Below are 57671 nucleotides of genomic sequence, written 5' to 3' on the forward strand. Positions count from 1 at the left end.
GCTAATTTTTGCGCTGCGACAGTAATTGGTCTAATCAGTATTTTCTTTTCACGCCGTATGTCTATGCCAGTAATTATTTTTAACGTACCTAGTTTGGTTCCTTTAGTACCTGGTGGCCCAGCTTATATGGCGGTTCGACAAATGATGAATCAGAATTTTACCGCGGCGATGGAAAATATTGTAGTGGTCTTAGTTACGGCAGGAGCTATTGCTCTAGGATTTATGTTCACTAATTTAGTTGAAGGAATTTTAAAACGAACACGACAAAATCTACTAAAAAAAACAAGACGTTAGCGAGACATTGAGTCCAGCTAACGTCTTCTTATTTTACAATCAATACTGAACATTCTGCCATGCGAGCCATCTCATTTGCTTCAGAACGAATAAAACTTTTTTTCTTAGAGGCACCACAAACTAGTAGATCCGGTTGAAAAATGGGAATGATTTCTTCTACAATCACATGAGCTGGATCGCCTTCATCCACGTAAGCCTTTTCGACAGTAATACCTGCTTTTTCAGCCTTTTTCATATAATCTTCGGATATATTTACCACTTTTTCTTTTTTTTGCCGTAAATTCTCTGGCTGCAAATATTCATAAACATTCAATCGATTAATTTCAAATATCGTTGCCACCGCTATTTTTGAACCTAATCGGCTGGCCAGATCAACTGCATAATCAAATGCTTTTAGTGAATCTTCTGAATCATCTACTGCGACCAATATTTTCTCAAACATTTTATGCCTTCTTTCTTTAGCTTAAAGTACTATAAATCAAAAATAAATTCAAAATTGTTAATACTATCGTAATAAACCAAGCAAGATATTTTTCCCAATTTGGATTTGCAAACTCTCCCATTACTTTTTTGTCACTAGTAAAAATGGTTAGCGGAATAATTGAAACAGGTAAAGCGATACTTAAAAACACTTGTGTATATAACAGCAAATTCTCAACCGCCTCTTCATTTCCACCATACAGAATGACGCAAATGATTACTGGAATGATTGCTAAAAGTCTTGTGACAACACGCCGCATCCATAAAGGAATTTTCAAACGAATAAAACCTTCCATGACAATTTGACCAGACAATGTACCAGTAATGGTTGAATTCTGTCCTGAGGCCAATAATGCGACAGCAAATAAAGTACTTAGCAACGGACTGGCAATGCTTCCCACGACTGCTGGATTTTGTAGAGCATCATATAGATCAACAAATTTCCCTAAATCTGAATTCGTGCCATAAAATAAAGCACCACCTAAAATTAATAGTAGACAGTTAACGATAAATGCGACCGTCAATTGAATATTAGAATCCCAGGTAGTAAATCTGACTGCTTCTTTCATTTCTCTTGGATTATCTCGATCAAAATCTCGTGATTGAGAGATTGACGAATGCAAATACAAGTTGTGAGGCATTACCGTTGCACCGACAATACCGAGCGCTAATAAAAGCATCGAGCGATCCGTCGCAATTTTAGTTGTAGGAATAAAACCGCGAATCACTTCTCCCCAATGAGGATCAGCCACGGCAACTTCATAACCAAAAACACAAAAAATGACAAAAATCAAAGTTGCTACAATTGCTTCAATCTTACGAAATCCCAATTTAGTTAAAAGTAGCAATAGTAAAACATCTAAAGTAGTGATCAATACCCCAACAATCAATGGTAAACCAAATAATAATTGTAAGGCGATTGCCCCACCAATGACTTCAGCAATATCTGTTGCCATAATGGCCATCTCATTTACAACCCACAACGAAAAACCTAAAGCTTTCCCAGTTTTCGTACGGGTCATTTGCGCCAAATCTTTTCCAGTTACAATGCCTAATTTAGCCGCCATACTCTGTAAGAGCATCGCAACCAAGCTAGAAATTAAAACAATTGACAACAGACTATATTTATAAGATGCTCCACCTGCTATCGATGTAATCCAATTACCTGGATCCATATAACCCACTGCAACTAAAGCACCAGGTCCACTGTAAAGCAGCAGTTTCCGCCAAAAGCTAGCATCTTTCGGAACAACAACTGTTCCATTTATTTCTTCTAAACTGACGCCGTCAGACTCATGTATCAGATTTTTCTTTTTAGTCAAAGGTATTTCCCCTTATTGTTTTTCTTTAAGCATAGCTTAAGTTAAAAAAACTGTAAAATATTTAAAAAAAGTTCATGATTTGCGTAATTTAGGTCTTAAGTCCTATACAAATTACACAATAATCCTTTATACTGCAAATGTAGCACAAAGGAGATGAAGAAATGAGCATTGCACAATCTAGAAAATTATTAAATATTATCTCATTGATGGGAATTGCCGTGACCATTAGTTTGGCAATTTACTTTTATCAATTAGGTGTCTTTAAAGATATGAATGCTTTACAACAATTAGTTGGTCAATCAGCAATTGTTGGTCCTCTCGTGTTTGTCTTGATTCAAATTATTCAAGTCGTCATCCCGATTATTCCAGGGGGTATAAGTTTAGCTGCTGGAGTCATTATCTTCGGTCCCTATTGGGGATTTGTTTATAATTATGTCGGTATTTGTATAGGCTCATTAATCCTTTTTGCCTTAGGTCGGCATTATGGAAAACCTTTGATCGAACATTTAGTCAGTGAAAAGATATTTGATAAATATAGTCACATGTTGGATAATGAATCTCGTTTTGAAAAGATATTTGCCATCGCGATTTTTTTACCAGTTGCACCAGATGATGCTTTATGTTTGATGGCTAGTTTAACAAATATGTCTTTCAAAAAATATACAGCGATTATTCTATTAGCTAAACCTGCTTCAATTTTCTTGTATAGTTTAGCTCTATTACAAGGCGGTCAATTACTGTCACAATTACTAACCCACTAATCAATAGTGGGTTTTATTTTTAGGTAAAGGTTGTTGGTTAAATGTTTTCTACTAAATTAAATAATTTTAAAATATTTCTATTATTCGCTAGTTTTCTACCTTTCGTCAATCTAGTGCTTTTTTTTATTTTAAAAAATACTAAGCTACCTTTATTAGGTAGTTTGCTTTTATTTGTTTTACTTATGAGTATCTATGGACTAATACTCTTAATGATAGAGACAAAAAAGCCGACCTGCAACTTGAATTTTTTCAAAGGCTGGCTGGCTTCTTCCGGACTAATATTTATTTGGTCTCCTTTATTATTTGCCCAGTTTTATCAACTTTTATTGGCGCGATTCTCTTTGCCTGCAAATATACTGTCTACTGTATTTGCTAAAAGATGGCAAATCATTCCGATTGTCATTATTATCTACTTAATTATCTTATATCTTACTACTCGATTTATTTTTTTTCCGTCAAATTTAACTCATGGTGATACTATAATCAGAGGTTTGATCAATAGTTGGAAATTTTCTCAAAAGCCTTGGCCGAAGGAAATTCTTTTTGGTGGATTAATGCTATTGCTGACAGCTATCATTTGGTTAGTGCGGATAAAACTTGGAGAACAATTGTTAACACTTTTCAGTCACCAGTACTCACTAATATTTGCTTTACTAATTTATGCATTAATCGGCAACGTTCTTTTTGCTCTCTTGATTGTTAAATTATTAAATCAGCAAAAACTAATTGTAAATGACGTTTTTGATTGTCATTGGTTATTGTTGAGTGTGCTAGGCTTAATCGCTATCACTATTTTAAATTATCATAGCGATTTAACTGCTTTTCAGCCTAACAATCAGCCTTATAGTATTTCTCATCGCGGTATAAGTCAAAAGAATGCCATTCAAAATACAATTACCGGATTAACTGATACAAATCTCCAGTGGCAACCTGATCTCGTCGAAATTGATCTTCAAGAAACTTCAGATCACCAATTAGTAGTCGTCCATGACCCAAATTTAAAAAAATTAACAGGAAGAGATCTCAACGTAGATCAACTAACTTGGCCAGAAATTCAACAATTAACATTAAAAGAAAACAATTATACTGATAAAATTAGTCTATTTTCTGATTATTTAGTTCAGGCCAATCAATTAGAACAAAAACTGCTGATTGAATTAAAACCTTCAACAAAAACACAAGAAACAATTGTTTCAGCGCTACTTCCATTTAAAGAGCAATTGTCTAATCATTTTTTACAAAGTATGAGCCTTAAAGTTTCTGAAGAAACAAAAAAATACTTTTTTGATAATCAAGTTGGCTATATTTTACCTTTTGATTTTCTCGGCGTACCAAAAAACAATTTGGATTTTATCAATATCGAACAGCGAACGGCTAATCCTTATATAATTCAAGCTTTAAAAAATCAAAACAAAGATATTTTAATTTGGACATTGCATACAAAAAAAGAAGCTTCTCAATTAAAAAGTTTAGCCATTAACGGCTTACTGACTGACGATCTATCCAAACTAAAAAGCCAAGCCACCCTTCAAAATTTCGCTGCGTTTTTCTTGCGTCTCTATTAAAAAAAGTACTTTTCCAAGGGAAAAGTACTTTTTTTAATATGCTAATGATTTATCTGAAATAGATTTTTTTATGTCTTGATATTTAACAACCATGCGATTCTGTAACTCTTGCACCATTAATTCATCGCATGGATCACATTCAGTTACGTTAATGACTGCTATATTCGTGTATAACTGTTCAACAACACCAATCACTTCCCGCTGAGAACCAACTGGTAAACATTTATACTGAGCACCGATTTTTATTTCTTCCATCTGAATCCCCTCCGTTCATTTCGTTTTTTATAATAACATATTATAAATAAATTGAAAACGCTTTTCACAAATAAATTTACTAATTAAAAAGGATATTTTGCCAAAAATTAGACTACTTTAAAAACAAATGGTTTAATAATAAATGTTATCTTTAATCAAGCATGCTTTTTATTACCTAAATTTAATTTAAGCATCAAAAAGCCTACCAATCGAAAAAATGATTGGCAGGCTCTCAGTATTATTCTATAGACGTTCGTTTAATTCTTTAGCTAAATCTTCAAAGCCAGGTTTGCCTAGTAAAGCAAACATATTTCTTTTATAGTCTTCCACACCGGGTTGATTAAATGGATTGACACCGTTTAAGTAGCCAGAAACACCAACTGCAATTTCAAAGAAATACATGGTGTATCCTAAAGTATACGCGTCCATTGTTGGAATGTGTAATACAAAGTTTGGAACGCCACCATCGGTATGAGCAAGTAAAGTTCCTTCAAAAGCTTTTGTATTTACAAAATCGACATCTTTTCCTTCTAAGTAACCTAAACCATCAAGGTCAGATTCTTGAGCTGGAATTTCGATAACTTTTCTAGGTTGATCAACTTTAACAATCGTTTCAAATATATTGCGACGACCATCTTGAATGTATTGACCAAATGAATGTAAATCTGTTGAGAAGTTCGCACTTGATGGATAAATGCCCTTCAAATCTTTTCCTTCAGATTCACCGTAAAGTTGTTTCCACCATTCATTTAAATACTGCATTCCTGGTTCATAGTTAACTAAAATTTCAGTTACTTTTCCTTTACGGTATAAGATATTTCTCAATGCAGCATATTGATAAGCTTCATTTTCGTCCAGGTTATCACTTGAATAAGCTGTTCGTGCATCTGCCGCACCTTGCATCAAGGCGTCAATATCCGCACCACTGGCAGCGATTGGTAATAAACCAACTGCAGTCAATACAGAAAAACGTCCACCAACATCATCAGGAATTACAAAAGTTTCCCAACCAGCTGCATCGGCTTCAATTTTCACTGCACCACGCGCTTTGTCAGTTGTTGCATAGATTCGTTTATTTGCTTCTGCTTCGCCATATTTTTTAATTAATAATTCTTTAAATACGCGGAAAGCAATCGCTGGTTCAGTAGTTGTACCAGATTTCGAGATTACGTTAACTGAAAAATCTCGGTCCCCAATTACTTCGATTAAATCAGCAATGTATGTTGAGCTAATTGAATTTCCAGCAAAGAATACTTGTGGTGCTTTACGGTCTTCTTTTGTTTGTGCATTGAAAAATGATTGATGTAAAAATTCAATCGCTGCACGAGCACCTAAATAAGAACCACCAATTCCGATAACCACTAAAACTTCAGAATCAGATTGGATTTTTTCAGCGGCTTTTTTAATACGAGCAAACTCATCTTTATCATAATTTACTGGTAAATCAATCCAGCCTAAAAAGTCATTGCCAGCTCCAGTACCTTCGTGTAGTTCTTTGTGAGCTAATGCCACTTGACTCTTGATAAATTCAACTTCATGGTCGTTAATAAAAGGTGTTACTTTCGAATGATCGAAATGAATGTGTGCCATTTTGTTTCCTCCTTGATGATTACTATTATACAGCTATTACTTTACGTTTATTTTCATAATTTTTCAAGCCAGAACTTTTTTATACCAAACCTTGTGCATACATCGCTTCAGCAACTTTAGCAAAACCAGCTATATTAGCACCTGCAGCATAATCTCCAGCAGTTGCGTAACGTTTAGCTGTTTCAGAAATTGTTTCATAAATATCTTTCATAATTAAATTAAGATTTTCGTCTACCGCATGACGAGTCCAAGAAAGTCGTTGTGAATTTTGACTCATTTCCAAAGCTGAAACAGCTACACCACCGGCATTTGCTGCTTTGGCTGGCAAGTAACAAATATTTCCAGCCTGATAAACTTCAAGAGCTTGATTAGTTGAAGGCATATTTGCACCTTCAGCAACAATTCTTATACCATCTTTTACTAAAATTTCCGCTTGAACCGCATTAATTTCATTTTGTGTTGCACATGGTAATGCAATATCCGCTTGAACAGAGAAATCCCAGACACTACCTGTTTGATAACTAGCATTTGGTCTTTGCTCGATATATTCGGTTAATCTGCCTCGCCGAACTTCTTTTATTTCTTTTAAAAGTTTTAAATCAATGCCTTCTGAGTCATAAATAAAACCACTAGAATCTGAAGCAGTTAGCACTTTTCCACCTAATTCTTGAATTTTTTCAATAGTGTAAATCGCGACATTTCCACTACCTGATAATTTAACTGTCTTATCTTTTAAAGAATCTCCTTTATCTTTCAATAGGTGATGAACCAAGTAGACTAAACCATAGCCCGTTGCTTCTGTTCGGATCAAACTTCCGTTAAAACCGACTGGTTTACCGGTTAAAATACCCATATCTGATTGTCGCAAACGTTTATACTGACCATATAAAAAACCAATTTCTCTAGCACCCACACCAATATCACCAGCAGGTACATCTAAATCAGGACCAATATGCTTTTGCAATTCAGTCATGAAACTTTGACAAAAACGCATAATTTCACTATCTGATCGACCTTTAGGATCAAAGTCGGAACCGCCTTTACCACCACCAATTGGTTGGTTAGTTAAACTATTTTTAAAAATTTGTTCAAAACCTAAAAATTTTAAAATACTCAGGTTTACACTAGGGTGAAATCTTAACCCGCCTTTATATGGACCGATGGCTGAATTAAATTGTACTCGATAGCCACGATTCACATGCCAATCACCATTATCTGCTTGCCAAGGGACTCTAAATTGAATTACACGCTCAGGTTCTAAAATAAGTGACAAAATATTTTTCTCAATAAATGTAGGATTGTCTTCTAAAAAAGGTATAATAGTAGGCAGAAACTCTTCAACTGCCTGAATGAACTCAATTTCATGAGAATCTTTGGCTTTTAAATCATTTATTAACTTATCAATGTATTCTTGGGTATTCACGTGCATCATCCTTTCAAAATAATAATAAGTTTAGCTTAATATAGTGGGCTTGTATAGCAATTTTTTAAAGATTAAAAAAATTCACAATACGGAGGAAAAATATGAAGAAAAAATTTGATGTGATTGTCATCGGTGCTGGGACAAGTGGTATGATGGCCGCCATCGCTGCAGCAGAAAATGGCGCTCAAGTCGCTTTGTTTGAAAAAAATAAAAAACCAGGTCGAAAACTACTCATGACTGGCGGCGGTCGTTGTAATGTTACCAACAATCGTCCTGTCGATGACTTAATTACCCACATTCCTGGAAATGGGAAGTTTTTATATAGTACTTTTAGCCAATGGGACAATCAAGACATTATGACTTTTTTTATTGAACATGGTGTTGCTTTAAAAGAAGAAGACCACGGCCGAATGTTTCCAGTCAGTAACTCAGCTAAAACCATTGTTCAAACGCTGCTAGCCGAATTAGAAAATCTAAATGTGACCATCTTCTTTAACACAGCTATCGAAAAGATTATTTCTGACGGGGAAAAAATTCAAGGTGTTAGAACTGAAAAGGGTGATTTTGGCGGAAAATGTGTTGTTGTCACCACAGGCGGCATGACTTATCCAAACACAGGAGCTACCGGTGATGGATATAAAATGGCAAAAACTCTGGGTCACCACGTCACTCCACTTTATCCGACTGAGTCTGCTATCTTTTTAAATGATTCTTTTATTACTGATAAAACATTGCAAGGACTATCTTTAAGAGACGTTCGTTTAACCGTTCTAAATCAATATAATAAAGAAGTTACCGCCCATAAAATGGATTTATTATTTACTCATTTTGGTGTTTCCGGTCCGGCTGCCCTACGCTGTTCAGGATTTGTAAATCAATTATTACGAGAACAATCTACAGTAACTTTGTCATTAGATTGTTTACCAGAACTATCTGAGGAAGCAGTGAAAGAAAAAATAGCTGAATTGGGTGAAACCTCTAATAAACAGCTAAATAATGCTCTAAGTATTTTACTTCCTGAGCGTTTACTAAATTTTTTCCTTCAAAAAGCAATGCTAACTAACAAAACTTATCGCGAAGTAAACGAACATGAATTGATTGAGCTCATCAACTTAATCAAAAACTTTCAAATGACCGCCACAAAAACATTAGGTCTAGAAAAATCTTTCGTAACTGGCGGTGGTATCGAACTAAAAGAGATTTCACCTAAAACTCTTGAAAGCAAAAAAATCACCGGCTTGTTTTTTGCCGGTGAAGTGCTCGATGTTAATGGTTATACAGGTGGTTTTAACATTACTGCTGCTTTTTGCACGGGACATGTTGCTGGTACCCATGCCGCTTATCAGAGTTTTGCTTAATTTTGAATTAAATCTACTGTTTGCCCCTTTGTTATTTCCAGAATAGCATTTGGGGCAATTTCTATCTGTAAGCCACGTTTGCCTGCCGAGACAGCTATTGTGTCATAACTTGCAGCTTCTAGTGCAATAAAAGTCGGAAATAGTTTTTTCATCCCGATTGGTGAACAGCCTCCTCGAATGTAACCAGTCAAACTTTCTAAATCTTTTACATGTAGCATTTCAACTTTTTTATTACCTGAAGCTTTGGCTAACTTTTTTAAGTCTAGCTCGTGATCACTAGGTATCACTGCAACGATTGGTCCGCTGGCATTTCCAACCGCCACTAGTGTTTTAAAAATACGCTCCGCCTCTATCCCAACTTGTTCAGGTACATGGCGGGCACTTAAATCATTCTCAGACCACTCATATTGATGTTCTATATAAGAAATTTTTTTCTGTTCAATCAAACGAATCGCATTTGTTTTTACTTGTTTTTTCTTAGCGATTTTTTCCACCTCTAACTAAATTCATCTAAAAATAGTTTTAACTTTTCAACTTCTAATTGACCTGGTGCAGAAGCTAGGCCAGGTAAATGTCCATAAGTCATGCAAGAGCCATCTAAATAGCCAGCTACTCGCGATAGTTTTCCAAGATTTCCTTGTGATACACTCACAATCGGTAAGTTTACAAAGGTTTGTGCCTTTAACGTCGTTCTCATTAATCGAATCACATCGGATTGATTTTGCGGAACGACTACAAGTTTGGCAATGTCTGCCCCCCAATGTTCCATCATATTTAAACGGAATAATAAAACCGCATCTTCCGGTGTTTCAGAATAATTATGATCACTTAGAATTACTTTTACATCTAATGCTTGCATCCAGCGAATAAAGGTTGTTCCCAACGTATCTACGTGGGTTAACTCAATGTCCGCTACATCAATGGAACGAGAAGTTACTGCAAATTCATTAATTCTGCGATACTCACTTAATGGCAGATCTGCCTGTCCACCCTCTTCAACAGTTCGCAAATTAAAAATCAACGGAATGTTGCGCAGCTCTTCCCTTAAAGCCAATAATGTCAACAATAATTCTTCATCATCTTGCAGATTTTTATAATAATCTGCCCGCCACTCAACTATGTCTCCATTGACTTTTGCTTGACTAGCCTGTGACATAATTTCATCAAATGTTTCACCAATAATTGGTACACAAATTTTTGGTTTTCCTGCATCCAATCGCATATCTCTTATTTGAACAGCCATCATCTTACTCATTCCCCACGATCATTTTTTATTTTTTAATTTCGTAAAATAGTACTTTTAAATAATTGCTTTCTTCAAACGCCGCTACTGGAAAATCTTGAGGCAAACGAAACGTTTCTTTTAGTTGGTAGGTTACACCCTGTTCGTCCAAACTCTTTTCAATACTTTGTCGAAATTTCTTTAATGTTAAATTTGACGCATTAGTGGAAGCAATAATTTGCCCTTTTGGATTTAATATTTTTAAGCTTTCAGCAATCAAGCGACCATAATCTTTTGCCACTGAAAATGTCTTCTTTTTATTTCTAGCAAAACTTGGTGGGTCTAAGATGATTAAATCATAACTAAAACCTTTTCTTTTAGCATACTTAAAATATTCAAAAGTATCCATCACTACTATCTTTTGCTTTTCTAAAGAAATTTGGTTCACTTCAAACTGTTCTCTGGTTTTGTCTAAACTGCGTTTAGCTAAATCAACACTTGTTGTTCCTGCGCCGCCAACAGCTGCTGCAACAGAAAAAGCACCGGTGTAGCTAAACATATTTAAGACTTTTTTTTCTTTTGCAAGTCCAGAAGCCAAACGTTTGCGAACTTCTTTTTGATCAAGAAAAATTCCTGTCATATATCCCTCATCTAAGTAAGTAGCATAATTAATGCCATTTTCTTTAACTAGCCAAGGTTCTGCAGGTTTCTCTCCGATGTACCAATTACTTTCCGGTAAATCCGATTGAAAACGAATTTTTTCGACAATACCAAGATTATCTGATAGGACTTCCGAAATTGTTAGCAATAATTCTTCTTTCAAGGCATAAATCGTTTCGTTATACCACGATATCACTAAATAACCGGCATAATAATCGATAGTGATACCACCAAAGCCATCACCTTCACCATTAAATAAACGAAAGGCTGTGGTTTCATTGTTTTGAAAAAATTTCTTTCGCTTAGTAACTGCTGTCTGAAATAACTCATGTAAGAACGTTTTATTAATTTTCAAAGCTTCGTAACTAATTAACCAGCCGATTCCTTTGTTTTGTTTTCCTAAATAGCCTGTACCTAAAATCTCTCCTCTTTCGTCTAAAAAAGTCAGATATTCTTTAGGTATATCGCTTATTTTTGTTTGCAAATCTTCAGGTTGAATCAGTGGATTTTTCTTTCTAATTTTTTGACTCGCCTTTTTTGTTAATTGTATTTTCAAATTTGTTTCCCTCGTTTCTTTTCAAGTATAACAAAATATTTAAGTGAATACGCTTATAAAGTTTTTTTTAAGTCGGCTTTAGATCAACTTAAATTAGATTGACGACATTATAAAATCCATGTAAACTCTAGGGAAGTGCTTTAAATGAAAAATTTAAACAAACCTTTTATTAGGAAGGAAGTTAACTTTGAGAAAATTTAAAATTTCATCAATCTTAAATAAGCGATTAGGTTTCTTTGGCCTACTAACCCTATTACTATGGGCCAAAAGTATATTTGCTTATCTATTTGAATTCAATTTGGGGATTGAAAGTTTAATGCAATATTTCATCCTCTTTATCAATCCATTTGCAACAACAATGTTCCTATTGTCGATTGCATTATATATTAGACGGCCTAAAGCAGCCTATCGAACGATGATCGTTATCTATGCTTTAGCAACTCTGCTTTTGTTTTCAAATGTTGTCTACTATCGCGAATTTACTGATTTTATCACTATTAACACAATGCTTGGTGCTGGTAAAGTAGCTAGCGGACTTGGCGAAAGCGCCATAAGACTTTTCCGTCCTTATGATTTCATCTTCATGATTGATATTTTAATCCTTCCAATTCTTTTATGGAAGAAAATAATTAAAGAAGAAGAAAGACCAGTGAGAGCTCGAATGGCATTAGCCGTAACTGCCTTATCAGTTATGATCTTTTCTGGAAACTTATTTTTAGCTGAAGCTGACCGAACTGGTCTACTAACTAGAACCTTCTCACGGGATTATTTAGTTAAGTATTTAGGAATTAATGCTTTTACAGTTTATGATGGCGTTCAAACATACCGTACTAATCAGGTAAAAGCAGAAGCCAGTGCCAACGATTTAACAGACGTTGAAGCTTACGTAAACGAACATTATGCAGCACCAAATGCTGACTATTATGGACTTGCTGATGGACGGAATGTCATTACTATCCATTTAGAAAGCTTCCAACAATTCTTAATTGATTATAAATTAAAAGATGAAAATGGTGTGGAGCACGAAGTAACGCCGTTTATCAACAGTATCTACCATGAAAATAGTACTTTCAGTTTTGATAATTTCTTCCACCAAGTAAAGGCTGGGAAAACATCTGATGCCGAAACTTTGATGGAAACTTCATTATTTGGTTTAAATCAAGGATCATTATTTACTCAACTTGGTAGTGAAAATACTTTCCAAGCTGCGCCAAGCATTTTAAATCAAACAAAAGGTTACACTTCAGCGGCTTTCCACGGAAACTCAGGGAACTTCTGGAATCGAACAGAAACTTATAAAAATTTAGGCTATGATTACTTCTTTGACTCATCTTATTATGATGTCAACGATGATAACTCATTCCAGTATGGTTTACATGATAAACCTTTCTTTAATCAATCTGTTCAATATTTAGAACATTTACAACAACCATTCTATTCTAAGTTTATTGCTGTTACAAACCACTATCCATATAGCCAGTTAACTGGTGATGAAGCTGGTTTCCCAATGGCGAACACAAGTGATGAAACAATTAATGGCTACTTTGCAACAGCGAATTATTTAGATAAAGCAGTTGAAGAGTTCTTCACTTACTTAAAAGAAACTGGTTTATACGATAACTCAATTATTGTAATGTACGGTGATCACTATGGTATTTCTGAATCCCGTAATCCTGATTTAGCTGAGTTAGTCGGAAAAACTTCTGACACTTGGACAAATTATGACAACGCACAAATGCAAAGAGTCCCATACATGATTCATGTTCCAGGCCAAACAAATGGTGGAATTAATCATACTTATGGTGGTGAAGTTGATGCTTTACCAACCTTACTTCACTTATTGGGCGTTGACACAAGCAAATATATTCAAATGGGTCAAGATTTATTATCTCCTGAAAATGATCAACTAGTTGCTTTCCGTAACGGTGATTATATGACACCAGAATATACAAGTTATAGTGGCAGTGTTTATTCCAATTCAAATGGCCAAATGATTTTAGAGCCAGATGATGAGCTGCAACAACAGTTAGATACATGGGAACTTGCTGTCGACAAACAACTATCTACCTCCGATGATATTAATAATGGTGACCTTTTACGATTCTACACAGAAAGCGGATTGGAACCAATTGATTCATCCCAATATAATTATAAAGATAGCGTCAGCAAAATGGAGCAAATCGAATCAGACTTAGGTGCTGAATCGACTAGCATCTTCTCAAAAAATGGCGGTAAGACGACACAAAGTTTATACAGCACGAAAACTTTCCAACAATATCAACAAGAAAATGGCTCCAGCGAAACATCTGATAACGCTGAAGAATAGATCTGCAAACTACTCAATTTCGATTGGGTAGTTTTTTTTACGCCTTTTTTTCTTATCAGCTTCATACTTCTTTCAAACTATTCTTTTATACTATTTTGTGAGGTGAAAAGTATGAGCTATCTTAACAATGTTGTATCTACGATAAAAAACCGTAAAGCAGAGGCCTCAATTCTTTTTCTAACTACCTTAACCTTACTGTTTTTACTAACCAGCGTCTTAATTATGAAATTAATCTTGAATCAAATTGATCAAGCTAGCAATGTTCAATTATTTACAGCTAATGAATTATCAGAAATTCAAACCTTTTATTCCTTTTGGTTTTTTGTTTTCATTTTGTTAGGAAGCTTATTATTAGTGGTGATTTTCAGTATAAAATTATTAAAATCCCATCAAAAAAAGATGGATATGAGACTTTCAATATATACGACCGGGATTGAATTAATTTTCTGCATTCTTGCTGCTGCCCTGGCATTAACAACTTTATTCGCTTTATTTGAACCATTTTATGAAAAAATTCTACAAAATATTTATCAATATGGTTTGACTCAGTTTCATGATTTGCCAACATACGTACTTAGTAATGGAACAAGCGGCATTGCTTACTCAATAGATAACTCTCTTTCTTATAGTCTTTCTTCAGTTACTTTGTTAAACCTTTTTTTTAAATCCCTCGGTAAGACAGTTGGAATATTATTGCTTTTTCTTTTGTTGCTCATTTCCGTTTATTCTTTTATCAATTACCAAAGAAAAAAGATAAAAGTTCGCTAATCACGAACATTTATCTTTTTTTTTGTTCTATTATTCAAATATTCCTTGAACTACCTCTAGTCCTTGCATATACTTTTAAAGTATTCGTTACTTAAACGATGCAATTATACAAAAGGAGCGTTTCATATAAATGGAAAAACTGTTTAAACTCAAGGAAAATGGTACAACTGTTTCCACTGAATTAATGGCGGGCGTTACTACATTCTTTGCGATGAGCTATATTTTATTTGTTAATCCAAGCATACTATCTTCAGCTGGTATGCCGTTTCAAGCAGTCTTTTTAGCAACAATTATTGCTTCAGTCATCGGAACTTTAGTCATGGGGTTATTTGCAAATGTTCCTTACGCGCAAGCACCAGGTATGGGCTTGAATGCTTTCTTCACTTACACAGTTGTCGCTGGTCTTGGTTATAGTTGGCAAGAAGCTTTGGCGATGGTTTTTATTTGTGGACTTATTAATATTTTAATTACTGTAACAAAAATTCGTAAAATGATTATTCGCGCTATTCCTGAAAGTATGCAACAAGCTATTGGCGGAGGAATTGGTATTTTTGTTGCCTACGTTGGTTTAAAAAATGCTGGGTTATTAGCCTTTTCTGCTACCGGAGCAGATGTAACAAGCAGCATCGTTACGGATAACCAAATTCAAAGTGTAGCAATGGGATCAGGTGTTGTTCCAGCTTTAGCTAACTTCAACAATGCACCCGTATTATTAGCGGTTTTAGGATTATTTATCACCATCATCTTAGTAATCAAAAAAGTTCGTGGCGCTATTTTAATTGGAATTATATTAACTACTTTATTAGGTATTCCTATGGGCGTTGTTCAATTTAGCAGCATCGATTGGCAAGCAAATTCCTTAAGTAGCTCAATTGGCGCATTAGGAACTACTTTTGGTGCAGCTTTTGGTGCAGAAGGACTTGGCTCACTATTTTCCGACAGTAGTAAATTGCCACAAGTTCTAATGACTATTTTGGCTTTCAGTTTATCTGATACTTTTGATACAATCGGAACCTTTATTGGTACTGGGCGTCGCACAGGTATCTTTTCTAAAGAAGATGAAATGGCCATTGAAAATGCAAATACCTTAGGCTTTAAAACAAAAATGGATAAAGCATTATTCGCTGATGCAATTGCAACTTCAATCGGAGCAATCTTTGGGACATCTAATACAACAACTTATGTGGAATCAGCTGCCGGAATTGGTGCTGGTGGTCGAACAGGTTTAACTTCAGTTTTTGTAGCCATTCTATTTGCGCTAAGTAGTTTACTATCTCCAGTTATTGCTGTTGTACCCGCACAAGCTACCTCGTCCGCTTTAATTATTGTTGGTGTGATGATGTTGGCTTCATTTGCTGATATTAACTGGCTAGATTTAGAAGAAGCCATTCCAGCTTTCTTCGCAAGTATTTTTATGGGCTTATGTTATAGTATCTCTTACGGAATCGCAGCAGGCTTCATAACTTATACATTAATCAAAGTTATCAATTCTAAGACTAAAGAAATTTCACCTGTTTTATGGGTGGTAGATGCATTGTTCATCGCAAACTTTGCAATTTTAGCTTTATTATAAGAAAAAAGGTTCGTAAGAAAATTATCTTACGAGCCTTTTTTAGTCATTATTTATTTCTTCATCTGGAAAACTTATAGTAAAGGTTGTCCCTTCGTTTAACGTACTTTCTACATCAACTGTCCCATTATGTAGACGAACTAGCTCTTGAACAATCGACAAACCCAAGCCAGATTCCCCATACTTAGTATTTTTCCTCGATGGATCAACTTTGTAATAACGATCCCAAATATTTTTTACTTGTTCTTCATTCATGCCAATTCCTGTATCAGCGATTTTTACAATCGTTTGCTTGTCTTTTTTGAACACGCTGACCCTGATTTCACCATCTTCAGTAAACTGAATCGCATTTTGCATAATGTTCACCATAACTTGAACAAAACGATCATAATCAGCGTAGATTGTAACAGGTTCTTGTGTTTCTAAAATCAATTGATCTCCTGCGGCCGCTGCTTTTTGTTCCAATTGTGTAACTAAGGTGCTTAACGTTTCTGTTGCATCGAATTTTTTAATTATAATGCTGATTTGATTGGTTCGGATTTTTTCATAATCCAAGTTTTCGTTAACCAAACGAATCAATCGAGCTGTCTCATTTTGCATTAGACTAATAGCTTTTGCCTTTTGATCTTCAGGGATAGCGTCATATTGCAATCCTTCCAACAGACCATTGATTGTGGTCAAAGGCGTTCGCATTTCATGAGAAGCATCCGCCATAAACTGTCGCCGTCGTTCCTCTTGCCTTTCAATTTCTTCATTTGATTCTTTTAAAGATTCCGTCATTGAATTAAAATCACTCGCCAAATCGTCAAACTCATCTTTCCCATGATCTGGAATTTGGATATCAAAGTTCCCTTTAGCAATTTCATCAGTAGCCGATCGAATACTCTTAATTCTTTTTAACTGTCGTGTAGCAAAGAAATAACTCACTATAATTGCTAAAATCGAAGCAATAATGAAACCTTTGAACAAATTACTGCGAATTGCGTTGATACTATTTTCAACATTAGTCGCTGGTTGACTGATTACTAATACTCCATAAAAACCACTTCCCTTTTTATTAAAGGAAACCATCGCATATGAAGTTGTCTGTGATTCGCCATACTCATTGTTTTCAGTGGTCATTTTTTGGCTTTCACCATTTTTTAACGCCTGCCATTGCTTACTTGAAATCAATTTGTCAGAAATTGTACTGGAACTTAATGGATACTTAATCTTACCGTTGGTATCGTAAAAAACTAAAGAAACACCTTCTTGATCTAATGTTTGCTCCGTTAAGCTTAAAGCAGCTAAAAATTGTTCATCGTCGGTCAAACTGGAAAATTGAGACTCTTCACTTAGTTTTCGGCTCATCTGGTCAACTGCCTCCGCGTAACGAGCCAACTGATTATAATTATCTTGTTCCAAAGTTTGACGAGTAAACTGCGTGAAAGAAAAGCCTAATGTAATGACCATCAATAAGATAACTCCCGCAAAAGCCAATAACTGTTGGTAAAGATACTTCATTAGGCTACTCCAGAATCATCAAATTTGTAGCCCACTCCCCAAACAGTTTGAATTACTTGCGGGCCTACCTTTTCAATCTTTTGGCGCAATTTTTTAATATGGGCATCCACCGTCCGTTCATCACCAAAATATTGATAATCCCAAACCAATTCTAATAGTTGCTCACGAGTGAAAACTTGCCGTGGTTTTTTTGCCATCGTATACAATAAATCAAATTCTTTTGGCGTCAGACCTTCCACCGGTTTATCTTCTAGATAAGCTTCCCGCGTTTTTAAATTCATTTTGAAGTGATCTGTCTGAATATCAAAAGAATTGTCAGATTGTTTTGCATCATCTTCTCCTTCAGAGCCTAATTCACTACGGCGGTGTAGAGCCTTAATCCGTGCAATCAAAGTTAACGGTGAAAATGGTTTCGTCACATAATCATCAGCACCCATTTCTAAACCGATTACTTGGTCACTCTCGGAATCTCTCGCAGTCAACATAATAATTGGCACACTGCTAGAGACTTTACGAATCTCACGACCGATTTCCATTCCATCCATTGTTGGTAAATTTAGATCCAAAGTAATCATGTCCCATTTTTCAGGATCAGCTAGAAAAGTATCCAGACCTTCCTTACCATCATATTTGAAAGTTGCTTCCCAGCCTTCATTTAAGAAAAACATTTGCATCATTTCTGAAACTGATTCATTATCTTCAATCATTAATATATTCATTTTTAATTCCTCACTTATCAAATTTTTACTTTTATAACCTTAGTATACTCTAAAAGCCGTTTATCAGCTATAAACTACTGAATTGTTTCGATAAGTATTTGGATTTTCTTCATGATTTGGTAGAATATAAGAAGAAAATGAGAAGGAGTGTCCAATATGTATCAAGCCATTGCTTTTTTTGATTTAGACGGTACTTTATTAAATGATCAATCAGAAGTTACACCTGAAATTAGCCAAACAATGCTTCGCTTAAAAGAAAATAATATCTTACCAATTATTTCTACAGGTCGTTGTGAATTTGAAATACAGGTGATTAAAAAGGCCGCCCATATCGATGCTAGTATTACAATGAATGGTATGTATGGAATTTATGAAAATGATACGATATTTTCCAATAAAATTGACATCGCAACTTGTCAAAAAATGTTAGATTTCACACGCAAACTCAAACATGAAGTGGCCTTTTACTCTCATGAAACAATGTTTATTTCTGGCGTCAATCAATTGGTCAAAGACTCCTACCAATATTTTAACAATGTGGTTCCCCCCATTAAAACAGATGCTTTCTTAGAATATGAAACCAACATGCTTTTAGTATTGACTGATGAATTAGATGAACTTTATCACGAAGCTTTTGCCGACGAGTTAACTTTTTTCAGAAATGGACCCAAATGTATTGATGTTGTAAATAAGGGTATTTCAAAAGGAACCGCGATTGATGAAGTGAAAAACTTCCTACAACAAGATATCCCAACTTTTACCTTCGGCGACGGCTTAAATGATTTGCCTATGTTTGAATCTTCCGATTATCAAATTGCCATGGGAAATGCGCTACCTGAAGTCAAATCAGCCGCTAGTTTTATTTCCACTGAGAATACCGAGCACGGGATTATCAATGGTCTTAAACATTACGACTTGATTTAGTATTTAGATTGTACTTTTTTTATTGTAGTGATATAATAATCGTTGCACTAAATTTGTCTTATCGGGGACGTTAAGGATTCGACAGGCATTGTTTGAGCTTGAGTTGCGCTTCGTAGGTTACGGCTACGTTAAAACGTTACAGTTAAATATAACTGCAAAAGATAACAACAATTCTTACGCTTTAGCTGCCTAAAAACAGTTAGCGTAGATCCTCCCGGTATCGCCCATGTGCTCGGGTAAGGGTCCTATTCTAAGTGGGATACGTTTTAACTTTCCGTCTGTAAGTTGAAAAAGAGATCATCAGACTAGCAAAGTTTGCGGCCTGTTATACGGCAGAAGACTAAGCGAATTTTAAATGGTATAACTATGAGCGTAGAGGCTTAAGTGGCAAAATGTTTGGACGCGGGTTCAATTCCCGCCGTCTCCATCTGTAGTTTTTCTAAGAGTTAAAACCTTGATTTAATAGGTTTTAGCTCTTTTTATTCCTAAATTTTACTGATTTGATATAAAAGGAAACCAGTACGCCAAATATCTTTGGAATATGAAGTTAAAAACTTCTACTATATTGAAATATGTACAAGGTGCCACCGATACAAGTCCTGTCAGAACTACTCCAGATGAAGCTAAAATCTTAAGAAGGTATTTAAAAGAAGAAGGCGAGGAACTCTTACCCTTGAAAAACCTAATCGGCATACTGGTAAAGAAATAGAAATCTCCGTCAAGAAAGTAAAGCAAACCATTACAATGCACCAAAGATGTTCCACCTGCTTAACATATCTAGAGCTGTATATTATTGAAAAAACAATTTAACAGCCTATCGCAAAAGTATCTCTTCTACTGGCTCTGAACAATTTTTTTTATTGGACATTTTCTATTTATACCTTCTCAGTAAAGATATGTTCAAAAAAGTCTACACATATCAATTCTAACAAGTCCATCCTTGTTTTAAAGCAAGAATAAAAGTACCTCTTCCAGTGTTTGCACGATCAAATATTTTTTATATGGTTATTTCCTCATAATTTTTTTTCAATGTAAATAATATCTCCTAATGTTTTCATTTCCGTAGCATGACTTTGCTTGCTATATCCAGTATCTTCCATATTAATAAAATAGAGCATCAATGAAACAGCTTCATCTTTCGATAACTCTATTTCTTCTCTTTAAGAATTTCCAATTCAACTCTTGCAAACCAATTTCATAATGTTTAGGATAAAATGCTTTTACATCCCAAATTATTGGAGAATAACCATCACTCTACAGATACTAAAAAGCCCAAAAATCGCTCCTAAAATAGCTTCGATTTTTGGACTTAGTATGATTGACGCAACTTTAATCGAAATAAATCATTAAAGAAGTGAATACCAACATAATCATTATAGCTAGTAACGTTGCAATTAAATCCATTAAGTCAGGAGATAATACATCGTAAGTGGATAATCTTTTTTTCAATCAATGAAGTTCTGATACCTTTTATTGAATGAAATTGATGTAGCTGCTTAATTAATGAAGAGACATACACTTCAAATTTCAGTGTTGACCAACCATTTAAAGTTCAGTATGAACAAGACTTAGATATTAAAAATCATGGTTATGGGCATCTAATCTAAGATTTGTCTTGAACTAGATTTTCTTCCATTGACACTGTAAAATGCTACCAGAAAAATCGCCTGTTTCTTTATGTGGATGTAATGAAATTTTTTACATTCTCATTTCACCTAAACGTTATTTAATGATATTTACATGGTGCTTGATATGTTCTTCAATAAAGGTTGCTATCATGAAGTAGCTATGGTCATACTCTTTTTCAATCTGGTAGGTTACACAAGTATGCGATTTTTTTGCCCCTGCTAAAAAAGCTGCCTCATTCAATTGGATTTCATAAAAGTTATCTTTTGATCCTTGAGTAATCAGGATTGGAGAATTTTTAAATCCCGTTTTCTCAACTAATTTAGCTGCATCCCAGTTCTCCCAATTGCTTTGATCTGATCCCAAATAATTTTCAAAGGCTTTTTGTCCCCACGGTACATTCATGGGATTAGAAATTGGTGCAAAAGCTGAGATGGCTTGAAAGCGCTCAGGATTTTTAAGTCCAATCACTAAAGCGCCGTGTCCTCCCATGGAATGACCCATAATACTTTCTTGTCCTGAAAAATTCGGAACAAGATTATAGACAATCTCTGGTAATTCTTTAGTTAAGTAGTCATACATCTGATAGTGCCGTTTCCATGGCTCCTTTGTCGCATTAAGATAAAAACTAGCCCCTTGCCCTAAATCCCAATCAGGGCTGTCTTCTTCGATTTTCCTCGGAGAAGTATCAGGCATCACAAAAGCCACCCCATTTTCTGAGGCATACTTTTGAAATCCACTTTTTTGGCTAAAATTATCATCTGTACAAGTTAATCCCGCTAAAAACCAGATTAACGGCACAGCTTTCTGTTCTTCAGCTTTTTTTGGGATAAATAAGCTAAAAGTCATTTTACACTGCAAAATAGTAGATTCATGACTGTATTTTATTTGTTGTCCTCCAAAAGACTGATGTTGCTCTAATATTTTTAGACCTATTTGCTTATTCTCCATAGGTCAACATTGTCCGAATAGATTCTCCACGATGAAGTAAGTCTAATGATTGATTGATTTGAGAAAAGTTTAAATGATGGGTAATAAATGAATCTAGGTCAATCTCACCTTGCATAAAGTCTTCTACCATGCCAGGTAATTGCGTCCGTCCCTTGACCCCTCCAAAGGCTGAACCTTTCCAAACACGTCCCGTTACCAATTGGAATGGACGAGTATGAATTTCTTTACCTGCTCCAGCAACACCAATAATAATACTTTCTCCCCAACCTTTATGGCAAGCTTCTAAAGCAGAACGCATGACTTCAACATTACCGATACATTCAAAACTATAGTCTACGCCACCGTTAGTCATCTCAACAAGAACTTCTTGAATCGGACGATTGTAATCAGCTGGATTAACAAAATCAGTTGCGCCCATTTTTTTCGCTAATTCCCACTTATCAGGATTCATGTCAATTGCAATGATTCTTTTAGCATTGGCTTTCTTTAAGCCTTGGATGACTGCTAAACCAATTGCTCCAAGTCCAAAAACTGCTGTGACTGCATCTTCTTCAACAGCTGCAGTATTTTTTACGGCCCCTAAACCAGTTGTCACGCCACAGCCAAGTAAACCCACTTTATCTAAAGGAGCTGCTTCATCAATTTTTACTAAATTGATTTCGTTGACTACTGTGTATTCGCTGAAAGTACTAGTTCCCATGTAATGATAAATTGGTTCTCCGTTGTAAGAAAATCTTGTGGTTCCATCAGGCATTAACCCTTTGCCTTGGGTTTCACGAACGGCTGAACATAGATTGGTTTTCCCAGATAAGCAAAATTCACATTCACCACATTCTGGTGTATATAAAGGAATAACGTGATCGCCAACTTTTACTGAGGTTACTTCGTCGCCAACTTTTACAACTACTCCCGCGCCTTCATGTCCTAAGACAACTGGAAAAACGCCTTCAGGATCATCACCTGACAAGGTAAAAGCATCTGTGTGACAAACAGACGTATACAAAATTTTAACCATGACTTCTTTTGCTTTTGGATCTGCTACATCAATTTCGACGATTTCAAGCGGTTGCCCTGGGCCAAATGCTACTGCTGCTCTACTTTTCATTTATACTACCAACTTTCTTTTTTTAAAATTTATTACTTATAGTTCGTAACAGTTAACAAGGTTGTATCTATTACTTAGATTACTATATCATCTCAAAAAGTCATTACAATACTGCTTTTTTTATCAGTATCTAATTTTTTAACTTTTCTCGCCTATATCAACGTTTTAGTTCATTATTATTTTTTTTAATCTCAATTTAAGTACAAATTATTGTTTCATACTGATAAATTATTCAGTATTAATAAATTCAAATAATTAGATTTGCATGTGTAAATAAGCGGTAAATTATGCCATGAAAGACTTCTTGTTTTAATAAATCGAAGAAATTTCCCATCATCGATTTATCTAAACAGTTTTTTTTCGTGACATGCTTTGAAAAATATTGTGTTCTTTTAGTTTGTAACCCTAAGCTTTCATTTGATAGGTTCAATCTTGATCTGTGTGAAAAATGCGTGATAAAGACAGTCATTAGTTTTCTGGATTCTTTTCCCTAATCCTTCCATGACATCTTTGGCATTTTTTTTAGAAATACGCTAAGAAATAATTTCGTTATTATACATATCCATAAATGGTTCTAAATAGCAATTTTTTTAAGTATATTTCCTTTATTATCTGTTTCAAAATACTTAAATTCAGTCGTATCTATCGTAATTTTTTGATGATAAACACTAGTATAAAAATGACGATGCAGGCGATTTTTTCCGATTGGACCAATAGTTCCACGATAAGAAAGGTAAAAATAAGTGATTTTATAAAAATATATTATGATTCCTCTTACATTCGATTGCCCATATAGCATAGATTAGGACAAAAAAACTGTAAAAATTAATCAATTATTAGCTATATTTTCTACTGAGATTAAGTATTAAGAACTATTCTCCAAAAAAAGACTCTCCAACTTTTTTACCGTTGAAGAGTCTTTTTTACTTATTAGAACTGATAAATTTTATTTCCTTCACCATAGACACTTTCCCAGTCTAATTTAAATTGCTCAACACTGGAATCAGTCAATGGATGAGTCGCACTAGCTTTAAAAACATCATAACCAACAGCTACACCATATGCACCATTCACTGCAGCTTTTTCCACTTGTAAGGCATTTTTAAATGATGCCCCCAAAACTTTAGTAGTCAAATTATTTTGGCGAAAAGCTTTGACTGTGTTTAATACTACTTGATCACCATCCGCTGAAATGTTACTTACACGATTCACATAGATTGCTACGTAAGAAGCACCTGCATTAGCTGCTAATAGCGCTTGATTAACATCAATAATCGCTGTTGCAGTAGTTTTAATGCCCAATTCCTTCAAAGCCATCATTGCTTGATAACCTGCTGTTGTCGCAGGAATTTTTACATATAGATTGCCTTTGATATTTTTTCTTAAAGCCTGTGCTTCTTTCACCATATCTTCGGCTTTAGTTGCGACTACTTGGATATGAAATTCTTTTTCTTCACCAATTAGTTTAGTGATTTGGGTTGTTAGCTCAAAAAATGGGACCTTTTTATTTTTTAAATCATTTTTGACAATCGTAGGGTTCATGGTCACACCTGCGATTGGATAGGTACTAGCTGCTTCTTTGACAACCTCAACATCTGCTGCATCAATATAATAAATCATCTTTTTTCCTCCTATTTTAAGCAATTCCTAGTACTGATAAAATAATTCCAAAAGCAACGATACCAACCAAAACTAAGTTAAAGCTAACTTTTTTATTCATTAAGTAGAAGCATAGTAAAGTAACCCCTAATGGCACCATACCCACTAAAATTTGATCTAAAATATCTTGTAGTTTAAACATCGTGTCACTACCGGCACTCCATTGTAACTTGGCAGTGAAGGTAACAATATTACTAGTCATCCCACCTACCATGATTAATCCTAAAGTGCTAGCAGCCTTGGTCATAATATGAATGACCCCACTAGAATAAATCTTTTCGATATACTTTGAACCTAATGTGTAACCTAAAAAAGTCCCATAGTAACGTGTGATAATTGACGGGATATTGTAAATTAATAAAAAGACCAGAGGTGCTAAAATATTGCCTTCATTTCCTAAACCAACAGCTACACCAGCAGCGATAATTCGTAAAACACCCCAGAAAATCGAGTCTCCTATTCCTGCCATTGGTCCCATTAAGCTTGATTTCACAGCATTAATAGAACTTTCGTCAAAGTCTGGTTTTTCACTGTTTTCTTTTTCCATAGATGCTGCTAAGCCCATGATGAATGAAGAAAAGTTTCCCGTTGTGTTGAACCAGACAATGTTACGATACAAAGCTTCCTTTTTATCTTCAGCTTTTTTATAGAAGCGATTAATTGCAGGCATTAAAGCGTAAGCAAAACCGGCGCCACCGTTTTTTGCATAACTATATTGGGCGTATAAAGGAAACGAGCGCCAAAAGATCGAATGGATCATTTTTTTATCTTCTTTAGTTAATTCATTTTTTGATGTCATGCGAAAAAGTCCTCCTCATCGTCACCAGCAACCGGTGCAGCTGTTTTTAAATTTTTTAATTCCAACATTTCTTTATCTCTCATGGCACCACTCACGGCAATGACTGTTCCAATAATTGCTAAAGCCACCAATGGTAGTTTTAAATAAGCCACCAAAGTGAATCCTAAGAAATAAAAGATGGCAATTTTCTTCTCCCATAACATCTTTAATAAAATTGCAAACCCAGCAGCCGGTAACAAGCCACCACAGACAGCTAATCCATTCATAATTACATCTGGAATAGCGTCTACAAAAGTTTTGACTGGACCAGAACCTACTAAAACTGCCACAAATACAATGATTGAAAAAGATAAGAATTTCAAAGCCCATAAACTAAAGTGTAGGGCGATAATACTTTTTTCTTTACCCGCTTTTGCTAAGCGATCAAAAGGTTCAGCTGAAGCACTTAGTATAATTGAAATTAACGTTTCCATTGCTCCAGCTAAAATCCCAATAGGTAATGCCAGAGTAAGAGCAACTTCTGGGCCATCGTTTAACATAATTGCAAAAGCTGTCCCAAAAACAGTTCCCACCGCTGGATTAACTGCTGCGGTACCACCAACATTAATCGCTCCCATAAAGACAGCTTCCAGTGAGGCACCGATTACGATTCCAGCATGTAAATCTCCTAATACTAAACCAACTAACGGTCCCACGACAATCGGTCGATCAATCATACTTTGTCCAGTCAACCAATTCCCGCCATAAGTTACAAACATTACCACAGCCAATAAAAATGCATTTAAGACCATCATTTTCTCCTCCAGTAATCTATAGTTTATTATGAGATTTCAATAAATCTGCGGCTTTTTTAATCGGTTCATCAGGCAAGGTTTGTAAAATAATTTCATTGTCTGATGCGATTAAAGCTTTTAAATTTTCAAGTTCACTATCGCTAACTAAAACCGTTTTAGTTAAATTTAGTTTTCCAGCAATGTCTTCTCCATCAAAGCGTCCAGCATTCGCGATATTGACTGTTAAGTTTGCTTCATTTAGTTCTTTGACTAAAGCCAAAGCATCTTTGATGGAGTTAACTAAAACAAAGATTCGCATTTTTTCAGCTTTAGGATTGTTCAATAACTGTACGGCGTCACTTAAGGATTTAATCGTTAATTTAACATTATAAGGTGCCGCCATTTTTAAGGTCATTTGTTGGGTTTCGTTGTTTGCTGCTGCATCATTTGCTACTACGATGCCGTCCGCTTGTAATTTTTTGGTCCATAATAATGCGACTTGTCCATGAATTAAACGGTCATCTACTCTTACTGTTACAATCATTTTTAACTTCCTCTCTTAGAAAAATTCTTCTTCTGCTTGATATTCTGGTTCTACAACTTTTAATTCTTCCCGACAAGCTTCTACTAACTGTTTCGCTTTGTCTGGTGTTACTACATCCGGGCTTAATAAAATTTCTAAAATAATTGGTAAATTAAAACCCGTAATTAAAATGGCTTGCCTTTTCTCTGTGTATTTAAAAAGTTGCTGATTCACACTACCGCCATATAAATCTGTGAAGACAATAACTTCATCAGTTGCCTGAAGGGTTTGAAAAAACGCTTCGTACTGTAAAGTAACGTCACTTTCATCGACGTAAGCATTAATCACTGTAACTTCTTCTCGTTCACCCACCAAAAGTTTCAAGCTACTATTGATACCATCAGCGAAATAACCATGTGTTGCAATTAATATTTTTCTCATCTTAAAAGCTCCTTTCATCTTATATTTAGCAAGCGGCGTGCCAATTTTTTTCAACTGAAATAATCCTTGCAGTTATAGGTTTTTCAGATACTTTTTTCAATCTGTCGAATTTTTTTGACACAAATACCACATCTGTCAAAAAAGTTAAGATTGGATTAGTTTATATAAAAGTTGCACTTCGTCTCGAGGCAAGTAAATATTATACTTGCGTTTAATATCGCTAAAAATTGAAGCAGTTAGTTTGTTGAATTGTTCCTCTTCCTCAGAAAATGCAATGCCTTCTTCTTGAATATCACTACTTCCAATTAATCGCTCTATCATAATTGCTATGTGCATCATCAAATTTAATCGCTTAAACATCTCAAAGTTGGCATCATAGTAATTTTCATAAAAAGAAATGATTTGCTCCACATCTTGAATCACGATCTGAGGATTTAGAATCGTTAAACTGTTAGAAATACTTTCAATTGAGAAAAAGCGAACCAAAGTATCTTTTAATTCAATAAATTGTTCTGGTAATACAGCATTTCTCAGTCCTTTTTTCAATATTTCTGTGCCTTTTGGTTCCAAAATATCGGAAATTTTTAGAGTTGGAATTTCACTTTGCAATCGGACTTCTGAAGTAGTGATTACTAACCGCGTATTTTCTAAAAAATGATCTTGTGGCTCTGCCTTAGTTAAACGTTCGTTATCAATGGTAATTACCGAGAGTTTATTAGGATCTACGAAAGTCTTAATGACCTCTGCTAATTTTTCGGCAATCCCTAAGCCCGAAATACAAGAAACGACGATATTTTCTCCTTTTGATAAGCCTTCATAATATTGCACTTCACTGTGATAGCCTTGACTAGCTGCTGAAACAATATCGGAAAAATTTCCCCCAGCTGACAACCGCGTGCCAATATCTAAGCCCATCATGGTATTCACATTATTAATAATTAATAACTCACCTTCTAAATAAGTCTTAATTTCACTGAACAATTTTCTCAATGACCCCATATCAACCAGTAAAATAAAGCCATTAGTTGTATCCACTTCATTAACAAATTGTCGAACACTTCTAACAATTTCAGGTACTGAAGATTCAATCGGCATATCTATAGCTTCAAAGACAAAATCCCCAGTTAAATAATTAACTACAGCTGCCATACTACTGGCAGTACTGGAACCATGAGTAACGATTAGTGCCGGTACCTGAACCTTAGTTTGCCAGTAATTTTTTAAGACAAAACTATAGAAAACTTCCAGACAACTTTCATTTGCAGGTTTAAAACTAGCTAAACTCTGAATTATTTTTTTGGCTAAGTAGTTTTCTTTTTTTAAATATTGATGCACTGTTTCTTGAGCATTTTTTATGACTGCTTCATCTAAAGGTTTCATTTCTTGGAAGTATTGATAAATACTTAAAAAAATGAGTTGTTCTTCTTTAGAAAACTTCACGCCCGTTTGTTTTTCTAACTTGTCTAGTTGACCAAAGAAGTTACGATTGTTCCTCATTGATATATCGGTTTCCTGTATGGTCTCGTTTAACTCTTGCCCCATCTGCTTTACAATTTTGTTGATTTTAGTAGATAGCAAATTAAAAATATGTTGATTAAAGCCATTCGTATTAAAAAATTGAATATCTTCCCAAAACGACTCAATTAATTCTCGTGAATAAGGCAAAATGATCTTTTCAGTTTGTTTTGGATTACCACTATGTGAAATTAATAAATCATCAAAGATATATTTCTCTTGCGTTGAGGTATCGGTAATTGTTGGAAAATATTCCCTTTTGATGACTAATTGATTCTCATTTTTGTTTTCATGCCAAGCGTTAGCACAACTAATCTTAATTAGGTTTTTTAATCGCCCGATATTTCCTTTGTACTTAGAAAAGGCTAAAAAATCTAATACATCACTGGTGATTAAAATATCTTTTTTTAATGAAACAACTTCATTTTGATAAAAGCGTTGAATCAAATTTAGGCGTTCTTCAAAAGGTCGTCGATTAAAGTCCGGCAAACTAATACTCACTGGAATACGTCGACGAAAAGTATCTAATAATACTTCATCATTGTTTTCCGTCGTAGCAAAAATAAATCGCAGATCTGCTCTTTTTAACTCTCCTTTGTCTCCGAGTGGTCGATAGATTCCTTGATCCATTAATAAGAACAGTTTTTCTTGATTTTCATAACTTAAACGATGAACTTCATCTAAAAATAAAATCCCGCCATCTGCATCATTAATTAAACCTGCACGATCTTGGTCGGCTCCCGTGAAGCTGCCCTTTTTATATCCAAACAAAGTTGCCGATAACAACTCAGGATTATTGGCATAGTCGGCACAGTTTAATACTACAAACGGTGCTTGAGTCATTAATAATTCTTTTTTCAAGCAATAATCATGAATCAATCCAGCGAGATAGCTTTTCCCCACCCCACTTTTTCCATTAATAATAATAGGTAAGCCTTTTGGTGGATATTCTACCGCTGCCTGACATTGCTGAATTTCATTAACTAAGCTACTATTTGAACCAATAAATGCTTCAAATGGATTATCATTGTTTATTTCATCTCTGATTTCACTGACCCATTTCACCGGCTTACCTGAAATTTTAGTTACTTTTCCAGCTTCTAATAAGTTATTTAAATAATGACTAGCAGAATTTCTTTTAATACCTAATGAATCTGCTAAAGCTTGTGTTGTAATCGTGGTTTTTTGAGTATCTTCTAACGATTTTAAACGGGCTAAAACTTTTTCTTCTGCGGTTTCGCGCATGACTGTTTCCCCCAATATATAAAAATTTTCTCTTAAAGAAAATACGTGACATCTTTTTATGTCACGTATTCTTTAAATTATTTAGTTTTTCTTTCAGCAGCACTCAATGACTTGCCATCGGAAATTTCTAAATCGGCAAGTACCTCATTGATATTCGCTAAATCGTCTTCACTTAAATTCCAGTTAAAAGTACTTGTATTTTCTTTAGCCTCTTCAGTATTCCGAACACCGGTAATGGCTGTTGAAACAAAGGGTTGCGTAGTGCTCCAGTTTAAAGCAATTTGCGCTAACGGTTTTTGATATTTTTCAGCTAACTCATCTAAGTAATCCACTAGTTTCATAATTTTTGAAAATTTTGGTTCATGATAGTAATCATAGAAAGTCAGGCGTACGTCGTCTGGTGACCAATCAGGTTTCTGACGAATTGCCCCTGTTAAAATACCCGAACCTAAGGACCCATATGTCATTGTGCCAATTCCTTGTTCTTCACACCATATCAAGAGTGATTTGTCATCTTCTTTTACCATGCTAAATGGCAATTGAACAAAATCTATACTACCAAATTCTTGTGCTGCTTCAATTCCGGCTTGATCAAAATTAGACACACCACTGAAACGAATTTTACCGGCTGCTTTCAAATCATTTAAAGCTCGCATGGTTTCCGCAATTGGCGTATTCGGATCTGGCCAGTGAATGATATAAATATCAATCATATCTGTGCCCAAGCGTTCCAAAGATTGTTGGCACTCTGCCAAAACATTTTCATAAGTATTATTATTAATTACACTACCATCTGGTGCATAACTAACCCCAAATTTTGTCGCAACTAAAACATTTTCACGATAACCATCTTTTAAGGCTTGTCCTACTACAACTTCTGAATGGCCGTCTGCATAAATTGGCGCCGTATCAATCAAATTAACACCTTGATCGATCATTTCACGAATCGCTGCTACTGAAGCTTGATCATTTACTTCGCCCCACATTTGTCCACCGATTGCCCAAGTACCGACAGCTAATTCTGAAATCTCTACATCTAGTTTTTTAATATTTTTATATCTCATTTTTTCACCCACTTGATTTTTATGATGCGATTGTTTTATTTCCAATTTCATTTTCAACTAATTTATTTTTCTTAAGTAAAAATAATAAAGAAACTGAAATGACCGTTCCAACTAAGACTGCTACTGCAAACATCAGTACATTACTGATTCCTCCCAAAATAGCAACAATCGGGCCGCCATGAGAGACCACATTTTCAACCCCGCCTAACATGGCAATCACTGAACCAGTGATCGAACCAATCACAACACTAGGAATCACATGGAGTGGATCGCTGGTAACAAAAGGAATTGCCCCTTCAGTAATCCCAAATAATCCCATGATAAAAGTAGCTTTGCCGGCGTTTTGTTCTTTACTATCAAACTTTTTAGCAAAAAGTATCGACGCTAAACCAGTACTAAGAGGTGGAATCGAAATCGCAACAGCGGTCACACCCATAATTTCATAGTTGCCTTCTGCAATTAAACCTGAGGCAAATAAAAATGCCGTCTTATTAAAGGGTCCGCCAACATCAACTGAAATCATCAATCCGATAATGGCTGCCAGCAGTAACTTACTATTTCCTTGTAGAGACTGTAACCAATTGGTTAAACTTTCAAAAAATGATGAGACAGGCACGCCCACGATGTAAATAAAAACTAATCCCACTATCAACGTCGCAATTAATGGAATAAAAATTACTGGCATAACCGGCGCAATAATTTCAGGAATTTTTATCCGCGATAGTAAACGAACCAATAAGCCTGCCAATAACCCTGCAATGATGCCGCCAATAAAACCGGTATTGTTTTCAGAACCATAAAAACTACCATTAACTGCAATAAATCCACCGACAAATCCAGGAGCTAACGCCGCATTTCCACCAATAAAATGACCGATATAAGAAGCTAAAATCGGAACCATGAAACTCATCGAGGCACTACCAATTTTAAATATTTCATTCCAAATTGAACCTTCTTCAAAAACGAAACCATTTGCCGTAGCGGTTCCACCTAAGGAAAGAGAAACTGCAATCAATAGACCACCTGTAACGATGAAAGGAATCATATAAGAAACGCCGTTCATGATGGCATCATAAAATAATCGACCATTTAGTTTTTGCTGAGATTCTTCCTGGTTAGCTAAGGTTTCTTCCGTTAAAAATTTAGCGATAACTTTGTCGGGTTGTGTTAAAATTTCAGTTGCCGTCACATGTAAAATCGCTTTTCCCAAAAGTTCGCTTTTCTTTTGTTTTTGCTGGCCAACGACTAAAATTGTGTCCACCTGTTGCAGTTTTTCGTTAGCAATAAAATCACTTAGCGAAACGGACGGATCCTCAAAAAATTCAACTAACATCGACATTCTCTTAACTTCAGTCATTAAGGCTTCTTCAATTGCTTCTTGATTATTTACATTATTTTCAAAAATTACAGCTAATTTCACCAAATAAACTCACTTCCTTTTTTAGGATTCAGTTTTATTTCAAGAATTTTTTATAATCGCCTACTAATAAATATTTCACTGGTTCATTTTCCTCAATTTCTGGGAACCGACCAACTGTTTTTAAGAAACGGTTATCAGTTGCATCGTCATTCGTTTTTGAAACTTCTCCCACTAAGACTTGGCCTTGACCATCTTCACCCCAGAATGAATGATACTGATACGGTTTTAAGGTGATACTTTCTCCAGGAGTTAAACGAACCGTAGTGCCAGCTGGAACTTGGTAGGTTCTCCCATCGCTATAAACGGTCACTGGTGTATCCGCCAATGCTTCATCTGCGGTTGCATTATAGAGTTGAATCATTAAATTTCCGCCTCCACGGTTGATAATGTCTTCCATCTTATTCCAGTGGAAATGGTGAGGAGTTACTTGATTTTCTTTAACAATCATAATTTTTTCAGCATAATCTTTGTCATAGCGTTCGTCTTCTAAATTTCCGTTTCGAACAGTAAATAAAAACAATCCTTCTTTTTCATAATCACCACTACCAACGTCAGTAATATCCCATCCCATTTGGTTGTCTTTAATTTCATCGTATTCTGGACCTTTCTGTTGCCAATCTTCCATTGTCCAAAAGGCAAAAGGTGGTAATTTGTAATTTTGCTCATCAAAAAACTGGATACCCTCTTCGATAATTTGATTGATTTCTGATCTTTTCATCCTAAATTCCTCCTATAAAAGTTTAATTTTCCAAGTACTTTGATAGCTACTGTTGGTCGGTAATGAAATTAGATTTTCTTGTTCGGCAATGTTTTCGATAATATTTTTTCTTGATGGCAAAGAAGACCAAGGCTCAACACATAAATAAGGCGCTTTCAATTTCGGCATATGCCACAGACCTAGATAATCAAAGTCGCCAAATTCAATTTCCAAGCCCACAGAATCTTTATCGGTTTTTAACTGCACTTTATTGCCCGCATTTTTTAAAATAATTGCATCTTGGTCAAAAAGTTGATGGTGTAGTACTAATTTATGTTGGTGGTCTAAATCTTGAAAAAGTTCGTCACCTTCCTCGACAAAACCATCAACGCTCATAGCCACTTTTTCTGGTATTGTCGACTGTTCAAATTGCACATAATAATCTTCAAAAGTTAAACCTGGTTGCAAAGGCACATTGAAAGCTGGATGGCCACCAATCCCAAAATACATTGTTTCTTGGGATAAGTTGTTGACTTCATAAGTCGTTTCCAGACTTTCTCCCGCTAATCTGCGGTAAATCTTCAGTTCAAAATCAAAAGGAAACTGTTTTTTTGTTTCTTGGGTACTTTTCAATGATAAAATCAAACATTCATCCGTCTGAGTCACCACCTCTAACTCGCTCGTCCATAAAAATCCATGAATAGGTAAATGATAATCTTTGTTTTGATAAACAAAGGTTTCGTTAGTTAACCGTGCAATATAAGGAAAGATATTCACATCATTTTCTTCCCAAAAGTTGGGATCTCTTTGCCAGATACACTCGATGCCTGCCTGATTTTTTAAAGAACGCAAAAGCCCACCCTTTGTAGCAATTTCAGCAGTTAAATATTGATTTTTTATTGTGTAATTGATTGCTCTCACCCCTTTTGATAAATTGGCCGAATTCCAGCGGATGCGCCTTTTGCTTGTAAAGACAGTGCTGCTATTTGATTACCAAAAGACATTGCCTCTGCTAAAGTTTGATCGTTATGAGCACTGTATAAAACACCGGCACAAAAGGCATCACCAGCTCCGATTTTGTCAGCAATTTTTTCTGGTGGTAATATATCTACTTCAACACTGACAAACTGATTGTCTTCATTTAGGCCAAAGACTTTTTCTGGTGAATGAATAACTACCCAGTCTTTGACGCCCATTTCTTTAATTGTCTGAAGGACTGCTTGACACTTTTCTTCAATTAATTTGCCATTCTCATCTTTTAATTGAATACCAGTAGCTTGCTCTGCTTCCAATTCATTGATGATGCAGTAGTTGGTATATTTCATAGCCGCTTTAAATAGGACAGGATAATTCTCAGGAAAACTGCTCACAACATCTACCGAAGTTTTAATCCCATTTTCTTGCGCTTGGCTCAAAACTTTTGCTAGTTCTGTACCATAAGTTTCATTCAATTGATCTAAACCAGACAACATCGCTAAATAACCAATATGAAAAATTTTGCTATCAATTTTTTCAAAATTAAATGAATTCGCTTTTAGTTCGCGATTGGCACCTTCGTAAGTAAAAAACGTTCTCTCTTTATGGCCTTGATTACTCATCACAAAGGTATAACCGGTGACATCTTCCACACCAACTTCGGCTTGATTAATGTTTGCGTATTTTGCAAAAGTTTCTTGCACGAATTGACCGTTAACATCATTGCCAATCTTTCCAATCGCTTGTAGTGGAAGTCCTGGATCTAGTCTAGCCAAATCCACAATCACATTACACAAAGCTCCGCCCGTCGATTTTCCTTGTAATGAATTAATCGTTGCCAACTCTCCTTCGTTAGGATAATTGTCAATTTCAAAAATTTCATCTACAATAATATTTCCAGCAACAGTGATTCCGTTCTTCATATGCGCTCCTCCAAATTATTTTTGGTTTAAGCTTTGCCTGCTGAACCAAAAACTTTGATTTTTTCCATAATATTTTCTTTTACAAAGTTTTGAACCTGGACATCGATGTCAGTCAAATAGGCTTCTTCGTTTTCTTGTAAGAAAGTCCGTAATTTATTGGTAACATCGTAGGCCATCGTTGAATAATAATTAATTTTGTTAATCCCATTGGTGATTGATTGCCGATATTCTTCATCTGATAAACCTGAGCCGCCGTGCATCACTAAAGGAATACCCACTTGTTCTTTAATCTCTTTAATTCGATCAAAGCTAAGATTTGGTTTCCCTCGGTAAAGACCATGGACAGTTCCAAAAGCAATCGCTAAAGCATCTACTTGAGTTTCCTCAACGAAAATCTTTGCTTCGTCTGGATTCGTAAAGCTGTCAGTCATCTCGTTATAATCTAAACGACCGCTGCCATCTTCAGCATTCATCACACCAAGTTCGCCTTCAACAGTTAACCCTAAACAATGGGCGATTTTGACAACTTCCTGAACCTTGGCGATGTTTTCTTTTAAAGGTAAGGTTGAAGTATCTACCATAACAGAAGAGAAACCTAATTTCACAGCTTTCATTATTGTTTCAAAATTAACACCGTGATCTAAATGAACCACCACTGGTATGCTGGATTGTTTAGCCAAATGCAAATACATATTTGCCACAGTTTCAATGCTAATAAATTTATCATGCACTTCAGCAAATTGTAAAATCACTGGTGAATTTAATTCTTCAGCTGCCGCTACAATACCTCTTGCTGTATTTAAATCTGTCGCATTAAAAGCACCCACTGCATATTTTTCTTCATTGGCTTTCGTTAAAACATCCTTCAAATTTGCTAATACCATAACTAACTCCTCCAATAACATTGATTTGATAAACCAACTTTACCAAGCTTAGAAAACGGTATCAATAGTTGTCAAATAACATGAAAAATTGTCAAAAAAATTGACAGAAAACTTATGTTATACTGTTGAAAATAAAGAGGAGCCTGATTATGAATACTGATCGTCAAGAATTAATCTTAGCTGTTTTAAGAAAAAAGAAAAAAATGACTATTCTCGCCTTGGCTCGCGCTGTCAATTATAGTGAAAGTACTGTTCGCCGTGACATTCGTTACATGGAAAAAATAAATCTGGTGAAACAAGAAAAGGGCTCCGTCAGTTTTATCAAAGATAAACTAAAGGAATCCCCTTTTGAATTTAAAGTGCGCACGAATAAAGACCGTAAGCGTCAAATTGGCAAAATTGCGGTAGATTTTATTGAAGATTACAACACGATTTTTCTAGATGCCAGTTCAACTGCTCTTTATTTAGCAAAGCATCTGGGTACTTTTGAAAATCTAAGAATCTTTACCACCAACTTAGAAACTGCTAGCTTATTAGAAAAAAGAACCAAAAATGATGTCTATATGTTAGGTGGTTACGTAAAAAATGGCGTAACAAATGGGTTAGAAACTTTTAAACAACTCAGTGGAATAAATTTTGATGTGGCTTTTATTTCCAGCGGGGCAATTTCTGCTGATCAAGGTTTATCTGAAAATGAAGAAACTGAAGCTTTGTTAAAGCAAAGAATTCGCGAAAATACTAACGAATTAATAGGAATTATCGACTCCAGTAAGTTTAATAAGTTTTACACTTTTAATAGTTTACAGTTGAGTAATTTGGATTATCTAATTAGCGATGAAAAACCAGATACACATTTTACCGAAGTATTAGAAAAAATTCAATTAGACTTGTTCTACTAAAAAAACAAACTATCATTATTGACAGTTTGGTTTTTTGTTTGTTTTGATAGTTTTACAATAAATATGCTTCAACTCCTTTACACCAAAGGCCTTGATTATTTTTTTAAATTTCAGCAAGATGCTTCTTCAGTTACTTTTGTGCCAAACTGATTGAACGATTCATCATCAAATTTGAATCTATTCTAGCTCATCTCCATTTGCATTTTTTTGCATAATAAATATTGATGCTTTATTCAGGATTGAGAATCCGACCATCCTCACTTATTCAATAATAAAACTAAGGAAGCTTTAAGTTCCGTTCTGACGGAGACTTAAAGCTTCCTTTTAAATAGATATACTATTTTTACTATCTTCAAAACAACACTCTTCTTGAGAAATGATTTGAGAAAATTTTTCAATTTTGTAAGAAACCATCAAGTGGAATCGTAAATTCGGGTCTTCTAAATCAATAGCTAATAATTCTTTAATTCGATCCATTCGGTACAATAAAGTGTTTCGATGAATAAATAATTTTTCTGCTGTCATTTTCAAACTTCCTGCTTGATCTAAATAAGTCTTTAACGTAAGGCTAAACGTTGTTTGATGGAAATAATCGTATTCTCGTAACTTTTGCACGGCTGGATGGCAAAAGTCCCTTAAATTATCCTCGGAACTCAAAGTCACTCGTCTCAATAAGTCATAAAAACTATACTTTTCATAAGTTGCAATTTGTTCGTCCTCAAATATTTTAGCTAAAGTAATTGCTCTCTTTGCCTGTTCAACATGTCGTCTAAATTCAGAAATTTGAGTGAAATTTGTACTGATTCCAATTCTGAGTTGATATTTATTTATTAGTCGATTCAATTCATCAAGTTTTTCACTATCAAAGTATTCTATAGTATCGTTCAATTCAATCATGGCAATAATTCGATTTTCATGATAAGTAAAATAACTTTTAGGTAGGATTTTATTTAGAAGTTGCGGTATTTTTAGAAAAAAAACCTGTTGATCGATTGGTTTTTCCGCTGCGATCATCGCTACACAACGTTCATTATTATCAAGAAAATTTATTTGCTTCAGAGTATTGGTAAGATCTTGAACTTTTGCACCGATAATTAACTCATATAGAATTTTACTGTGGATTGATTTTTTCATAGAGATAATTAATGGATCTTGTACTAAAATTTTACTAGCTGCGCGACTAATAATTGGCATCCAATCAAGATGAAAACTTGATATTTGACTTTCCTCTTCAATCATTACAATATACCCAAGCCAATCATTGGTTTCTGAAGAAACAATTTTACTACACAACTTTCTTAAAGGTGAGGCCCAACAAGTTAAAGTAACCGGCTCTCCACTATCTGGCGCCAACAGAAAATCAGGTGATTCAGCATCTAAAATATATTGGTAAGACAAGTAGCCCTTATTTATAATATCTGACCAAACAACATCACTTATTGGATAAACCGTCGAATGAGCTAGTACTCGATGATTGATATCCATAAATATTACTGAATTATTGAATATTGTCGCTGTCGTGTTAGCGATTTCATTTAAATCTTTCATATTATTAATTACTGGCAACCAATTGTCAGTCTCAATTTTTTTTGTTTCAGCCTGCATGATACGTTTTGCATGATTAAAAAATACTTGTAGGCTTTTTGCCTCAACTATTGCTAAACCATTGGCTTTAACTGCTGAGAAATGTTGATAAATATCTTGTTCTCCTAAAATACAATAAGGTGGCAGTACCTCTGTTTTCTTTTGAGGACTATTCATGAAATACAAAGTTTCTTGATCATAGATTGTATCCTCATTCACAAATGATAAGTGTTTCAAAGTTTGACTGTGACTATCTTGAATTTTCCTAATGCTACCAAATTGTTGCAATGTTGCAATTATTTCTGTGAAATTCATTATTATCACCTCAATTTTAGTTTAGTACTTTTTGCACAAACAAGTCAAACTATTTCGGATAATCTATACCTTCAATATAGTAAGCGCTATCACATACAATAAACATGTAAAAAAAAATTGTACTGGAGGTCGTGAATTTATGAAGTATCCAAAAATTTTTACACCAGGATTTATTGGAAAGTTATCTTTAAAAAATCGTATTGTAATGCCCGCTATGGGTACAGCATATGCAACTGCTGCCGGAGAAGCTTCCGACGATATGATTGCCTATTACGAAGAACGAGCTAAAAATGGTTGTGGATTAATCATTACTGAAATTACACGAGTGAATAATGAGCATGGACGAGGACTTTTTAATCAACTACAAGCAATTGATGCGCAATGTGTCCCCCAATTAGAGCGGTTGGCAGATGCCGTTCATAAATATGATTCAAAAATTTTCCTCCAACTCCACCACCCTGGACGAGAATCAAACAGCATGCTTCAAGGAGGAAATCAACCAGTTGCGCCAAGTGCTATTCCTTGCGGCAAAACACAAGAAATGCCTCGGGAATTAACCACGCAAGAATGCGATGATTTAGTGACAGCTTTTGTAACCGGTGCAGTCTTAGCAAAAACTGCTGGTATCGATGGTGTTGAAATTCATGCTGCCCATGGATACTTATTGAACGGTTTCTTAAGTCCTCACACTAATAAACGTACTGATAAATACGGTGGCAGCTTTCAAAATCGTGTGCGCATTTTAGGGGATATTTTGACATATACTAAATTTATGTGTGGCCCTGACTTTCCAGTGAGTGTCAGAATTAGTGGAGATGACTATGTTGAGGGGGGAAATCGCATAGAAGACACTGTCAAAATTGCACTACTACTAGAAAGCTATGGTGCAGATGTGATCAATGTCAGCAGTGGCACCTATGAATCAAGCCCCACAATTATTGAACCAAATGATTACGCACAAGGTTGGAAAAAAGATTTAGCTAAAACTATTAAGGAACATGTTCATGTGCCTGTAATTGCCGTTAATAATATTAAAGAACCAAGTTTTGCTGAAAGTCTTTTGGAGGAAGATGTTTGTGATTTCATCGGTGTCGGACGAGCGCAACTAGCTGATTCTGAATGGGCTAGTAAAGCTAAAAAAGGTGATGAAATCGGTATTCGTAAATGTATCGGTTGTCTTTACTGCTTTGCTGAACTAGAAACTGGTAGAAAAACAAAATGTGCGGTTAACCCTAGATGTGGAGCTGAAAAAACTTTTGCACAATTGAATGAAGATGGTAATAAACAAGATGTCGTGGTAATTGGTGGTGGTCCAGCTGGCATGCAAGCAGCAATTACTTTAGCTAAGCGACAGTTCGCTGTCACTCTATTTGAAAAAGAAAACCAATTGGGTGGTGCTCTAAATATCGCTGACAAACCACCTTATAAAGAAAAACTGACCTGGCTAGTTGAGACCATGTCTGAAGAATTAAGTCGGCTCGATGTAAAGGTTAAATTAGGCACTGAAGCAACAATTGAAGCAATTGAACCCGTTGGTATTTTTGTTGCAAGTGGAGCAAAACCAATCCTACCTCCTCTTCCGGGAATTGATAGTGATCATGTAATCAGTGCAGAAAATTACTTAACTTCCCAGCCAGAATTAGGTAAAAAGGTTACTGTGATTGGTTCTGGAATGACTGGTTTAGAAACGGCCGAAGTCTTGGCAAATAAAGGACATGATGTGACAATGGTTGAAATGTTACCATCAATTGGCTCATCTGTTCATTATATGATTTTGGAAGGAATTATGAATCGCTTAAATCAACACAACGTGCAATTTTTGACTAATACTCGTTTAGAAGCTATTGATCAAAATAAAACAATTGTTTTCAATTTGCTTGCTGGAAAATCTGCAGTGATAGAAGCAGACAATGTCGTGCTTGCATTGGGCGTTACACCAAATATTGAGATTGCTGAAACTTTCAAAGCAATCTGTAACAATGTAAGAATTATTGGTGACAATGCACAAGCAGGTCGTATTGCTGAAGCAATCCACGACGGTTTCAATAAAGCAGTCGTGTTTAATTAAGGAGGACAAACCATGAAAGATTTTAAAGGAAGAACTGCTATCATCACGGGAGCTGGAAATGGATTTGGTGCTGAATTTGCAAAAGAAGCCGCTAAGCGTGAAATGAAGTTAGTTTTAGTTGATATTGAACCTGGATCGGCAGAAAAAACCTTAACATCTTGTAAAAAAATGGGTGCTGAAGGTATCACGTTGACTTATGATGTTTCTTTAGAGGAAAACGTTCAAGAGATGGTGAAAATAGCTATTGACACTTTTGGAACCCTTGATTTACTGATTAACAATGCTGGCATTTGTATGAGTGGACGAATTTGGGAGCTTCCCACTCAAGATTGGCGATGGACAGTCGATATCAATTTAATGTCGCAAATTTATGGCATGCATGAAGTTATTCCAATTATGTTGAAACAAGGAACCCCGTGCCATATTGTAAATGTCGCTTCAGTTGCTGAAACAATTGCTTATCCCAATACCGGACCATATAATGCCACCAAGCATGCTGCTGTTCTAACTAGCGAAACAGCTCAAATTGATTTACAATTAGCACAAGCTAATATAGGTATTTCTGTGTATTGCCCTGGGTTTGTCCAAACAACATTACATCATTCGCAAGAACGGCGACCCGAAAGATTCAAAATTAATGATGACCCTTACTATTCAAGTGAATCATATAAAGTTGCAATAGAATCAATTAATCAATTTATTGAAACTGGTACACCAATTGATTCAGTAGGTATGCTTATTTTCCAAGCAATCGAAGAAGAGCAATTCTACATTCTAACCCATCCAATTTACAATGCACTCATTGGTGGAAGAATTCAGGATATGTTATCTGGTAAAAATCCTGATATTACAAGATTTGGTTAAAAATGTAATCGTATAATTTAAAGCTATCACCCGAAGAGGTCAAGTAGTATTTTGATTTTTTCGGGTGATTCCTGTATATAAAGTAAAGTCTTTTGATGACCTAAATTACTAGTGGCATCTTTTCATTCCAAAATATCTTTACCAAAGCACAAATGATCTATTTCCCCACACATTTTAAAAATCTTAGGAAATGTCCCCCATTCTTCGAAACCATATTTTTAAATAATTCCGGACTATCTTTATAAATATAGACAAGCAAAAACAAGGTAATGAATTTCTAAATAATTGATTATTCATATTTTATTCTTCCAAATCAATCTACAAAGTATCTGCCGTATATTTTTGAGAAGCATTTTTATGAAAGTTATAAATTTATTTGCAATACACAAAACAACCCTATTTAAATCCATAATGAATGAATTTAGATAGGGATAAACTATTTTCTAATTATCTTAAGATCAACCGACTAAGTCTCTTCGCCATTACTGCTAATAACATCTTTATACCAGTAAAAGCTATCTTTCTTTATCCGTTTTCCGGATCCATTTCCCTCATCATCAAGATCAACATAGATGTAGCCATAGCGTTTACTCATTTCAGCTTGTGAATAACTAATGATGTCTATTGGTCCCCATGAAGCGTAGCCAATAATGTCTACACCATCCTTGATTGCTTCTTTCATTGCCTTTACATGAGCGCTAAGATAGTCAATTCTATATTCATCATGAATTTTACCATTGACAACTTCATCGATTGAACCCATCCCATTTTCTGCTACAAACAATGGTTTATGATATCTCTCCCAAAGAAAATCAAAACTGAATTGAAAGCCTAATGGGTCGATTGCCCAGCCCCAAATATTTGCATCTAATTTTGGATTTGGTTTAATTTTATCTGGGTTTTCAGCGCTAACAATTTTTGTATCGTAATAACTAAATGCAATGTAATCAACCGTGTTATTCTTAATTAGTTTAAGATCTTCTTCGGTAGCGTTAATTTCAATGCTTTGTTCATCAAAATACCTAATCATATATCCAGGATATTCACCATTTACCAAAACATCAGAAAAGAATAAAGCATTTTTTCCCCAGAGTTTATAGGCTGCCATAACATCATCCGGACTATCTGTTTCAGGGTACAGCGGACTTAATCCAAGCATCATGCCAATTTGCATCTCTGGATTGATCTGGCGCGCCACTTCAACAACCTTAGCATTAGCTACAAATTGATTATGAACACCTTGGAAAACGGCATCTTCTTGTTTGTCTCCATGCTCCTTTAAAATACCAAGTCCCGGGAATTCTCCCCATCCATAAACATCGTTAACTTGATTAAAAACAATCCAATATTTCACTTTATCTTTATATCGCTCCATCAAAATTTTTGAGAATTTAACAAAGAAGTCAATGAGTTTTGAATTACTCCAACCACCGTATTTTAGTATTAAATTGATAGGCATTTCATAGTGAGAAAGCGACATCACTGGTTCAATTCCTAATTCCAACATTTTATCTATTAAACGATCGTAAAACTCTAAGCCTTTTTCATTAGGCATTTCCTCATCCCCTTGAGGAAAAATGCGGACCCAACTAAAAGATGTTCGAAAACAAGTGAATCCCATCTCAGCCATTAATTCCAAATCATCAGAGTAAGTGTGGTAAAAATCGATACCTCTTCTTCGAGGATAATTTCCTGTCTTATCAGAAAGCGCACGCTCAATTTCTTCACGAGTGACATTCTCACCAAAAGAGCCTTTTCGGCTATACTCTTTTGGTAATTCCATAATATCAGCTTGAGAAGGACCTTTTCCATCTACATCCCAAGCACCTTCTAATTGATTTGCAGCAACGGCGCCTCCCCAAAGAAAGTTTTCAGGGAATTTTTTTACTGGTGTAATTAATTCTAATAAATCTGTCATAACTTAAGCCTCCTCAGCAGCTTCTTCAAGAATTGCTTGTTTATCATATACTTTAAAAAATGGTAAATAAACAAACCATGAGATAACAAATAATGCGACTGTATAAATTAATCCATTAATCGAATTAGTTGAAATATACGCAAATATTGGTGCTGGTAAATACCAAAGATCAAAAACGTGTTCTGGAATTGGTACAAGCCCAATCCTCATGACTATCCAAGCTGAGATAGGACCTAATAAACCCATAATCCACATTGGAATCATCAAAGTTGGATTAAATGCTATGGGTGCACCAAATACAACTGGTTCGTTAATATTAAAAATCGAAGGAATTATCGCCGCCCGACCAACTATTTTCATTCGAGATGATTTAGCCATAAACGTCATCATTATACAAAGTGCCAATGTAGCACCACCACCACCGATAACAAACATACCCACTACTTCTTCAGTAAAAATATTTGTTGCTGGTAAACCATTAGCGGCGTTTCGGGCATTCTCTGCGATAGCTGGTAAAGCAATTGCAATTTCCACCGGATAGATAATCCACGAGGAAATCCCAAATGAGTATAGAAATGAATAACCAAGAAAAACAATTAAGACGAAGCCACCAAAACTTCCACCAATATTTACTAACGGCTGTAAAGCTGTCATTATTGCAGCACTCATATTGAAATGCATTTGGAAAGTAAAGATCCAGCCTACCAATAAAATTAAGGTAATTGGAAGTATTGTATTAAACCATGCGGCAACAAAATCTGGCAAAGCAGAGTCTTCTCCGATAAGTTGATATTTTGATGCAATTGTCATAACTAAGCCGACAAATAGTCCTGCTACCAACGCCACCAACATACCACCAGTACCTAATTCTGCAGTAGTTAGAGTAATTATCCCTTTTCCGTCATCAATTGTTGGATAAACGAGCATTAAGAAAAAAGCAATACCTGCTAAACCTGCGGGCTTTGCAGCTGATTTATAACCCTTATTATTCATAATCGCTTCTGGAAGCAAATATGACATAAAAAGAGAAAACAACCCAAAACTAAACGTACTCAGCAATGAAAAATCTGGAAAAGCTGGCCAAATGTCCCTCACAAGAGACAATACTGTAACAAATGATCCGATGAAAATCATAGGCATACCAGTCAAAATTGATTCTTGGATAGATGCAATCCAAGGATTTTTTACAATTTTATTTACTTTTGGTGCAAATTTGTCCGTCATCCAGTTTGTCAAATTATCCATAATTTAGTCCTCCTTATTCTTAAAAATTTTCACCATTTTTTCAGTCATCAAAACTTCGCTTGTAATAGTCATCAAAGTATCTTGCGCATGAATTAAAAGGACAGAAAAAGGAACTTCCTTATTATTAGCTTCTAACTGAATCATATCTGTCTGAAACTTATGAGCTTCATTTAATTCTTTCTTTGCACTATTAATTTTTTCTTCAATTGCTATATAATTTTTGTCATTTTCCGCTAACATGTCCAAAACAGACATATTTAAGTCACGGGCATTTCCAGCATGCAAAATAACATTCATAGAGATAATATTGAGCTCATCTCTACTAATACCTAATTCCATTATTATGCCTCCTTACTTATTCGTAATAGTTGTCCTCGCTCATTAATTGAATTAATAAGTTCAAAAATTCATTCAAATCCATCTGTTTACTCAATTTTGTAACATTTTCCTCTGCCGAGATTATCTCTACAAAGCGCTGAAAAACTTTATTAAAAATCTGTCTATCTTCTTTATTGATTGAAATGCCAACAATAAGCTTTACTTTATTATCTCCCCACTGAATTTCTTCCTTTGGAATCATAATAGCTACATCAGTTTTTTTTGCTTCCATTCTTAAAGTATGAGGAATCGCGATTCCACTAGGAAAGCTTGTAAAAGAAGCCTGTTCCCGTTCAGTCAGCTGCTCAAAATATTTTTTATCCACTGAGCCACTTTTGAATAAATGATCAGAAATATCTTTTAATGCCTCTTTATATGTTTTGCCACTGTAATTAGTTAAAAAATTGCTCTTTTTTAAAGTTTTATTCAGCAAAACAGTTATTTCTTCGCTATAGTAGTCACTTTTTATTTCACGAATCGCTTCCCATAGTTCATTCTTTTCTACCGGTAAAATGCTATCATGAACGGTTACTTGTTTGGTGGTACTGTTCTTTAGCTGCCAAAGATCAGTCATTGGGAAGTTCGTAATAATTAAATCAAAAGAATCCGTCACTTGATCAAAAATATCTACATCTAGGACATCAGTAACCAATAAATCATTTGAAAATTCACGCTTAATTTGATTTGCAATTTGTGTGCCTTCATCTAAATATCCTGGCGTAACAATCGCTGTTTTCAATCGTAAGTTTGATGATGCTGGTTCACTTTCTAAAAAAGCACCTATATGTAAGGCTAGAAAAGCGATCTCATCATCGTTAACTTCAATATTTAAATTTTTTTCAAGAAGTGAAGCTAAATATACTGCGATATCAAATAAAATTGGATATTTGACCTTAATCTTCTCAAAGCTTAAATTTCTGGAGAAAATATTTTTTTTCGCACGTTGATAAAGGCTGTTGATATGAATCAAGAGCCGATTTTTAAAATCTTCATTTTCAAAACTTATACCATAAACATTTTCAAGTTCTTTTAACATGATGCTAATTTTATTGATATGTTTCTCACTTTTCCCTTTAGAAACATCAAATTTCCGATGATAAATTTGCTCGAAAAGCTCATCAAACTCGTCTAAATCTTCTTTAATAAAATACAACGAATAGTTATCTTGAATTTCTTTGATAATTTCTTCAACAACGTCATTTGAAAAATTTTGAGGAGCTAAAAGTTCTGTGGTTGCTCTATCTAAGGCAATTGAAAGATGGAAAACGAGATTTTTTAAGAAAAAGGTATTACTTGTCTCAGCGCCAAGGTATTTCAAACATATTTTGTATAAATCATCTAACTTAATATTCGGTCCAAGTATTTCTTGAATTTCATGAGAAAGGCTAAAATTTTCAACTGATGACTGATTTAGAATATTTAGGAGTAAGTGTCGAATTGCATATTGATTGCCGTCAATATATATTTTAAAATCTCGACTTTTTATTGTGACATTCCATTGTTTAATGTCTTTATTGATAGAATTGATGGTTGACTTCAATGTTGACTCAGATATATATAAACTATCCGCCAAATCATATAAATCTAAACCACGATGAACATTTTTAATTAATCGTCGCAGAATATAGATTTTACGTTGGCTTTCGATATTATTACTATCAATATCTTTATAATTTTTCTCCAGATTAATTTGGTACCCGTTTGAATCTGAAATAATTAGGTTTGGCTCATTCTCATTTATTCTTTTAATATAATTTCTAATTGTTCTAGTGGATACGTCCAAGTATTCTGCTAATTTTCTAGAAGTAATACGAACGCCTGTATTACGTTTCAGATATCTAAGTAGTGCTAATTCTTTATCCAATGACATCACCCAATGTTTATTCTTCTTTTAATTGCTTTACCTCTTCTATTAAACCTTTTCCATCTAGTGCACCATAAACTTTTTGCGGGATAATCGCACTTTTGACTCCTGCAGCTTCCGCTTCCTCTTTAACTTCATTCAACATGTACTTTAAATGGGGCGCAACCAATAAAATATCAATTTCATTTAAGTAATCAGTAATTTCTGACTCGCTTTTGGCTTTGATTTCAAAATCTAATCCCTCTTTCTTTGCTGCTTTTCTTGCATTTGCTGCCATAAAACCAGATGAAGCACCTGTTCCACATATTAATAGTACTTTCGTTGTCATTTTGAATTCCTCCTCTTCTTTTATAATTTCATTGTACAGTCAAATTTTTTTACTTTCATTTTGATATTTTTCCTAAGGGTAGGAAATTTTTCTGATGTTCAATAATTTAAAGTATTTGCGAAATCATATGTTTCTAAAATAAACATTGCATCAAAGCTCGCCTGATTACTTTTAAAAACAAAAAAAACTAGATTAATCATCATGATCAATCTAGTTTTTTTATCAATTATTTATTTTTTTATATCTTTAAAAGCCGCTGTTTGTTCTCGTATACCTTTTTCTGCTGCAAAACGTTCAATGCTCGAAGCACCGAAGAATCCATCAATTCCCTCTGTTTTTTCAATTACATACTTGGCATCTTCCGGTTCAGCAATCGGTCCTCCATGACAAATAACCATAATTTCAGGATTAACTTCTCTTCCTGCCTGGATAATTGCTTCGATTTTTTCAACACAATCATCTAAAGTTAGTGCTGTTTTTGCTCCAATAGTTCCTTTAGTAGTTAATCCCATGTGGGCAACTAAGATGTCAGCTCCCGCGTCCGCCATTTTTCTAGCTTGTTCTGGATCAAATACATATGGCGTAGTTAGCATATCCAATTCGTGAGCTTTTTTGATCATTTCAACTTCTAAGTCATATCCCATTCCAGTTTCTTCAAGGTTCTGTCTAAAAACACCATCAATCAATCCGACTGTTGGAAAATTTTGTACCCCATTAAATCCTTGTTCTTTCAATTGTTTTAAGTAAACGTCCATTACGCGAAACGGATCAGTTCCACAAACTCCAGCTAAAACAGGTGTTTCTTTAACCACGGGTAAAACTTCTTGTCCCATTTCTACAACAATTTGATTTGCATCTCCATAAGAAAGAAGTCCTGCTAGTGATCCTCTTCCAGCCATTCGATAGCGTCCCGAATTATAAATAATTAGCATATCTGCCCCGCCAGCTTCACTACTTTTAGCGGTGATTCCTGTTCCTGCACCGACACCAACCAAAATGTCACCAGTTTTAACTTTTTCTTTAAAAGAGCTAATAATGTCTTTTCTTGTTTGAGTATTCATAATTTAAATTCCTTTCTTATCAATCAGATTAATCAACTGCTGTGCTGAAAATTCCGCAAAAGCTTGATCGTTTATAGCATAGTCTAATTCAATCAATTCTACTTTTTCATTATTTAAATGTTTTTTTATTGCATCAATCAACGCAAGGTCTGCTTCTGGATAATAAAAAGGAGCGTCTACAACATCAATACCTGAAAAACCATTTTTAGGGATGGTTAAGACAGTTTCTATTTGAACTAAATTTAATTTTTCTGCAATTATTTGTCCTAGTTTTTTATTTTCCTCCACTGTTGTTCTCATCAAAGTAACCGTAGGATTATGCTTATAAAACAATCTTTCTTTAAATTTCTCTGGCACAGTATCAAATGGACCAAAGTTAACCATGTCCATTGCACCAAGTGAAACTACTTGAGGAACTTTGGCTGAGGCTGCTGCTTCAAGTCTTTTTTCTCCAGCATTTAGAATCCCGCCAACAAGTTGGTCTGCCCACTCTGTAGTCGTAAGATCGAGAACTCCTTTAAAATAGCCATCTGAAATTAACGATTCCATTGTTCGACCACCAACGCCTGTAGCATGAAAAACTAAAACTTCGTATCCATTTTTTTCAAGATACTCTCTCGCATAATTTACCGCCGGAGTAGTGACGCCAAACATTGTTGTTGCAATTAAAGGACGTTTATCCTCTTCTGTTTCAAATCGGTAGTTTAACAATCCTGCCATTGCGGAAACCGCGTTTCCAAAAATCCTTTTAGAAATTTTATTTAAACCTGAAACATCAACGATCGATGGCATCATGATAATATCACTTGTACCAACATAAACACTAGTATCTCCTGAAGCAACTGTTGAAACAATTAATTTTGGTAATCCAATTGGTAATTGACGCATACCGGGAGCTACTAAAGAAGTGCCACCCGTTCCACCAAAAGAAAGAACACCCTCAAATAAATTTTCTTCATACAGCTTTGGCAATAAAATCTCCAAACCCTTAGCTAAAATTTCCGTTGCATATGCCCTATCATTTCGTTGACGAATCTGAGCAATATCTTCACCAACTTGTTCAGCGATCTCAGAGACATCAATGTCTGGTACAAATGAGGATTCGAAAACACCTGTGTGAATAGTAAAGACATTTAAGTCAAGTTTTTCTAAAAGTTGTTTAATGTATTGATACTCTGTTCCTTTCGAATCGAATGTACCGACTAAAGCTACCGTTTTCAATTATTTATACCCCCTTTTTAATTTCCTGCTTACAAGGTAAGTATATGATTTCAAGTATCGGTTGAAAACGTTTTATTATTATGAAAAATAGTTTATATATTAGATTTTTTGTATTCTTTTGGTGGTTTCTTCATATACTTTTTGAATATTTTGTTGAATTGGGCGTAATCTGGATAGCCAACTAAATCTGCTATTTCCACCAATTTTAAATCAGTAGAATTCATTAATTCAATTGATTTATTCAGTCGAAACTTAATTAGATATTCTGTAAAACTGATCCCCGTTTTCTTCTTAAATAAGTCACTCAGATAGCTGAGTGATAAGTTAGTAAATTCAGCCAGTTCACTGATATAAATTGGCGTAGAATAATTCTCACTGATATACTTTTTTATAAAATCTACATAATCATAGTATTTCTCTATGCCTTCTAAAATTTGAATCGTTAAATTGTCATGCTGAGTATGTGTCGCATCTTTAAAAGATTTGATTTGTGAAGATAAAATTTGTTCAGAATTAATTCTTTCAAATGTTGATCCACCAATATATCCTTTTATTTCTGGAAATTGATTATAAATATACCGAGCCTCTATTAAATCATTAATAGGTCCTCCGTATACCATAATAATGCTCGCTGAATTCCTACTCTTTAGTAACGCTGTTATTTCTTGAATTGTCGATAACATATTTTCAAAAGAGCGCATCTTTTTAGCACCCAAACTTCCACCTTCAGTAAGTCCTAAATGAATACAAATGATATCAGGTTTTGCTTGATCCATCAGCCTCACTTCCTCAGTGTTTGTGATAAACCCCATGGTAAACAATCCATTCTTCTTTGCTTCAGCAATAAATTCTACTTCTTGAGAAAAGGAAATACCCTGTTCATCCAAAGCTTCTTTAAATTGCCCATCAATCAAACTAATTGTCGGATAATTGACTATACCGGTAAAATTACTTTCGCCAATATACTTAATTAACTCTTTTGAATCCATCAATGGATCTGTCGCATTTACACCAAACAGAACAGGAAAATCTGCAAGTATTGGTAGCAACTCTCTTGTCGAGAAATTCTTTACCAGTTCATTACTATTAGCAAATGGAAGATAGCCACCTAATGAACTTCGACCCATTTGCCTAAATTTTCCTGAGTTTAGGGCAAGAATCATATCCGCCCCACCCTCTTTTGCATTAATTGCACTCATTCCTGTTGCTGTGGATATACCTAAAAGATATTTACCATCATAAATTTGACGCTTCAACTTTTGTAAAAATACCTCTTTTTTCATTTCTACCTCTCAGTTTAGTAAATCATTTTTAATTTATAGTAAATTTTAGCTTTCTCTAAAGAAAAAATCCATTTTATTTTAGTTACTACTTTTTACAGATATGTTATACATATTAAAAAAACAGTGAAATAACGATCAAATCTAAATCGTTTATTCCACTGTTTATTAAGTTGATCATAACTGCTGTTAAAACGGATAATTATGTTTATCGGTGATAACTTATAACTAAGCCTCACATTTATGAAGTACCAAATTTACTGGTTCGATTGATAACGAACTAATGAAGTTCTGAAAAAATTATCAGAAATATAGTACTTATTTTGTGCTAAAACTTTCCCATTCATAGAATAGAGATTTTCAGTCATTAGAACTAACTTATCTTCCTCAGAAAATTCACGTCTAAAACTATCAGGTTCTCTTGAAGAAATACTAATTGTTAATTTTGAGTTAGCGACTTCACGATATATATCTTCTTCTAAAAATTGGACAATTTGCTCTTCATCTTCCAAATCTAAATTAAATTTTTTAATTGTTTCAGGCAACAAAATCGAGAAAATGTTTGCGACATTCAACTGATTGATTTTATACCAAATATTTAAAGTGAAGTAAGAAATATCCTTGACGCCAAATAGCTTATCTGTAAAAACACTGCTGGGGTTTTTAAAATAGTAAGCATCTTTATGAGTGATTTCTTCAATTGGGATTGTCAAACTATCTAAAATTGGACATCTTAACACGCGAATTCCTTGATCATTTTTTTGTGTTTCTGTCATAGTAACAAAATGACCTTGACCATGAATACTGCTGATAACACCGTCTTCTTTTAAAAGAGATAAAGCAGTTCTCAAAGTCACTCGACTAACATTAAAATCGTTTGTCAGCTTTTCTTCTGAAGGTAATTTTGAACCAGGTGCAAATTGTGACCGTTTGATCATCAATAAAATTTGATTGTAAACTTGGACATATTTTGGTGTACGATGCATCTTCATCCTCATTCCTCGTAAAATAAATATAATAACATTGTATCATAATCTTTATTTGAAAATTCTTAGCGGATAAATAAATTCAATAAAGTCTCCAAATTGTTCACGATTAGGTATAAGGTATTTTCTGCAAGGAATAAAATTGAGACTAGTCAAAAGTTTTTGAACAGGAATATTCGAATGGTTCGTACTTATTTTAAGTTGATCAACCTCGGAATTTACCTTTTCTTGTCTAATAATATCGGTCAGAATAAATCGCGCAATGCCACTTCGTTGATGCTGAGAATGAACGACTAACGGTTGAATAAAGATAGTACGCTCATGTTTTGAAACAGTCACACTAGCCTCGTAATGATCTCCATAAAGTCTCAATTCCTTTTTAATGATGTCTTGCCAAATAATTTCCTTACTGGGATAGGAATCATTCCATTGAGTAATTCCAGCAGATTTCATCTGTTCTTTTCCGTTATTGATTAATTTTAGAATATTTGAATAGTCACTAGAGACAGCAATTCGTTTAAGATAATTCATACCAACTATTGAAATAGTATTAGCGATAAGACTAGTGAAAGGACAACCCCAAATATCATTGGCACAGATGTTCTACGAACGATTTGCATAGGAGATAGTTTCGTTGTACCAGCAACAATTAGGACAACAGCTGCAACTGGTGACACAGCTCTTAGTAAATTCCCAGAAAGTTGCATAGGGATTGATAAAGCAATCGGATCTATGCCTGCAGCTTTAGAAAGCGGAATCATCAAAGGAATCATGGCAAAAAGTAATGCTGTCCCACTTCCACTTAATAATACAATAACTGCTGTGAAAACAACCATAATAACTGGAAGAAGAATACCTGCACCATTAATATTTTCCATCGTTTTTTGAACTAATTCGATAATCCCTATAGAAGTAAGTCCTTGAACAAATACCTGCGCAGAAACTAATAAGGCGACAATACTCATTACACTTCCCATACCGTCAAAAAAGTAACTTGTTTCTTTTAATACAGAACTAATCGAATGATGAGTCGCAAATTCAACTAAAACGGCAATGATAAAACTGATCAAACTAACAACTTGAACACTGATATTTAAAGTAGTTCCAAGGAATATATTCAAAACAAAGACAATCAACAATAAAATAATAGGAAGAAGAGGTAATGTACCATAAACAAATGCTTGTAATCCTGAATAAGAAGTTTCGGTATCCACTTTTGCTTCACTTCCATCATTTTCAGCTATTTCCTCTTCATAACTCAATGTTTCATGCTGCTTAGTATCCTCATGCTTCTGCCAAAAATAATGAACAATAGCGATCGCTAGTAAAGTAGGAATTGAAACGAGTGCATGGCTTTTAAAAACATAGTCTGTAACGTTTACATTTAGCAAAGAGGCAATTGCCACATTGTCGGAACCTAAAGGTGTTGGAACAATAGTAGCCGAAGTTCCAATAATCGCCGCGGCGCTGAGGCGAGACATACCTGCTGTACGCAAAACTGGATAAAGTGTTGCTAATAATATAATAGCTAAATTAGAAGCACTTGGAATAACTAGAGACAACAAATTACCAATTAAAAAAACTATTGGAATCAAAATATAGATTGATTTAATTTTTGCGATTGGTTTGGTCAATGCTTGTACAGTTACTTTGTTAGCACCAATATGATTCATATAGGCACTGTATCCACCTAAAATTAATATAACAAAACCAGGTCCAACCAATGTATTTGTAAATTGATCAACAATTACTTGGAACGGATCGAGTAATAATGCACCTGTAGGATCACTTACTTCAAGTTTTCTGCCCATTAAAAGTGCAATATACATAAGAACAACACCTAAAAATAATAGGGTCATCTTAATATCATTTTTCTTCAATAACATATAAACAAGAATTCCAACTGCTAATATACCAACAATACAAGTTAATAAAACATTCATACTATTTCAACCACTCTTTCTTTATATAGTTTTAGCAATAGCCTCGATAAACCACTCTTCAAATTGTTTTGGATCTACACTGACAGCTACTTCGGCATTTGCAGGAAGATCAAGATAACCCTTAAGGTCAATCAATGAAGCTCCGGCAGTTAACAAACCAGTTGTTTCTATTTCCACTCTTGTTGAAACAATATCAAACATCGTTGGATTTAAAACCAATCCGATTGCTAAAGCATCGTACATGCTCAATCCTGTGGCAAAACTACCGCCTCGATATTTTGAAAATAATTGATAGAACATATCACCTATTGCACCAAGTTTTTTTATCTTTTCAGATACTTCAGGCATCACCTTGGCTTGACGACCAACTTCCATAGGTGCTACTTGAATTGGGATACCGCTATCAAAAACTATTTTGGCAGCTTCGGGATCAGCTGCAAAATTAAATTCAGATAAAACACCGTAATTTCCTCGACCTAAACTTCCACCCATAACAACAATTTTTTCAATTTTCTTAAAATCTTGTGGATATAAATGAATATATAATGCAATATCTGTCAATGGGCCAATCCCAATAATTGTCGTTTTATCATCTGACTGATTAACGACTTCATGCATAGCTGCTGCCGCAGTTATAGTTTCATCTACTAAAATATTTGAAGCAGGAAAAGAATAACCATCCATTCCAGACTTTCCGTGAACATTGCTAGCATTAATTGATTTTCTTAATAACGGTTTGTGACTACCTAATACAATGCGGGGGGATTTTTTGTAAAGCGTAAGTAATTTTTCAGTATTTAATTTTGTGTTCTCTAAACTTACATTTCCAAAAATAGGACAAATTAACTTTACTTCTAATTGTTCACTAAAAAGTGCCAATGCGATTGCAACAGCATCATCAATTCCTGGGTCTGTACTGATAATTGCGGATTTTTTATTCATAATAATCACTCTTTCTCTATTGTATTGAAACGTTTCCAAAATGATAATACAACATTGTATTATTTAAGTCAACGTTATATTAAAAAATACAACTTTATATTTAGCGACATCATGAAAAAATGGTCATATACTTTAGACAAAGAATTCTAGTCTAGTTCTTAGAAGACTAGAAATAATGTTAAACAATCAATTATGAAAATTCTTACCACCCTTACGAACTTCTAATTATCACCTGAAGACATCTTATATCAACTATGGCCTTCTAAATTGTTTTCTTATGTATGAATTTATCTGATTGCCAACCTCTAACAAATATTAAAATGAGTAAAAATTTTCGTAGCGTACCCTTTTCAAAATCAGTCATTCTTTTAGCAAAAAGAAAAATGTTTTAATATCTTCAAAATTTCTAAGTAACCATTTTAATCCCAAAAGAAATCTTACATATTTCTTCTTAACTCTCGCTTTTTATTACTGATCTCAAAGAACGCATCAAGATTATAAGAAAGGGCAATGCAAACGAAGTTTGAATTTACCTGTAATGAATTAGAAATAGTTAGTCACGCAACTTCAAAATCATTCAAATAAAAAAATTCCACACTCGATTTTTTGAGTGTGGAACCTTCTTCGTCTACAAGCTGAAGCAAAAATAAAAATTTTGTCTACCGCATTTTATTTAACTTTGCCCATAATAGGCTGTATCTCCGTGTTTGCGAAAATAATGTTTATTCAATAAATATTGTGGAATTGCAGAGATTTTATGATTGATTTGTTCAGTCTCTCTAGCCATCACACAAATTTCATCAAGAATCAAGCTATTTTCCACTGCTTTTTTGGGGGTATCTCCCCAAGTAAAAGGCCCATGACCATAAACGAGTACTCCTGGAACCTCTGTGGGTTGAATATTTCGTTCACGAAAAGTTTCTACGATCACTTTCCCTGTGTTTTCTTCATATTGATTGATTACCTCTTCATTGGTCAGCTGTCGTGTACAAGGTACTGACCCAAAAAATGCATCAGCATGGGTCGTTCCATAGGAAGGCAGATCGCGACCAGCTTGTGCCCACATCACCGCGTTGGTGGAATGTGTATGAACAATTGCTTGAACATCTGGCATTTGTTCATACAATACAACATGTGTAGCTAAGTCTGATGAGGGTCTTAATTTTTCTCCTTCAACAACGTTTCCCTTTAAATCTGTGACCACCATTTTTTCAGGTGTCATATCTTTATAATTTACACCACTTGGTTTAATGACAATGACGCCAGCTTCACGGTTAATCTCACTAACATTTCCCCAAGTTAACTTCACTAATCCTAATTGCGGCAACTGCATATTGGCTTGATAAACTCGCTGTTTCATTTCTTCAATGACTTCTTTAAACATCGTAACCCGCCTCCAATAACTTCGGATACAAATACGTTTTTGCTGACTGAATTTCTTGTTGATAGTTTGAACTATTTTCACTCCACATTTCAATCAAGAATGGACCAGGAAAATCCAACCTGTTTAATGTCTTTAGGAGACCTAAAAAATCAACACACCCTTCACCGAAAGGAACATCTCTAAATTGACCCGGAAAATCTTTAGTAACTGAATAGGTATCTTTTAAATGGACTGATGTTATATAGTCAATACCTGACTCTAATTCATAAGCAGGATTATTCTCCGGCCAAGCAGATAAATTTCCCAAATCCGGATAAACTTGAAGATATGGCGAATGAATTTGTTTTTTTATTTCAATAAACTTAGTAATTGAATTTAAAAATGGATCGTCCATAATCTCGATTGACAAAATAACACCATACTGTGCAGCTTTGCGAACACTTTCTTTTAAACCAGTAATAAATGCTTCTCTGGAACTCATTGACTTGTCCTCATAGTAAACATCGTAGCCTGCAATTTGGATCACTTTAATGCTCAATTGATCAGCCAGTTTAATCGCCTGATCTATTATTTCGATGGCTTTTTTACGCACTTCAACTTGACTAGAACCAAAAGGAAACCTACGATGACCACTTAAACAAATTGAATGAATTCTTACGCCAGAACTAAACATCGCTTCTCTCAGTTCTTTTATTTCTTTTGTTGACCAGTCTAATCTAGCCAATCGCTCATCTGTTTCATCAATTGACATTTCAATAAAATCAAATCCTAATTCCTTAACTAACGAAAATCTTTCTGACCATGAAATATCCTTTGGCAAAGCTTTTTCATATATCCCAATTTGAGTCAACTTACTCACCCCAAATTCGTATAATCTCAGCTTTAAAGGCTTCAGCAGCTTTGACTGGATCAGGTGCCGCTGAAATCCCACGACCTGTAATAAAATTATAGACTGCCAAACCTTCAAATAATTTCAATGTTTCAACCGTCAACCCACCAGTAACTGATACATTGAATCCCATATCAATTAATTTTTTTACTTTTGTTAAATCTTTTTCACCCCAAGTTTCACCTGATAATAAAGCATCACGACTTTGATGATAGATTGCCTGCGTGATTCCTAAATCTAACCATTGCTGTGCTTGTTCAAATGTCCAATCCCCATATAGTTCCACTTGAAGTTCTTTAATTTCTTCCTTTGCAGCTGCCATTGTTGGTAAAGTAGCGCAACAAATAACAGTCATAAAATCTGCTCCTGCAACAGCGACGTTCTTAGCGACTGTTCCTCCTGCATCGGCGCATTTAGTATCAGCAATAATTATTTTTTCAGGAAATAGGCTACGGATACAACTAATGGCACGATGGCCCTCTTGTAAACATAATATTGTTCCTACCTCAATGATATCGACAACATCACCAACTTTGACGATATCAGCCAAAGCAGTTTCTAAATCATTATGATCCAGAGCAATTTGCAATTTTGGTCTCACTATAT

Annotated in this window: 51 protein-coding genes, 1 other RNA gene and 1 pseudogene (1 of these 53 cut by a window edge); 12 read left to right on the plus strand and 41 right to left on the minus strand. The window is 34.8% G+C overall.

Annotation, left to right across the window (positions count from 1 at the left end; all coding sequences use genetic code 11):
* Positions 1–294, plus strand: partial view of a threonine/serine exporter family protein gene (locus ID741_RS12720; protein ID WP_218327661.1) — the 3' portion only. It extends 165 nt beyond the left edge of the window; the window shows 294 of its 459 coding nt (coding positions 166–459); the start codon falls outside the window, past its left edge; its stop codon occupies positions 292–294.
* 28 nt (positions 295–322) lie between these two features.
* Here the strand turns inward: ID741_RS12720 and ID741_RS12725 are convergent, their stop codons facing one another.
* Positions 323–736: a universal stress protein gene (locus ID741_RS12725; RefSeq protein WP_218327660.1), complete on the minus strand. Its 414-nt coding sequence runs from the start codon at positions 734–736 to the stop codon at positions 323–325.
* A gap of 16 nt (positions 737–752) precedes the next feature.
* The gene (locus tag ID741_RS12730; RefSeq protein WP_218327659.1) at positions 753–2096 is read right to left on the minus strand and encodes an Nramp family divalent metal transporter; all 1344 of its coding nucleotides are present in this window, start codon (positions 2094–2096) and stop codon (positions 753–755) included.
* 161 nt (positions 2097–2257) lie between these two features.
* On the opposite strand from ID741_RS12730, the gene ID741_RS12735 reads away from it, so the two are divergent.
* Positions 2258–2857, plus strand: coding sequence for a TVP38/TMEM64 family protein (locus tag ID741_RS12735; RefSeq protein WP_218327658.1), 600 nt, complete (start codon positions 2258–2260; stop codon positions 2855–2857).
* A 239-nt stretch (positions 2858–3096) separates the two neighbouring features.
* A complete protein-coding gene (locus tag ID741_RS12740; RefSeq protein ID WP_438720210.1) occupies positions 3097–4422 on the plus strand; it encodes a glycerophosphodiester phosphodiesterase family protein in 1326 nt (441 codons plus the stop codon).
* A 33-nt stretch (positions 4423–4455) separates the two neighbouring features.
* Here the strand turns inward: ID741_RS12740 and ID741_RS12745 are convergent, their stop codons facing one another.
* The 3 genes from ID741_RS12745 to gdhA form a co-directional block, all read right to left on the minus strand.
* A complete protein-coding gene (locus ID741_RS12745; RefSeq protein WP_218327656.1) occupies positions 4456–4677 on the minus strand; it encodes a hypothetical protein in 222 nt (73 codons plus the stop codon).
* A 243-nt stretch (positions 4678–4920) separates the two neighbouring features.
* Positions 4921–6267 carry a glucose-6-phosphate isomerase gene (locus tag ID741_RS12750; RefSeq protein ID WP_218327655.1) on the minus strand — a complete coding sequence of 449 codons (1347 nt, stop codon included), beginning with the start codon at positions 6265–6267 and terminating at the stop codon, positions 4921–4923.
* A 79-nt stretch (positions 6268–6346) separates the two neighbouring features.
* Positions 6347–7690, minus strand: a complete 1344-nt coding sequence (gene gdhA / locus ID741_RS12755; RefSeq protein WP_438720211.1) for an NADP-specific glutamate dehydrogenase — start codon at positions 7688–7690, stop codon at positions 6347–6349.
* Positions 7691–7791: 101 nt separating this feature from the next.
* Here gdhA and ID741_RS12760 point away from each other — a divergent pair, with 101 nt between their 5' ends.
* Positions 7792–9048 (plus strand): NAD(P)/FAD-dependent oxidoreductase, encoded by a 1257-nt coding sequence (locus ID741_RS12760; RefSeq protein WP_218327653.1) that lies wholly within the window; start codon positions 7792–7794, stop codon positions 9046–9048.
* Here ID741_RS12760 and ybaK read toward each other — a convergent pair.
* The 3 genes from ybaK to ID741_RS12775 are packed head-to-tail and all read right to left on the minus strand — an operon-like array spanning position 9045 to position 11486.
* Positions 9045–9533: a Cys-tRNA(Pro) deacylase gene (gene ybaK, locus ID741_RS12765; RefSeq protein ID WP_438720471.1), complete on the minus strand. Its 489-nt coding sequence runs from the start codon at positions 9531–9533 to the stop codon at positions 9045–9047. The genes ID741_RS12760 and ybaK overlap by 4 nt on opposite strands.
* An 11-nt stretch (positions 9534–9544) precedes the next feature.
* Positions 9545–10291, minus strand: a complete 747-nt coding sequence (gene aroD, locus ID741_RS12770; protein WP_246601601.1) for a type I 3-dehydroquinate dehydratase — start codon at positions 10289–10291, stop codon at positions 9545–9547.
* 28 nt (positions 10292–10319) lie between these two features.
* The gene (locus ID741_RS12775; protein ID WP_438720212.1) at positions 10320–11486 is read right to left on the minus strand and encodes a class I SAM-dependent rRNA methyltransferase; all 1167 of its coding nucleotides are present in this window, start codon (positions 11484–11486) and stop codon (positions 10320–10322) included.
* Positions 11487–11673: 187 nt separating this feature from the next.
* Here ID741_RS12775 and ID741_RS12780 point away from each other — a divergent pair, with 187 nt between their 5' ends.
* From ID741_RS12780 to ID741_RS12790, 3 genes are all read left to right on the plus strand, one after another.
* Positions 11674–13812 (plus strand): LTA synthase family protein, encoded by a 2139-nt coding sequence (locus tag ID741_RS12780; RefSeq protein WP_438720213.1) that lies wholly within the window; start codon positions 11674–11676, stop codon positions 13810–13812.
* A gap of 234 nt (positions 13813–14046) precedes the next feature.
* A complete protein-coding gene (locus ID741_RS12785) occupies positions 14047–14580 on the plus strand; it encodes a hypothetical protein (protein WP_438720214.1) in 534 nt (177 codons plus the stop codon).
* Positions 14581–14710: 130 nt separating this feature from the next.
* A complete protein-coding gene (locus ID741_RS12790) occupies positions 14711–16153 on the plus strand; it encodes an NCS2 family permease (protein ID WP_438720215.1) in 1443 nt (480 codons plus the stop codon).
* Between the two features lie 39 nt (positions 16154–16192).
* Here ID741_RS12790 and ID741_RS12795 read toward each other — a convergent pair whose 3' ends face one another.
* Both ID741_RS12795 and ID741_RS12800 read right to left on the minus strand, forming a co-directional pair.
* A complete protein-coding gene (locus ID741_RS12795) occupies positions 16193–17653 on the minus strand; it encodes an ATP-binding protein (protein ID WP_438720216.1) in 1461 nt (486 codons plus the stop codon).
* A complete protein-coding gene (locus tag ID741_RS12800; protein ID WP_438720217.1) occupies positions 17653–18372 on the minus strand; it encodes a winged helix-turn-helix domain-containing protein in 720 nt (239 codons plus the stop codon). The genes ID741_RS12795 and ID741_RS12800 overlap by 1 nt, the downstream gene beginning before the upstream one ends.
* 156 nt (positions 18373–18528) lie before the next feature.
* Here ID741_RS12800 and ID741_RS12805 point away from each other — a divergent pair, with 156 nt between their 5' ends.
* Positions 18529–19296: a Cof-type HAD-IIB family hydrolase gene (locus ID741_RS12805; RefSeq protein ID WP_438720218.1), complete on the plus strand. Its 768-nt coding sequence runs from the start codon at positions 18529–18531 to the stop codon at positions 19294–19296.
* Between the two features lie 63 nt (positions 19297–19359).
* Positions 19360–19726, plus strand: a transfer-messenger RNA (tmRNA) gene (gene ssrA / locus ID741_RS12810).
* Positions 19727–21018: 1292 nt separating this feature from the next.
* Here ssrA and fghA read toward each other — a convergent pair.
* The 15 genes and pseudogenes from fghA to ID741_RS12885 form a co-directional block, all read right to left on the minus strand.
* Complete coding sequence (gene fghA / locus ID741_RS12815; RefSeq protein ID WP_438720472.1) at positions 21019–21858, minus strand: S-formylglutathione hydrolase; 840 nt, start codon at positions 21856–21858, stop codon at positions 21019–21021.
* Between the two features lie 4 nt (positions 21859–21862).
* Entirely contained in the window at positions 21863–22978 is a 1116-nt protein-coding gene (locus tag ID741_RS12820; RefSeq protein WP_438720219.1) for an S-(hydroxymethyl)glutathione dehydrogenase/class III alcohol dehydrogenase, read from the minus strand.
* A 271-nt stretch (positions 22979–23249) separates the two neighbouring features.
* A pseudogene (locus ID741_RS12825) lies at positions 23250–23714 on the minus strand (DDE-type integrase/transposase/recombinase); the annotation flags it as partial.
* Between the two features lie 194 nt (positions 23715–23908).
* Positions 23909–24598, minus strand: coding sequence for a transaldolase family protein (locus ID741_RS12830; RefSeq protein WP_438720220.1), 690 nt, complete (start codon positions 24596–24598; stop codon positions 23909–23911).
* 16 nt (positions 24599–24614) lie between these two features.
* A complete protein-coding gene (locus ID741_RS12835) occupies positions 24615–25436 on the minus strand; it encodes a PTS system mannose/fructose/sorbose family transporter subunit IID (protein ID WP_438720221.1) in 822 nt (273 codons plus the stop codon).
* Positions 25433–26227 (minus strand): PTS mannose/fructose/sorbose/N-acetylgalactosamine transporter subunit IIC, encoded by a 795-nt coding sequence (locus tag ID741_RS12840; protein ID WP_438720222.1) that lies wholly within the window; start codon positions 26225–26227, stop codon positions 25433–25435. The genes ID741_RS12835 and ID741_RS12840 overlap by 4 nt, the downstream gene beginning before the upstream one ends.
* 19 nt (positions 26228–26246) lie before the next feature.
* On the minus strand, positions 26247–26753 hold the full coding sequence (locus ID741_RS12845; RefSeq protein ID WP_438720223.1) for a PTS sugar transporter subunit IIB: 507 nt from the start codon (positions 26751–26753) through the stop codon (positions 26247–26249).
* Between the two features lie 15 nt (positions 26754–26768).
* A complete protein-coding gene (locus ID741_RS12850) occupies positions 26769–27173 on the minus strand; it encodes a PTS sugar transporter subunit IIA (RefSeq protein ID WP_438720224.1) in 405 nt (134 codons plus the stop codon).
* Positions 27174–27317: 144 nt separating this feature from the next.
* Positions 27318–29933, minus strand: coding sequence for a sigma 54-interacting transcriptional regulator (locus tag ID741_RS12855; protein WP_438720225.1), 2616 nt, complete (start codon positions 29931–29933; stop codon positions 27318–27320).
* A 77-nt stretch (positions 29934–30010) separates the two neighbouring features.
* A complete protein-coding gene (locus ID741_RS12860) occupies positions 30011–30997 on the minus strand; it encodes an aldo/keto reductase (RefSeq protein ID WP_438720226.1) in 987 nt (328 codons plus the stop codon).
* 19 nt (positions 30998–31016) lie between these two features.
* The gene (locus tag ID741_RS12865) at positions 31017–32417 is read right to left on the minus strand and encodes a PTS fructose transporter subunit IIC (protein WP_438720227.1); all 1401 of its coding nucleotides are present in this window, start codon (positions 32415–32417) and stop codon (positions 31017–31019) included.
* A gap of 34 nt (positions 32418–32451) precedes the next feature.
* A complete protein-coding gene (locus ID741_RS12870) occupies positions 32452–33135 on the minus strand; it encodes a D-lyxose/D-mannose family sugar isomerase (RefSeq protein ID WP_218324796.1) in 684 nt (227 codons plus the stop codon).
* A gap of 12 nt (positions 33136–33147) precedes the next feature.
* Positions 33148–34035 (minus strand): aldose 1-epimerase family protein, encoded by an 888-nt coding sequence (locus tag ID741_RS12875; protein ID WP_438720228.1) that lies wholly within the window; start codon positions 34033–34035, stop codon positions 33148–33150.
* On the minus strand, positions 34032–35012 hold the full coding sequence (locus ID741_RS12880) for a carbohydrate kinase family protein (protein WP_438720229.1): 981 nt from the start codon (positions 35010–35012) through the stop codon (positions 34032–34034). Before ID741_RS12880 ends, ID741_RS12875 begins: the two co-directional genes overlap by 4 nt.
* Before the next feature lie 26 nt (positions 35013–35038).
* Positions 35039–35896: a class II fructose-bisphosphate aldolase gene (locus ID741_RS12885; RefSeq protein WP_438720230.1), complete on the minus strand. Its 858-nt coding sequence runs from the start codon at positions 35894–35896 to the stop codon at positions 35039–35041.
* A 149-nt stretch (positions 35897–36045) separates the two neighbouring features.
* Here ID741_RS12885 and ID741_RS12890 point away from each other — a divergent pair, with 149 nt between their 5' ends.
* Positions 36046–36795, plus strand: a complete 750-nt coding sequence (locus ID741_RS12890; RefSeq protein WP_438720231.1) for a DeoR/GlpR family DNA-binding transcription regulator — start codon at positions 36046–36048, stop codon at positions 36793–36795.
* 324 nt (positions 36796–37119) lie between these two features.
* Here the strand turns inward: ID741_RS12890 and ID741_RS12895 are convergent, their stop codons facing one another.
* A complete protein-coding gene (locus ID741_RS12895) occupies positions 37120–38694 on the minus strand; it encodes a PucR family transcriptional regulator (RefSeq protein ID WP_438720232.1) in 1575 nt (524 codons plus the stop codon).
* Between the two features lie 139 nt (positions 38695–38833).
* Here ID741_RS12895 and ID741_RS12900 point away from each other — a divergent pair, with 139 nt between their 5' ends.
* Entirely contained in the window at positions 38834–40762 is a 1929-nt protein-coding gene (locus ID741_RS12900; RefSeq protein ID WP_438720233.1) for an FAD-dependent oxidoreductase, read from the plus strand.
* 12 nt (positions 40763–40774) lie between these two features.
* Positions 40775–41626 (plus strand): SDR family NAD(P)-dependent oxidoreductase, encoded by an 852-nt coding sequence (locus tag ID741_RS12905; RefSeq protein WP_438720234.1) that lies wholly within the window; start codon positions 40775–40777, stop codon positions 41624–41626.
* A 466-nt stretch (positions 41627–42092) separates the two neighbouring features.
* Here the strand turns inward: ID741_RS12905 and ID741_RS12910 are convergent, their stop codons facing one another.
* From ID741_RS12910 to ID741_RS12980, 15 genes are all read right to left on the minus strand, one after another.
* The gene (locus ID741_RS12910; protein ID WP_438720235.1) at positions 42093–43544 is read right to left on the minus strand and encodes a glycoside hydrolase family 1 protein; all 1452 of its coding nucleotides are present in this window, start codon (positions 43542–43544) and stop codon (positions 42093–42095) included.
* A 3-nt stretch (positions 43545–43547) separates the two neighbouring features.
* On the minus strand, positions 43548–44789 hold the full coding sequence (locus ID741_RS12915; protein ID WP_218324787.1) for a PTS sugar transporter subunit IIC: 1242 nt from the start codon (positions 44787–44789) through the stop codon (positions 43548–43550).
* A 3-nt stretch (positions 44790–44792) separates the two neighbouring features.
* Entirely contained in the window at positions 44793–45128 is a 336-nt protein-coding gene (locus ID741_RS12920; RefSeq protein ID WP_438720236.1) for a PTS lactose/cellobiose transporter subunit IIA, read from the minus strand.
* A 16-nt stretch (positions 45129–45144) separates the two neighbouring features.
* Complete coding sequence (locus ID741_RS12925) at positions 45145–47031, minus strand: BglG family transcription antiterminator (RefSeq protein WP_438720237.1); 1887 nt, start codon at positions 47029–47031, stop codon at positions 45145–45147.
* Between the two features lie 16 nt (positions 47032–47047).
* On the minus strand, positions 47048–47359 hold the full coding sequence (locus tag ID741_RS12930; protein WP_218324784.1) for a PTS sugar transporter subunit IIB: 312 nt from the start codon (positions 47357–47359) through the stop codon (positions 47048–47050).
* A 230-nt stretch (positions 47360–47589) separates the two neighbouring features.
* Complete coding sequence (locus tag ID741_RS12935; RefSeq protein WP_438720238.1) at positions 47590–48420, minus strand: phosphoenolpyruvate hydrolase family protein; 831 nt, start codon at positions 48418–48420, stop codon at positions 47590–47592.
* Positions 48421–48423: 3 nt separating this feature from the next.
* The gene (locus tag ID741_RS12940) at positions 48424–49641 is read right to left on the minus strand and encodes a Tm-1-like ATP-binding domain-containing protein (RefSeq protein ID WP_438720239.1); all 1218 of its coding nucleotides are present in this window, start codon (positions 49639–49641) and stop codon (positions 48424–48426) included.
* Between the two features lie 92 nt (positions 49642–49733).
* Positions 49734–50924 carry a phosphoenolpyruvate hydrolase family protein gene (locus ID741_RS12945; RefSeq protein ID WP_438720240.1) on the minus strand — a complete coding sequence of 397 codons (1191 nt, stop codon included), beginning with the start codon at positions 50922–50924 and terminating at the stop codon, positions 49734–49736.
* Between the two features lie 254 nt (positions 50925–51178).
* The gene (locus ID741_RS12950; RefSeq protein ID WP_438720473.1) at positions 51179–51907 is read right to left on the minus strand and encodes a winged helix-turn-helix domain-containing protein; all 729 of its coding nucleotides are present in this window, start codon (positions 51905–51907) and stop codon (positions 51179–51181) included.
* 51 nt (positions 51908–51958) lie between these two features.
* The gene (locus ID741_RS12955; RefSeq protein ID WP_438720241.1) at positions 51959–52438 is read right to left on the minus strand and encodes a GNAT family N-acetyltransferase; all 480 of its coding nucleotides are present in this window, start codon (positions 52436–52438) and stop codon (positions 51959–51961) included.
* A gap of 5 nt (positions 52439–52443) precedes the next feature.
* On the minus strand, positions 52444–53850 hold the full coding sequence (dcuC, locus tag ID741_RS12960) for a C4-dicarboxylate transporter DcuC (protein ID WP_218324780.1): 1407 nt from the start codon (positions 53848–53850) through the stop codon (positions 52444–52446).
* A gap of 21 nt (positions 53851–53871) precedes the next feature.
* Entirely contained in the window at positions 53872–54792 is a 921-nt protein-coding gene (locus ID741_RS12965) for a nucleoside hydrolase (RefSeq protein ID WP_438720242.1), read from the minus strand.
* Positions 54793–55465: 673 nt separating this feature from the next.
* Entirely contained in the window at positions 55466–56176 is a 711-nt protein-coding gene (locus ID741_RS12970; RefSeq protein WP_218324778.1) for an L-ribulose-5-phosphate 4-epimerase, read from the minus strand.
* Complete coding sequence (locus ID741_RS12975) at positions 56169–57026, minus strand: L-ribulose-5-phosphate 3-epimerase (protein WP_218324777.1); 858 nt, start codon at positions 57024–57026, stop codon at positions 56169–56171. The genes ID741_RS12970 and ID741_RS12975 overlap by 8 nt, the downstream gene beginning before the upstream one ends.
* Before the next feature lies 1 nt (position 57027).
* Positions 57028–57669 (minus strand): 3-keto-L-gulonate-6-phosphate decarboxylase UlaD, encoded by a 642-nt coding sequence (locus ID741_RS12980; protein ID WP_218324828.1) that lies wholly within the window; start codon positions 57667–57669, stop codon positions 57028–57030.
* Positions 57670–57671 lie beyond the last annotated feature (2 nt).

This window comes from Enterococcus sp. AZ103, from assembly GCF_051714685.1.
Taxonomy (GTDB): domain Bacteria; phylum Bacillota; class Bacilli; order Lactobacillales; family Enterococcaceae; genus Enterococcus_A; species Enterococcus_A alishanensis.

Excerpts from the sequence above, each read along its gene's own strand:
- ID741_RS12890 (WP_438720231.1), top strand. The coding sequence starts at position 36,046 with ATGAATACTGATCGTCAAGAATTAATCTTAGCTGTTTTAAGAAAAAAG.
- ID741_RS12840 (WP_438720222.1), bottom strand. The coding sequence starts at position 26,227 with ATGGTCTTAAATGCATTTTTATTGGCTGTGGTAATGTTTGTAACTTAT.
- ID741_RS12950 (WP_438720473.1), bottom strand. The coding sequence starts at position 51,907 with ATGCATCGTACACCAAAATATGTCCAAGTTTACAATCAAATTTTATTG.
- ID741_RS12860 (WP_438720226.1), bottom strand. The coding sequence starts at position 30,997 with ATGAGATATAAAAATATTAAAAAACTAGATGTAGAGATTTCAGAATTA.
- ID741_RS12835 (WP_438720221.1), bottom strand. The coding sequence starts at position 25,436 with ATGACATCAAAAAATGAATTAACTAAAGAAGATAAAAAAATGATCCAT.
- ID741_RS12870 (WP_218324796.1), bottom strand. The coding sequence starts at position 33,135 with ATGAAAAGATCAGAAATCAATCAAATTATCGAAGAGGGTATCCAGTTT.
- ID741_RS12750 (WP_218327655.1), bottom strand. The coding sequence starts at position 6,267 with ATGGCACACATTCATTTCGATCATTCGAAAGTAACACCTTTTATTAAC.
- ID741_RS12915 (WP_218324787.1), bottom strand. The coding sequence starts at position 44,789 with ATGGATAATTTGACAAACTGGATGACGGACAAATTTGCACCAAAAGTA.
- ID741_RS12745 (WP_218327656.1), bottom strand. The coding sequence starts at position 4,677 with ATGGAAGAAATAAAAATCGGTGCTCAGTATAAATGTTTACCAGTTGGT.
- ID741_RS12795 (WP_438720216.1), bottom strand. The coding sequence starts at position 17,653 with ATGAAGTATCTTTACCAACAGTTATTGGCTTTTGCGGGAGTTATCTTA.
- ID741_RS12945 (WP_438720240.1), bottom strand. The coding sequence starts at position 50,924 with ATGAAAAAAGAGGTATTTTTACAAAAGTTGAAGCGTCAAATTTATGAT.
- ID741_RS12800 (WP_438720217.1), bottom strand. The coding sequence starts at position 18,372 with ATGAATATATTAATGATTGAAGATAATGAATCAGTTTCAGAAATGATG.
- ID741_RS12930 (WP_218324784.1), bottom strand. The coding sequence starts at position 47,359 with ATGACAACGAAAGTACTATTAATATGTGGAACAGGTGCTTCATCTGGT.
- ID741_RS12845 (WP_438720223.1), bottom strand. The coding sequence starts at position 26,753 with ATGATTGTAACAGTAAGAGTAGATGACCGTTTAATTCATGGACAAGTC.
- ID741_RS12970 (WP_218324778.1), bottom strand. The coding sequence starts at position 56,176 with ATGTTTAAAGAAGTCATTGAAGAAATGAAACAGCGAGTTTATCAAGCC.
- ID741_RS12850 (WP_438720224.1), bottom strand. The coding sequence starts at position 27,173 with ATGAGAAAAATATTAATTGCAACACATGGTTATTTCGCTGATGGTATC.
- ID741_RS12895 (WP_438720232.1), bottom strand. The coding sequence starts at position 38,694 with ATGAATTTCACAGAAATAATTGCAACATTGCAACAATTTGGTAGCATT.
- ID741_RS12905 (WP_438720234.1), top strand. The coding sequence starts at position 40,775 with ATGAAAGATTTTAAAGGAAGAACTGCTATCATCACGGGAGCTGGAAAT.
- ID741_RS12790 (WP_438720215.1), top strand. The coding sequence starts at position 14,711 with ATGGAAAAACTGTTTAAACTCAAGGAAAATGGTACAACTGTTTCCACT.
- dcuC (WP_218324780.1), bottom strand. The coding sequence starts at position 53,850 with ATGAATGTTTTATTAACTTGTATTGTTGGTATATTAGCAGTTGGAATT.
- ID741_RS12920 (WP_438720236.1), bottom strand. The coding sequence starts at position 45,128 with ATGGAATTAGGTATTAGTAGAGATGAGCTCAATATTATCTCTATGAAT.
- ID741_RS12880 (WP_438720229.1), bottom strand. The coding sequence starts at position 35,012 with ATGAAGAACGGAATCACTGTTGCTGGAAATATTATTGTAGATGAAATT.
- ID741_RS12830 (WP_438720220.1), bottom strand. The coding sequence starts at position 24,598 with ATGATTTATTATATTGATGCAGCAGATGTTGAGGTTGTCAAAGAAGCA.
- ID741_RS12955 (WP_438720241.1), bottom strand. The coding sequence starts at position 52,438 with ATGAATTATCTTAAACGAATTGCTGTCTCTAGTGACTATTCAAATATT.
- ID741_RS12965 (WP_438720242.1), bottom strand. The coding sequence starts at position 54,792 with ATGAATAAAAAATCCGCAATTATCAGTACAGACCCAGGAATTGATGAT.
- ID741_RS12760 (WP_218327653.1), top strand. The coding sequence starts at position 7,792 with ATGAAGAAAAAATTTGATGTGATTGTCATCGGTGCTGGGACAAGTGGT.
- ID741_RS12725 (WP_218327660.1), bottom strand. The coding sequence starts at position 736 with ATGTTTGAGAAAATATTGGTCGCAGTAGATGATTCAGAAGATTCACTA.
- ID741_RS12820 (WP_438720219.1), bottom strand. The coding sequence starts at position 22,978 with ATGAAAAGTAGAGCAGCAGTAGCATTTGGCCCAGGGCAACCGCTTGAA.
- ID741_RS12735 (WP_218327658.1), top strand. The coding sequence starts at position 2,258 with ATGAGCATTGCACAATCTAGAAAATTATTAAATATTATCTCATTGATG.
- ID741_RS12855 (WP_438720225.1), bottom strand. The coding sequence starts at position 29,933 with ATGCGCGAAACCGCAGAAGAAAAAGTTTTAGCCCGTTTAAAATCGTTA.
- ID741_RS12805 (WP_438720218.1), top strand. The coding sequence starts at position 18,529 with ATGTATCAAGCCATTGCTTTTTTTGATTTAGACGGTACTTTATTAAAT.
- aroD (WP_246601601.1), bottom strand. The coding sequence starts at position 10,291 with ATGGCTGTTCAAATAAGAGATATGCGATTGGATGCAGGAAAACCAAAA.
- ID741_RS12910 (WP_438720235.1), bottom strand. The coding sequence starts at position 43,544 with ATGACAGATTTATTAGAATTAATTACACCAGTAAAAAAATTCCCTGAA.
- ID741_RS12885 (WP_438720230.1), bottom strand. The coding sequence starts at position 35,896 with ATGGTATTAGCAAATTTGAAGGATGTTTTAACGAAAGCCAATGAAGAA.
- ID741_RS12900 (WP_438720233.1), top strand. The coding sequence starts at position 38,834 with ATGAAGTATCCAAAAATTTTTACACCAGGATTTATTGGAAAGTTATCT.
- ID741_RS12935 (WP_438720238.1), bottom strand. The coding sequence starts at position 48,420 with ATGAATACTCAAACAAGAAAAGACATTATTAGCTCTTTTAAAGAAAAA.